The organism is Chryseobacterium angstadtii (assembly GCF_001045465.1).
In the GTDB taxonomy this organism is placed as follows: domain Bacteria; phylum Bacteroidota; class Bacteroidia; order Flavobacteriales; family Weeksellaceae; genus Chryseobacterium; species Chryseobacterium angstadtii.
On record NZ_LFND01000008.1, the window covers coordinates 1 to 57,671 of the forward strand.

The following is a 57,671-nucleotide window of genomic DNA, read 5'->3' on the forward strand; positions in this document are numbered from 1 at the left end:
ATGAAATAAATTCACTTGTAATTATTAAATTTCGTTGCAGTGCCTGCGACTGGACTCGAACCAGCACATCCTTAGGAAACCACCCCCTCAAGATGGCGTGTCTACCAATTTCACCACGCAGGCTATAAAATTACAAAAATCTAGTAATTTTTTTCGCTTGTGACCCGGCTGGGATTCGAACCCAGGACCCATACATTAAAAGTGTATTGCTCTACCAGCTGAGCTACCGAGTCGGTCACTTTTGTCACGATTTACATTTGAATAATGTCCCTCGTTTTCAGTGGTGCAAAGATATGAGTTTTTTCGTTATCTCAAAACTTTTTTGCAAATTTGTTTAAAAAAAATTCATGGTTATTTCACTCATCGGATACATGGGAAGTGGCAAATCTCACATTTCCAAAATTTTAAGCGACAAAATAAATTTTAAGCTAATTGACCTTGATAAAGAGATTTCCAGGCGAAATAAATTAACGATTCCTGAGATTTTCGAAAAAAAGGGAGAAATTCACTTTAGAAAGCTGGAAAGAGAGGCCCTGGAGGAAATTCTGGCATCGGAAGAAAATGTGGTTTTAAGCCTCGGAGGAGGTACCCCGGTTTACTATAATAATATGGAAATTATCAACCACGGTTCAAAAAGTGTTTTTTTGAGAGCTTCTGTAGGGACTTTATTTGAAAGAATTTCAAAACAGAAGGAAAAAAGGCCTATTATAGCGAATATCCCGGATGAAGACCTGCCGGAGTTTATCGCCAAGCATTTATTTGAAAGAAATGCATTTTACAGCAAAGCACAGTTCAGTGTGAATACAGATTCCAGAGATCCGGAAGACATTGTACAGGAAATAATAGAAAAGCTCTATCTCTAGAGCTTTTCGTATTTAATCTTCATTTTCTTCGGTACCTTCTGCTGTTTCGCCAAAGAAATCATCCCAGTCTGTAAAGTCTGAGGCAATATCATTCCCTACATACTCATCCATCTCTCTCCGGTCTTTTTTAGTAGGTCTTCCTTCTCCTTTGTTTCTGTAATAATCCTGCGACATTTTACGCAGTTTTAATAATTCATACTGATCTTTATCGGTCACATCCTGGATATGAAGAGGAACCAACTTAGCTCCCATCCTGCTTTTGGGGATCTGGGTCACCTTTATTTTATAGTCAATTTGATTTTTGCGGATCTTGATAATATCTCCTTCTTTTACCTCCTTAGATGACTTTACGGCAGAGGTTCCTATCGAAACTCTGTTCTTTTTAATTTCCTCTGCTGCAATACTTCTCGTCTTATAAAAACGAATGCTCCATAAAAATTTATCTATTCTCATAATTTTTTATACTTTTGCCGTTATATTATTTGTAAAGTAATTAAAGTTTTTTGAAATGAAAAAAATATTTTTATATATCCTGACAGGATCTTTATGTTTTTCTGCATGTAAGAAAGATGATGAAGTTGAAACATATAAAGAACCGGAAGATATCACCGTTCAGAATAATTATGACGATCAGGCCATTAAAAAGTTTATGTCCGAGAATTATCTGGATGCCCAGGGAAATATAAAAGCCTTCAGTACTACAGATACCAGTGATGATAATGAAAAGAAGCTGATTGATATGCCTTATGAAACACTTCCTTCAGGAACAATATACATCATGAGAGAAGGAGCACAGCCAGCTGTAGATGAAGGTCAAACAATCAAACCGCAGGATATCCTTACCATGATGATCAAAGCTACCGCTTATCTGGCAGCCAATTCTGATGGAAATGTATCTTTCATTTCGTCTCTTAATATCTCCAATACCATCAACGGTAGCGCACTTCCACTGATAGATCCTATGTATTACTATGTTAAAAATAGTGTTCTTACCGCTGCTACAACCGGAGTAGCGCAACAGAGAAGCTATTATGAAATTGAAGGATTTCAGGAGGCCATACAAAAATTCAAAGCTTTCAATAACCTTCCAAGCGGGGCACCTTATAATCTTCAGGGAGTTATCTTAGTACCATCAAGAGCTGTTTTTGCAAGAGATCCTCATTATCCATACAATACGCAGTATTCTTTGAGAAATTACTCTATGGTGTTTAATTTCCAGGTGTACGGAAGAGCTGACAGACCAGCAGGACAATAATTTAAGATTACAATATCGACATAAAAAAACGCCTTCAGACGAAGGCGTTTTTGTTTTTATTTATCTCTTATGTTCTGGCTTTCTGCTTTACATTTCCTAAAATATCCGGGAAATAAAGATCTGCCAGATGATCAAATTCATCACCTCTCATAAACATAGTGGCATCTACTTCTTCATAAGAACTTCTTCCTGCCGCTGCAATCAGTTCATTGCAGGTATGCAGCGTGTTTTTATGGAAATGATACACTCTTTCACTTTTATCGGTAACATCAAGCCCTTTAATCAGCATTTTATCCTGAGTGGCCACTCCCGTAGGACAGTTATTGCTGTTACATCTCAAAGCCTGAATACATCCTAATGAGAACATAAATCCTCTCGCGTTATTACACATATCCGCTCCCATAGCCACAGCTCTGAGAATATCCAAGCTGGTAAGTACTTTCCCGCTGGCAATAACTCTTAATTTGCTTCTTAGGTTATAATTATTCAGGGTTCTGTTAACAAAGATCAGAGCCGGTTCCAAAGGCATCCCTACTCCATCTGAAAATTCCGGTGGCGCCGCTCCTGTTCCTCCTTCTGCGCCGTCTATGGTAATAAAATCCGGATAAATCTTCATAACGTTCATCTGTACGCAGATATCTTCGAATTCTTTGGTATCCCCGATACAAAGCTTAAAACCAACCGGCTTCCCTCCTGAAAGCTCTCTCAGTTGCTGTACAAACCTCAACAAGCCTGAAGCATCAGAGAATGAGGTGTGAGACGGCGGAGAAATAACAGTTATTCCCGGTGTCACGTGACGGATTTTTGCAATCGCCGGTGTATTTTTCACTCCCGGAAGCACCCCTCCATGTCCGGGTTTTGCTCCCTGGGACAATTTGATCTCAATCATCTTCACGTTCGGAAGGGTAGAATATTTTTCGAATAATTCCGGATTAAATTTACCTTGTTCATCTCTACAGCCAAAATATCCGGTTCCTATCTGCCAGCAAAGGTCGCCGCCTTCCATATGATAGGGAGAAATGCCTCCTTCTCCTGTATTGTGGTAGAAATTCCCTTTTTTAGCTCCTCTGTTTAACGAAATCTGTGCCCTGTCACTCAATGCACCAAAGCTCATTGCCGAAATATTGAATAAAGAAGCATGGTAAGGCTGGGTGCACTGCTCTCCTCCTACCCAAACTCTAGGAAGTTCTTCTGAAGGAGATTTGGCATAGATAGAATGCTTAATTCCTTCATATTTTCTGTGATTAACTTCTAACTGCGTTCCAAAAGCAACGGTATCACTTAAATTTTTCGCTCTTCTGTATACTGCAGAACGCTGGTTTCTGGGAAATGGCTTCCCATCTGTCTCTCTTTCGATGAAATACTGCTGCATTTCGGGTGAAATACTTTCGAAAAAGTACCTGAAGTACCCCAAAACCGGGAAGTTCCTCAAAATGGCGTGTTTTGACTGGTAAGCGTTGTAAACTCCCAATGCATAAATAGCGGACAGCAGGATGGGTATCCAGTAATGCGCTCTGATCAGTAATGCGACAATCCATGTAGCAGTTACCAATACAATTCCCCAAGATAAAAACTTATCTCTCATGAATGTAGTATTTAAAGTTAAAATAAATTTAGTAGAAATTTCGCAAAGAGACTATGCTTTTGCTAAAAAACTTTCGAAGGATGATTGCACAGAAACCGTGCCATCTGACAGGATTTTTTCTAAATTTAGAAATTCAATCTGATTAACGAATGCGGGATCAAAATCTTTCTGGACTCTCACATAGTTTTCTGTGAAGCCAAACATTTTGCCGTCTTTATTTTCATGCTCCCAAAGAACAGGAAGCGTTTTTCCAAGTTGAGTCTGATAAAATGCCATCTTTTTCTTTTCAGAAAGGATTCTCAGCATTTTATTACGTTTTTTTCTTTCAGGAATAGGAACTACTCCATCCATGTCTGCAGCTTCCGTATTTTCTCTTTCAGAATAAGTAAATACGTGAAGGTAGGTAATAGGAAGTTCATTCAGGAAATTATAGGTTTCCATGAATTTTTCTTCTGTTTCGCCCGGAAATCCTACAATAACATCTACTCCGATAGCGGCATCCGGCATCACTTCGCGAATCTTATTCACCCTGTTGTTGTACAGTTTGGTAAGATAACGGCGCTTCATTTTCTTCAACAGATCATCGCATCCCGACTGTAGCGGAATGTGAAAATGGGGAACAAAACTTTTGCTTCGGGAAACCAGCTCGATGCTTTCGTCTTTCAGAAGATTGGGTTCAATGGAGGAAATACGGATTCTTTCAATGCCTTCTACCTGATCCAGCTCTGAAATTAAGTCGAGGAAAGTATGCTCATGCTTTTTGTTTCCGAATTCACCTTTACCGTAATCACCGATATTGACTCCTGTAAGAACAATTTCTTTGATGTCTCTTCCGGCAATTTCTTTGGCATTTTTAAGAACATTCTCGATGGTATCTGAACGGGAAATTCCTCTGGCCAGCGGAATGGTACAATATGTACATTTGTAATCACATCCGTCCTGTACTTTCAGAAAAGCTCTTGTTCTGTCACCAATTGAGTAGCTTCCGATAAAGAAATCGGTTTCTTCAATTTCACATGAATGGACAATTCCTTCATTTTCTCTCTTCTCCAGATCGTCCAGGTAGCTTAAAATATTGAATTTTTCTTTGGCTCCCAGGACAAGATCTACCCCGTCTATCTGTGAAATTTCTTCAGGTTTCAGCTGTGCATAACATCCTACAATCACAACCAACCCTTCCGGATTAGCCTTCATAGCACGTTTTACGTGAAGTTTACATTCCCGGTCTGCATTTTCGGTTACCGAACATGTATTGATTACATAAACGTCTGCTTTCTCATCAAAACTTACTTTATCATAACCTGCATCTGTTAATTGACGGGCAATAGTAGATGTTTCCGCAAAATTTAATTTGCAGCCAAGCGTATGAAATGCGGCAGTTCCGTGAAAAGTAGACATTATATACTCCTAAATTTTCTGGGTGCAAAGATAGTAATTTTAATAATAATTCTAAATTGATTCAGTCTATTATTTATATTCATCCCTTACTTCAGGGCTGTTCTGAAAGCATACGGGAGATGAATTAGAATCTGTATTTTCATTAGAAAACTTATGTTTCATTTCATTATTAAATTCCTGAGACTTGTTTCTTTCAATGGAAAGGGTTTTCCAGTTCTCATTCTTTGTCATTTTCGCAATGTAAACAACCTGCCCGATATGATACGGATAATGAGCCAGCTGGCGGCAGACTGCATCCATAACCGAGTGCGCTTCTCCTCTCAGATAAACCGTCTGATTCCAATTTTCGTCATTAATCGTATCCAGGCCTTCGAAAAGGCATTTCCATCCTGATTCCCAACACTCAATAACTTCCTGTCTGGATTTAAATGTATTGATAAACTCATCATCACGGTTACGCCACGGCTTTTCTCCGTCTTCTGTAAGGAAATTAGTCCATCTTGAAAGCATATTTCCTGCAATATGCTTAACTATTACTGCAATGGAATTACTTTCATCATTATACTGCCAGAAGATCTGCTCATCAGAAAGCTGTTCAAATGATTTGTCTCCAAGAGATTTATAGTATTTAAAACGTTTTATAAAAAGATCTTTCATGATTTTAAAATAAAAACCAAGTTAGTTATTTTCCCGTATATAAAGGTAAACGGCAGTATGGGATGTAAAATAAATGATTTTATGAAGGATCTGAATTCGTTAAAAACGGAACATCTTGAAAAATGGTTCACGGATGATAGCACAATCTGGATTCCTCCATCAAAAGAAATTTCCGGCAAGAATAGAATTTTAGCTTTATTCAGAGCCATTTTCAGAAGGTATGAATCCATTGAATGGAAGGTTTTTGAAATTTTCCCATTGGGAGGTCAAAAATATTTTTACCGGACAACATCTTACGGAAATATGATTAATAAAGGAGCTTACGAGAATAATATATGTACAGTAGTTCACTTTTCGGAGGAGGGAAAAATCATTTATCTTTCTGATTATTTTAAAGACACGAAAGCTTTTAATTAGAAAGTTGGCTGTTCAGTAAAATCCAAATAAAAAACCATTCCTTTCGAAATGGTTTTACATAAATAGTTTATTGTTAAAAAAGCTTAGTCTCTGTTTTTGACTACAATCCAGCCTGAATATTTGATAGGAGTATTCAATCTGTCATTTTCATTCCAGCCTACAGTATACCAGTAGTTTCCGGTAGGTACTTTCACTCCGTTCTTGCTGGTTCCCTCCCATTTGTATCCTGTAGATTTATCCACCTGGAAGATCATGTTTCCATACCGGTCGAAAATATTCATCACCAGATTTTTCTTGTTCGCCAATGCGGAATAATCAATCACATCGTTATAGCCGTCTCCGTTTGGTGTGATTACATTCACAAGATTTGGAACTACAATGCTGATATCAATAGGATCACAGTCGTAAGAATCTTTTACAAATATGTTGGCATCGCCTCTTTTCACATTATTGAATATATTGGAATCCTGCCATATGATATTATCCATAGAGTATTTGTAAGGTGGTGTTCCTCCTATTACAGACACAGTAACTGTTGTATTTGAAATATCAATATTGGAAACAACAGGCTGTTCTGAAGGATATACTTTCACGTTTTGTGTAACAGTACAATCTCCCGTTCTAAGCTTCACCCAATAGGTACCTACCCCTACATTATTAATGACTTGGGTAAGAGCTCCTGTACTCCACTCATATCCATTGAATCCCGGTCCGGCATCCAAAGTGGTTCTGTCTTCTACACAGATAATTTTATCTTTAAGAACATCAGAATATACCGGCGGTATAACGACTAATGTAATTTTAGCGATATTAAAGCAGCCCTGTGCATTAGAAACCCTTACATAGGCAACACCGCTGGGAGCAACATGTGTTGCTGGTGTTAAAATTTCATTGGTCAGATTCACTGCATCTGTTACAGAACGGAAATACCTTCTGACAGCTCCGGCCTGTACAGTTACGATAGCTCCCGTAAGATTGAAAGATGCTGTAGCCGGGGCGCTTTCTATAGAACAGGATCTTAATGTAGCATCATTAACTACGACTACAGGATGGAACCTCAACGTAATCTGCGCAATAGCAGTACATCCGAATGTAGAAGTCACTTTAACATGGATCGTTGCTTCCGCGGAAGTAAATGCCATAGGGTTAGTAATTTCATTGATGCCTGCATTGAGATCAGCAAGACTATTGTAATACTTCTTGGTTACAGTAGGATCTGCAATAATATTGGCTGCCGTAAGGTCATATACGGCGGTTCCTGCATTATTGTTGTTACATTGAGTCAGAGTCACATTATTGACAGCAATACCGCGGTCTCTGAACTTAAATGTTCCAATCTGTTTACATTTATTGAGCGGGCTGTTCGGATCACCCGGAGCGGTATAGCTTATGCTGTAAAAATAAGTAGGAGTCGGATTCACCATCATTGGTGCCGTGATAGGATTAGCCCCTGTTAAAGCATCATTCTGCGTTGTATGATAACTTACACTAAAATTAGGATTTCCGTTGATAATTCCGGCGGATAGTGTAGAAAAATCAAACATCACCGGATTGCCGCATATAGTCACTTCTCTTGGATCTGCCGGATTAGCAGCAGGCACTCCCGGCGGATTGAACGGGAATGGCTGTGTAGCAGGATCTGTAAAAGGAGATGCCAATGTAGCCGTTCCTCCCCAGGTTAAAGAAAATGGAGCTACGGTAGGATTCGCATTATCAACCCAGTTATCAAGGTATAAATAATAGGTTTGTCCCGCTATTACATCCAAAAACCGGCAATATGGCGTGAATGACCCTCCGGGAGCATTGGTAATAGTGCTTACCATATTCAATCCTGTTGCTGCTCCTACCAACTGAATGGTTGCCGCGTTACAGCGTATAGGCGCTCCTAAATTTCCACAGGTGGTATTGGGGCCATAGATTGCCCAGTCGTAATCTGCATCCGGATCATTGGGTACCAGATTAAAAGTAAGCGTTCCACTGGTAGCAATGGTTATCTTATACCAGATTGAATTGTGCTCTCCTGTAGCCAGACACCCACCTAATGCTTCATTAACATTTCCGATGCCAACCGGATTATAGGTAATGTTTGAATTTCCGCAAACCGCGAGCGCCGTAGCACAGTCTGCCTGGGCAAATAATACCCGCGAAATTCCGAAAAGAAAAAGAAGTAAAAGTTTTTTCATAGATATATTATTTTTAATGGTTTCGATTTATAAAATCATGTAATATGACTGATTTTCATATACCTACCAAATATACCTATAATTTAATTACAAACAAATATTTTTTAAAAAGTTTGAATTATTTTAATAAAAACTGTTAAAAACTTACGATATACAACAATAAACAGCCACTATTTTATACTTGTAATATTTCCACAAAGGTTTTCAAGATGAAAAATTTTATGAAAAGGGCTCTTTACTTCCTTCAAATGTTCTTTGTCCTGAATAAATGTATATCTGGAGGCTATGGAATTCATATCGGAAACAATTACCAGCCAGCATTCATCCACAGAAGTGTCGTAGTAAGGAAATTTTTCATTCTTCTTATCAATGAGTTCGAGAATTTTCTCGGAGCAGAGTTCATCAAAAAGATTCATACTGTATTCATGGGTAATAAAAACATTTCTGCGGTGAAAGGATTTCCGCATACTTTTGACGCAGCCTATAGGTTTGTTTTTCTTTATACTCCTGTAAATGCTGATGATATTTTCTTCCTGCTCTTCTATATGATCAAACCTTATATTGGGATGGAATTCTAAAAAATAAACACCACGATATTTCGCGGTGTCTTCCTGTTCTAATAGTATTTCGGCCTGACGGAACATCTTATTCAAGGTGCTTTCTACCTTTTTCATTTCCAGATGATTGATCACTTCGGTAAGTTCTATTCCGATCTTTTTGTCGTTGAGTTTTGCAATAAAGTCGGGACTTTCGCAGGTAAGATCTTCAAATTTTACTTCGGGGAAATGATGCATAAAAGAATTAAGCAGCAGAATCTCGGATTTCTTTCTGTATTTTTCACGGTCATGGAGCAGAGATTCGTCTATTTTACGGTGATACTTTTCTATCGGCTTTTTCTTTAAATGCCGGTTCATGTAATATAGGCTCAGATTCTTTATTAAATCTTCATCAGAAAATGTCTTTTTCATAGGTGATTTTTTTATGTGACCAAAGAACACATGCCATATTGGCTTCCACCGTTAGAAGCTTTTGATTTTCAAAAATTTACATAATAAAGGTAAGTAAAAAAACTATTCATAAGATACTTTTAAATTAATTTATCAAATAATTAATGTAAAGTTTATTTTCATAATCAATACCTTTAGCCCTCAAAATACAAAACTGTGATTTATGGATTTTAAAAATTTTAAAATACCTTACGACATCCACCCTCAATATTCTAAAAAAGTGGCCTATTTTTCAATGGAATTTGCCATTGAACAGGTTTTAAAAATCTATTCGGGAGGTTTGGGATTTCTGGCTGGGTCTCATATGAGAAGTGCTTATAATCTGAAACAGGATCTCATCGGGATCGGAATCTTATGGAAATTCGGATATTATGATCAGGCAAGAAATCATGATCAGACGCTCCAACCAGTATGGACAAAAAAAATGTACAGCTTTCTTGAAGATACGGGAATAAAATTTCAGATCGAAATTCACAGTGCTCCGGTATGGGTAAAAGTCTGGTACCTTGATCCTGAGATTTTCAATACCGCTCCAATGTTCTTCCTTTCCACAGATGTTCCGGAAAACGACCACGTTTCCAAAACCATCTGTCATAAACTATATGATGCCAACGAATCTACCAAACTGGCCCAATACATTCTGCTGGGAAAAGGGGGCGCCAAGCTTCTGGATGAAATCAATGCCGAAAGAGAAGTATATCATCTGAATGAAGCTCACGGACTTCCCGCTGCTTTTTATCTGCTGAGAAAATACAACGGCGACCTGAACAAGGTAAAAGAAAAGCTGGTTTTCACCACTCACACACCGGAAGAGGCCGGAAATGAAAAACATAACCTGAAACTGTGCTATGATATGTCTTATTTTTCAGGTTTCAGCATGCAGGATATAAAAAGTATTGAAGGATCCGATGATGACCGTTTCAATCATTCTTTATGTGCTTTAAAAATGGCAAGAATAGCCAATGGGGTTTCTCAGCTGCATGGCGTGGTTTCCAGAGCGATGTGGAGTAAATATCCGGGAATCTGCGAAATAACATCCATTACCAATGCACAGGAGTTCAAATATTGGTCAGACAAGCCTCTTTATAACGCCAAAGATGAAAATGATGCCACTGTTTTCGATTACCGCAAAAAGCATTTAAAGAAAAGATTATTCACCATTGTTGCAGACCAGACAGGAAATCTTTTCAATCCCAATATTTTCACCATAGCATGGGCAAGAAGGTTTGCAGGCTACAAACGTGCAGATCTGCTGCTTCACGATAAAGAAAGATTCTACAGATTATTGAACAACCCGAAATATCCGGTACAGATTATCTGGTCAGGAAAACCCTATCCGATGGATTATTCTGCAATTTCTACTTTCAATACTTTAGTAGAGGAAAGCAAAAATCATAAAAACATGGCCGTTCTTACCGGATATGAACTGTCTTTAAGTAAATCCATGAAACAGGGTTCTGATTTGTGGCTCAATAACCCAAGAGTACCAAGAGAAGCTTCCGGAACTTCAGGAATGACGGCTGCAATGAACGCTTCCGTGAATCTTTCTACCGATGATGGCTGGATCCCTGAATTTGCAAAACCGGGAGAAAACTCATTTGTGGTTCCCAAAGCAGATTATGTAAACATGAGCATCTATGAACAGGATACTTACGACCTCAATGCCCTGTATGAAATTCTTGAAAATGAAATTCTCCCTACCTATTACGATAATCCGGACCGATGGAGAAAAATTCAGTATAACGCGATGGATGATGTCAAAGAACACTTCAACAGCGACAGGATGGCGGATGAATATTACAGGATTCTGTATAATGGGGTAAAGAGCTAAGAAAGCGAATAAGCTGATAAGCCCATTTAGCTGTTTTTCGACTGTAGCTATTTGCCTTCTTTGCTTTTTAGCTTTCCAAAAAAAAATGGCGGGAACCGGAGGTTCCCGCCATTTTTTTTTGGAAATTATTTCTTTTTCGGCACTTTCAAGCCTTCTTCCCTGGCTTCAGAAATCCCTATGGCTATAGCCTGTTTTCTGTCTGTCACTTTTTTGCCGGAAGAAGACTTCAGTTTTCCTTCCTTGAATTCGTGCATGACTTCTCCAATTTTGTCCTGAGCTTTTTCTGAATATTTGGTCTTGCTCATATGATGTGTTTTTAAGATTTTGGCAGGGATACCCCTAATTCATAAACTTCGGCGTGCTTCAAATACTTTGAGCGTTCTCTGGAAGTTACCGATTCAAAATGATCATTTTTGATCACAATGATTGGGTCTTCTATATTTTCGATTTCAAAACTGGCAAAATACCTTTCGTCCGGACTGGTTTTATCTTTGCTGGCTTTTATTTTCTGCAGCTCGTCCGCGTATTTTCTAAAACCGGGATCTGAGGAATGAATAAATTTATATTCCTCACCGGCATTAACGTAATAATGCAGCTTTTTTTCAATCAGACCAGCTTCATCTGTAATCTGCGGATTATCATTTCCGTCTTTAAAACCAACTTCAACCAAAGTTCCTCCTTTTTTGTCTGCACATTCCTGAGCATCTTTAAAGCTTGAAAATCCGGTATAAACAATCTGATCGCTTAAGACATAGCGATTCAGTTTCTGATTGTATGCATTCGTTTCCATAATTATTATTTGATTTGATTATGAAATAATATATTCAATTTTTCTGCCAAATTGTTAATTTCAAAAAAATCACTGATGAATGATTTTTTTTACTAGTTTAGGTCCTTCAACCAAAAAAATATGACAATCATGAAAAATCTTAAAAAGATCTCAAGAGTACAGTTAAGGGAATTACAGGGTGGAGGCCTGCCAGGAATGAAAAGATGTTCAGATCCGGTTACCTGCCAAACCATGATGTGGTATGCTGTTCCACCCATGCAAAACTCATGTAATCCCACGCTTCCGGTTTGCTTAACAGAACTAAACCCTCCTATTGAGTAAGAAAAATTTATAAAAATAATAACAAAAAGCAGGATCTTAGGGTTCTGTTTTCTTTTATATGGTTATCTGACTAAGAATTATTAAATTTGGAATCATTAAAATTAGAAATGAAAAAAATACTCTTAACTCTTACTGTAGCGGTGGCATTCCATAATGCATCTGCTCAGGAAATCACTTTAGATAAAATATATTCCGGGTATTACCGTGGAAAAGGCATCGCAGGTATCGCTTCCATGAAAAATGGTGAGAACTATCTGGTGATTGAACCGACAGGAATTGCCAAGTATTCTTATAAAACTTCACAAAAAGAAGGAAATATTGTAGACGGTAAGTTTGATAGCTATGAATTTTCTGATGATGAATCTAAAATTCTTCTTTTAAAAGAAAGCCAGCCTATTTACAGACATTCTTTTTTGGGCAAGTTTGATGTAAAAGATTTGAAATCAGGAAAGACAATCAGTCTGAATGACGGGAAAACGGTTCAGGAACCACGATTTTCGCCCGATGCCACTAAGGTAGCATTTATAGCGGAAAACAATTTATTTTATCAGGATCTGAGTTCAGGAAAAATTACTCAAATTACCAACGACGGTAAGAAAAATTCAATCATTAACGGATTGGCAGACTGGGTATACGAAGAGGAATTCGGGCATGCAAGACAGTACGAATGGACTAAGAATTCGGATGCAATTGTATTTGTAAAGTCGGATGAAAGCCAGGTTCCGGAGATTTATATTCCGATTTACGGAAAAAAACTTTATCCGGATGAAATGCGTTACAAATATCCTAAAGCGGGAGAAAAAAACTCTGTTGTTTCTGCCCAGCTTTACCGTATTGACAGTGGAAAAACAACTCCTCTGAATTTAAGTTCTTTCAAAAATTACTATATCCCGAACGTTATTCAGACCGCAAAACCTGATGAGATGGTTCTGATCACTTCAGAAAGAATTCAGAATGCCTCTGATATTTTAAAAGTAAATACTAAAACGGGAGCTGTTCAGAAATTGTTTACGGAAACAGACGAGAAATGGATTGATACGGACAGCCCTACTATGGAATTCCTTGAGGATGATTCTTTCCTGTGGTCCTCCGAAAGAGATGGAAACCGTCATTTATATTGGTATGACAAAGACGGAAAACTGAAAAAACAGGTAACAAAAGGAAACTGGGAAGTAACCGATTACTACGGATTCAATCCGAAGTCTAAAGAAATTTATGTTCAAACCACTGAAAAAGGAAGCATCAACAAGGTGGTTTCCAAAGTGAATATTGAAAACGGAAAATCTCAGCTTATTTCTAATGCTGAAGGAAACAATTCTGCTAATTTCAGCAAAAACTACAACTATTTCATTGAAACGTCTTCCACTGCTTCAAAACCTTATGCTTTTGTTTTAAAAGACGGAAATGGCAAAGCTGTAAAGGAGCTTCAAAATAATAATGACCAGCTTCAGAAATTAAAGGCAGATAACTTTGTAGATAAGGAATTCATTACGATTCCAAATGACGCAGGTGATCAGATGAATGCCTGGATTATGAAGCCTAAAAACTTTGATCCGAATAAAAAATATCCTCTGTTTATGTTCCAGTATTCCGGACCGGGATCACAGCAGGTAGCGAATTCGTGGGATGCAGGTAATGCTTTATGGTTCAATCATCTGGTACAGAAAGGATATATTGTTGCCTGTGTAGATGGACGTGGAACAGGCTATAAAGGAACTAAATTCAAGAAAGTAACTTACATGAATTTAGGAAAATACGAAATTGAAGATCAGATCTCGGCTGCGAAATGGCTTGGAAACCAGCCCTATATCGACAAAACAAGAATCGGAATGTTCGGATGGAGCTTTGGTGGCTATATGACCAGTTTAGCAATGACTAAAGGAGCCGATGTTTTCAAGGTAGGAATTGCCGTAGCGCCGGTTACCAACTGGAGATATTATGATTCTGTATATACGGAAAGATTTATGAGGACTCCTCAGGAAAATCCGGACGGATACGATAAAAACTCGCCTACAGAATATGCAAAATTGCTAAAAGGTAAATTATTACTGATCCACGGAACAGCTGATGACAATGTACATTTCCAAAATTCTATGGAATTCTCAGAAGCTTTGATTCAAAACAAAAAACAGTTTGATTTCATGGCTTATCCAGATAAAAACCACGGAATTTATGGCGGACAGACAAGACCACAGCTGTACCAGAAAATGACGGATTTTATTTTGAATAATCTATAATATTCTTATAATATACAATCAAAACCTCTCAATTTGAATTGAGAGGTTTTTTATTCATTTCATTAATCATTTCCACAACATATTATTTATTTTATCAATTAAAATTAAAAACCTATTTTTGGGAAATTTGAAAATTGAATATATGAAGACTAAACATCCTAAAGGCCTGCCCTTCCTCTTTTTCACAGAAATGTGGGAGCGCTTCGGGTACTATCTGATTCTCGGAATCTTTGTACTTTATGTTATTGAGCCTACCGGAATGAAAGGCGGACTTGGACTTCCGGACAAAACTGCTGATGATATTTTCGGAACCTACATTGCTTTGACTTATCTAACGCCTTTTCTTGGAGGATTTTTGGCCGATAGAGTTTTGGGTTACATTAAATCCATCTACTTAGGAGGTATTCTGATGGCCGCCGGATATATCGGAATGGGTGTTTTCAAAGAACTTCCTCTTTTTTACGGTTCATTAGCGTTGATCATTATTGGAAACGGTTTTTTTAAGCCTACCATTTCTACATTATTAGGAAACCTTTATTCCGAGGAGCCTTACAAAGCCAATAAAGACTCCGGATACAATATTTTCTACATGGGAATCAATATCGGAGCTTTTATCTGTAATATTATTGCAGCCTTCATGCGTAATAAATTCGGATGGGGTGAAGCCTTCATTACTGCAGGAGTAGGAATGCTGGTTGGTCTTATCATTTTTACCATAGGAAGAAAACACTATATCCATGCAGCACAGATGAAGCCTGTAGAGGAAGGAGATACCAAACTTTCGGAAATTTTAATTAAGGTTTTCGTTCCTGCCATTGCCGTAGGAGCTATAGGATGGTTTATTCCGGGAAATATCTTCGGAAGCGACAGTACCGATGCGTTTATTTTTGCCTGTGTTCCGGTTATTTATTTCTATGCCTCACTTTATTTCAAGGCCAAACCGGAAGAGAAACCTTCAATTGGAGCCCTGCTTTCCGTATTTCTGATCAGTATGTTCTTCTGGGCCGTTTTTAAACAGAACGGTACCGCACTTACAAGATGGGCCAATTATTATACAGACCGAAGTGTTCCCGCTTCTTTGGAAAAACCTCTTGAAAATATCTACATGGTGGATGGAAAAAGCTACGAAAGCAAAGAAGTTCCCGTATATGACAATCAGTTTCAGTCTAAGAAAGACAAAGATGGAAACACCATTAAAGAAACCGGAAAGGATGTTTATTTCAAAAATATTTCGCCTGAGCAGCGTGAGGCTTTGGAAAAAAATCCTGAAACTAAGGTCTATTTATACAATACAGAATTATTCCAGTCCATCAATCCGTTTTGGGTAATCGCGCTTACCCCTGTCATCGTAGGATTCTGGGCTTTACTGAGAAGAAAAGGAAAAGAACCTTTAACGCCTACAAAAATTGTTCTGGGACTGTTTATTTCCGGATTATCGTGTTTGGTGATGGTTCTTGCCGTAATGGCCGGAGACAACGGAGCTGTAAAAGTATCTCCTCTGTGGCTGGTAGCCAGCTATGGTGTAATTACCATAGGAGAACTTTGCCTTTCACCAATGGGACTTTCCTTCGTATCCAAACTTTCCCCGGCAAGAATTACCGCCTTGATGATGGGAGGATTTTTCTTGGCCAACTCAGTTGGAAACAAGCTTTCCGGAATTCTGGCCAGTACCTGGTACAGCTATGACAATAAGATGAATTATTTCCTTGTTAATTTCGCTTTGTTAATATTTGCGACACTTTTAGGTCTGTCTATGTTAAAAAGATTAAATAAGATTATGAAAGAAAAAGGACACTAATCCCTAATTATTATAAAGAATATTAAGCTGCAGAATCACTCTGCAGCTTTTTTATTTAAATATAAAATTAAAACCTTGTTAAAAACTCAAAAAAAACTATATTTGTCAGTCTTAACAAAAATTAACAATAGAATGGATAATATTGAAGCATTAAGTCCGAAACCGGATGAACTTGTAGAGAATAAGAATTCAAGGCATCCAAAAGGATTGTGGGTTCTTTTCGGAACGGAAATGTGGGAGCGTTTCAACTTTTATGGGATGAGAGCACTTTTAACGCTCTTTATGGTAAATTCCTTATTAATAAAAGAAGCGGATGCGGCAATCATCTACGGTGGATTTTTAGCTTTATGTTATTTAACACCTCTTTTGGGAGGTTTCATTGCAGATAAATATATCGGAAACAGAAATGCCATCTTAATAGGTGGATCTCTAATGGCTATCGGTCAGTTTCTACTATTTATCAGTGCTTCAACTTTCTCTGCCGATCTGGGCAGTTCAAAAATGATCATGTGGCTGGCGTTATTCGTTATCATCTTCGGTAATGGATTCTTCAAGCCGAACATTTCCTCAATGGTAGGAAGCCTTTATCCTAAGCAGGAAAAATCTAAACTTGACTCTGCTTTTACCATTTTCTATATGGGGATCAACATCGGAGCATTCCTCGGACAGTTTATCTGCCCGTACGTAGGAGATGTGAAAGATGCAACAACGGGAGTAAGAGATATCTTCGCATTCAAATGGGGATTCCTTGCCGCTTCTATTGCTATGGTTATTGGAACCGTAACTTTCTTTATCCTTAAAAATAAATACGTAGTAACACCGGAAGGAAGACCTATCGGTGGATTACCAAAACACAATACAAGTGCAGACTTTGAAGAAGGAGAAACCCAAACGGCTAAGTTCTCAGGAATGTCTTTAGGGATCACCGGAGTTATATTTGTGGTTTTATTCTTCGCGTTCCGATACTTATTGGTAGGAGAATTCGGATTTAAAGCTGTAGAAATGGGGCAGTTAATTAAAGGAATTATCTATCCTTTCATTTATGCAGCCGGAATTTCATTGGCCTTCCTTATCATGAGTTCTGCAGAAAACAAAGTTGAAAGACAAAGAATCTGGGTAATTTATATCGTTTCTTTCTTTATTATTTTCTTCTGGGCAGCGTTCGAGCAGGCAGGATCTTCATTAACCTTTATTGCAGATAACCAGACCGACAGAAATATCTTCGGATGGAATATGCCTCCTTCAATGGTTCAGATCTTCAACGGAATTTTCGTTGTTCTTTTAGCCGTTCCATTCAGTTTAACATGGGATAAATTAAGAGCAAACGGAAAAGAGCCGGTATCTCCTTTCAAACAGGCAATGGGATTAGCATTAATCGCTCTTTCTTACTTCATTATCGCACACAACGTAAAAGATCTTGGAAACTCAGGTTTATTAGCTATCAAATGGTTAATGCTTCTTTATTTCATCCAGACTTGTGGTGAACTTTGTTTATCGCCAATCGGTTTATCATTGGTAGGTAAATTGGCTCCAAAGAGATTTGCATCATTATTATACGGAGTATTCTTTATTTCCAATGCAGCTGGTTATGCTTTAGCCGGTTCTTTAGGAGCACTTATTCCTGCTACAGGTGATAAATTTAAAAAAGCTCAGGAAATAGGAGTCAATCTTCAGGATGTTCTGGATAAAAAAGTAACATTGACTGCTGAGCAGGCTGCGGCATTTGAAAAAGCTCAACTTCCTTTGCACAACCCTACATTTGTAGGATTTGAGATCCACAACTTATTCGAATTCTTTATGGTATTCGTAGTACTTTGTGGTATTGCATCTGTTATTTTGGGTCTCATCTCTCCAATCTTAAAGAAAATGATGCACGGTGTAAAATAACCGCATCAATAAAATACAACAAAACCTCTGCTAAGTCAGAGGTTTTTTTTATTTTCGTATGATGGAAATTTCCGAAAATTCTTTGTTTCAGTCCGTAAAGGAAATAATCAGGCAGTCGCGCGAAAAAGTATTTCGGATAGCGAATTCTACACTACTGCTTACCTACTGGCAAATCGGAAAACTGATTGTAGAAGATGAGCAGCAGGGAAAAGAACGCGCTGAATACGGAAAACATACTCTAAAAAAGCTTTCCCAGAAGCTTACGCTGGAATTTGGAAAAGGATTTGATGAGAGCAATTTGAGAAATATGCGGTCTTTTTATCATACTTTTCCAATTTGTGACGCACTGCGTCACGAATTGAGCTGGACCCATTATAGATTGATTATAAGGCTTGATCACATTGATAAAATGAACTATTACATCAATGAAGCCATTCAAAATAACTGGAATTACCGCGATTTGAAAAGACAGATCAATTCCCTTGCCTACGAAAGAGTTCTGGAACATAAAAAATCATCGGCAGAAAATATCCACAGTCTTTTAAAAGATCCTTATATTTTTGAATTTCTAGGTTTAACACCGGATCAGAAGACCTCCGAAAAAGAAATTGAAACTGCTATTATAGACCATATTCAGAAATTTCTTCTCGAATTCGGAAAAGGATTTGCTTTTGTGGCAAGGCAACAACATATTTCTACGGATACTTCTGACTTTTACATCGACCTTGTGTTTTACAATTATATTCTGAAATGCTTTGTTATTATTGATCTTAAAACCGGAGAACTTTCTCATCAGGATATCGGGCAGATTGATATGTATGTAAGAATGTATGATGATCTAAAACGTGGCGAAGGTGATAACCCGACTATTGGCATTCTGCTTTGTTCAGAAAAAGATGAAACCATTGTAAAATACTCTGTCTTAAATGACAAAAACAACCTGTTTGCCAGCAAATACCTCCTTTACCTTCCAAAAGAAGAAGAATTAAAAGAAATTATAGACCAGGACAGAATCCGTTTTGAACTGGATCAAAACAATAATAAACAACCCTAATACAATTATCATATACTATTATGAGCTTAACTTTAGATGAAATACAAAATTTCAAAGGAAAATATCCCAGACAGATCTGGAGCCTGTTTTTCTCTGAAATGTGGGAACGTTTCTGTTTCTACGGAATGCGCGGAATGCTGGTTTTCTTTATGATCTCACAGCTTAACTTCCACGAAAAAGAAGCCAATCTTCAATACGGCGCTACCCAGGCATTCGTATATGCCTTCACCTTTGTAGGCGGACTTTTTGCCGATAAAATCCTCGGATTCAGAAAATCCCTTTTTTGGGGTGGCCTTCTGATGATTGTAGGAAGTTTAATCCTCGCAGCTGATCCGCACCAATTCTTTTTCCTGGGAATTGCATTTACTGTGGTAGGAACAGGTTTCTTCAAACCTAATATTTCATCCATGGTAGGACAGCTTTATAAGCCTAATGATTCAAGAGCAGATGCAGGTTTCTCCTTATTTTATGCGGGAATAAACCTGGGAGCTTTATTAGGAGGTTATTTATGTATTGCTATCGGTAAAGGAGAAATCTTTGGTACTATCATTCCGGAAGCCATGAGATGGAATATTGCTTTCGGGCTGGCTTCGGTAGTTATGGTTATAAGCCTTATTAATTTTATTTTCACCCAAAGAACATTGGGAACAATAGGTCTTCAGCCGGGTCATCCTTTGGCGGAAGTAAAATCTGTCCCTATTTCAAAATGGAAAGAATATGGAGTATATGTCCTGTCGCTTATTTTTGTTCCTATCATTATGACGATGGTCGCTAAAACGGAATACACAGATTATTTTATGTGGACCATCGGGCCATTGACTCTTATCTATCTGTTTTATGAAATGTCAAAAGTAACCGCTTCTGAGCGTAAAAAACTTTGGGCAGCTTTGGTTTTCATCATTTTCTCCATCATATTCTGGGGGATTTATGAGCAAAGTGGAGGTTCTCTAAGTATTTTTGCAGCAAAAAACCTTAATAAAGACCTGCTTGGATTAGACCCGAATGGTGTTAATAACTCCGGAGGTGCTTTCTTCATTATTTTCCTGGCTCCACTGATCGGACTTCTTTGGATTTGGCTGAACAAAAGAAAAATAGAACCCAATACCATCGTTAAATTCGGATTAGGATTTATTTTCCTGGGAATCGGGTATTACGTTTTATTTGCTACGAGACTTTTTGCAGATCTTCAGGGAATCACCTCTCTGAACTTTTTCACATTGGCATTATTAATTATTACGCTTGGGGAGCTGTGTCTGTCACCAATCGGATTATCTATCATGACGAAGCTATCCACTAAAAACCTTCAGGGGATGATGATGGGAATGTGGTTTCTGGCTTCTGCTTACGGGCAGTATGTGGCCGGGATTATAGGTGCGGGGCTTGCCACTGCAAAAAAAGGAGCTACCAACTATGATGTTTTAATCACTTATACTGATGGATATAAACAATTGGGTTTATATGCAGTTATTGCCGGTGTGGTATTAATTTTGATATCTCCGTTCGTGAAAAAATTAATGCAGGACGTAAAATAAAGTAAGCAATATTATGCTTATTTTTACTTAAATATCAAATTATGAAGAAATTTATAAGCATAATACTTCTACTTATAGTAAATTTTAGTTTCGCTCAGGTGAAATGGATGACTATTGAAGAAGCTTTACAAGCCCAAAAAGAAAATCCCAAAAAAATCCTGATCGACTTTTATGCAGACTGGTGCGGACCATGCAAGACCATGGACAAAAAAACATATGGTCACGCCGTGATTGCCCAGTTTTTAAATGAAAATTACTACCCTGTAAAATTTAATGCTGAAGAAAAAAAATCTATTGACGTTTTCGGAAGAACATTTTCCAATGATAATGCAGAACATAAAAAAGGAAAAAGCTCTTTGCATGAATTTACACAATACATGAATGTAGGCGCTGTTCCCAGTACCGTATTTCTGGATGAAAAAGGAGGTCCCATTACCATTCTTCAGGGAGAACTTTCCGCCAAAGAGCTGGAACCTTATCTGGAGTTTATTTCAAAAGATCTCTTCAAAAAAATCCGTTCCAGAGAACAATGGGAAGATTATCAGAAAAAATTCAAATCTAAAATCAAAGATTAAAAGAATACAGCGGCTTTCAAAAATTGGAAGCCGCTTTTTTTGGCTTCAAGTTTCAATATTTTTACGGAAAAATTTTAATTTCACACCTATTTTACCGAAATTAGGCCTCATTTTTAAATGACTTTAGAAACCTCCATAGAGTACGTAAAAGGAATAGGTCCCGAAAGAGCCAAACTCATCAAAAATGTGTTGGGCTTATCTACCGTGGACGATCTTCTGAATTTCTACCCTATCCGCTATCTGGATAAAAGCAAAGTGTTTAAAGTTTCTCAACTCGAGGAGAGCAGCATTGAAATTCAGCTTAAAGGAAGAATTACCCATGTACAGGAGGTTCAGACCGGGAAAACCAAAAGACTTTCAGCAAAATTCAATGATGATACCGGAACAATGGATCTGGTATGGTTTCAGTATTCCAAATGGCTGAAAGAGCAGATTCCCGTCAACCGGGAGGTTTATATTTTCGGGAAGATCAATGTTTTTAACCGGCAGTTTTCCATGCCGCATCCTGAAATAGAAGCGGAGGAGAAAAAAGAGGGTGAAAACCGTTTAAAGCCCATCTACCCCAGTTCGGAAAAGCTGACTAAAAGAGGTTTGAACCAGAGATTTTTCCAGGTAGTTTTAAGGAATATCTGTAAAGAAATCCCGAACCTTATTGAAGAAAATTTCCCTGATTATCTGATAAAAGCATTTAAGTTTTTATCAAGACAGCACACTTTTTTAAACATCCATTTCCCAAAAGATATGGAGCATTTTGAAAAGGCTGATAACAGGCTGAAGTTTGAAGAATCCTTCTTTTTTCAACTGGGTTATGCCCTGAAAAAACTTCATCACAAAACCCATTCTCCGGGAAACCCTTTCCCGATTGTGGGTGATCATTTTAATAATTTTTACAATCATCATATTCCTTTTGATCTTACCAATGCACAGAAACGGGTTTTAAAAGAAATCCGTATTGATATGAAAAGGCCGATTCAGATGAACAGGCTTCTCCAGGGTGATGTAGGATCCGGAAAAACCATGGTGGCTTTACTGACGATGCTGATTGCTATGGATAATGGCTTTCAGAGCTGTATGATGGCGCCTACTGAAATTCTGGCGCAGCAGCATTATAACGGAATCAAAGATCTTTTAGCCGGAACAGACGTCAATGTGCGTCTTCTGACAGGTTCCTCCAAAACTTCGGAGAGAAAAATCATTCATGAAGAACTGGAAAACGGAACTCTTTCTATTTTGGTGGGAACGCATGCCGTATTGGAAGATAAAGTAAAATTTAAGAATCTGGGTTTAGCTATTATTGATGAGCAGCATCGTTTTGGTGTGGCACAGAGGGCTAAATTATGGGCGAAAAATAAAATTCCGCCACATATTCTGGTGATGACTGCAACGCCTATTCCCAGAACCCTAGCAATGAGCTTTTATTCTGATCTGGATGTGTCCGTCATTGATGAAATGCCTGTGGGAAGAAAACCAATTATCACAGCTCACAGACGTGAAAAAAACAGAGATTATGTGTATAATTTCTGCAGAGATGAGATCAAGAAAGGAAGACAGGTTTATTTCGTGTATCCATTAATCGAAGAATCTGAAACATTGGATTATAAAAATCTGATGGAAGGTCTGGACCATGTAATGACTGCATTCTCTGATTACAATACGACCATGCTTCACGGGAAAATGAAACCGGCCGAAAAAGATGCTGCTATGAATTATTTCGCATCAGGAAAGGCAGAAATCATGGTAGCTACAACTGTAATAGAAGTAGGTGTTAATGTACCCAATGCTTCTGTAATGGTGATTGAAAGTTCGGAAAGATTCGGGCTTTCACAGCTTCATCAGCTGCGGGGCCGCGTAGGAAGAGGAGCCGAACAGAGCTACTGTATCCTGATGACTTCCGATAAATTATCAAAGGAAAGCAGAACCCGCATCAAAACGATGACGGAAACCAATGACGGGTTTAAAATTTCTGAGGTGGATATGCAGCTCAGAGGTCCGGGAGATATTTTGGGAACGCAGCAGAGCGGTGTAGTAGATTTTAAAAGACTGGATCTTGTGAATGATTCTGCCATCATCAAAACCACAAAAAATACGGTGGATAAAATTCTGGAAGCAGATCCTCATCTGGCCAACCCGGACAATCTCATCATTAAAAACTACTATCTGAGGTACTACAAAGGGAAAAATAAATGGAGTAAAATTTCATAAAAAAACCGCGAAAAAATTACTTTTCCGCGGCCCCCTTATAAAACTGTTATTTAGAAGAAATTACTTTTGGTCTGTTTAAAAAAAATTTATTTTAATAGCAAGAACTAATATCTTGTGATTGGGTGTGAAAATATTTATATAGTATTTGACTTTCAGTCTTAACTATTAAAATAAATTATAAAAAAACAAAATGAATTATTTTTCCAACTTGCTTATTATAAAAACTAACTGTTCGAGTTGAAGGAAGTGGGAATGAAACGAATAAATACCCTTCAACTTTTTTAAGTTTTCATGATTGTACCGTTTTGTTTAAAGATCTTCTATGCTTTATAGTTGGAAATAAACATAATCCATTTTGTTAAAACTAACATTGTGATTTATATTTTGGATTTCTAATGAAATAATCTATTCTCTACCATCCATTGCTTTTTTATATAGCTAATTTGTGTTGCAATGTTTACGTTTACAAAATTGATGATATTGTGCGAATCCCGCCTTATATTATTTCAATTATTAGTTATACAATTTTCACCTTTATGTGAATAGTATGCTTTAAATACAAAATCCTCTCTATGGAATACAAATCCAAAAAGCCTTTATTCATCATACTTTCATGACGAAATTATCTTTATTAAGCCCGGAAGTATGATACTGCCAGTTGATTGTTATAATTTCAGTAAGCGCCTTTTTCAGGCCTTCATAGGTTTCCGGTTTCTTCATAAAAACATGAGCCCCGTTTACAAATATTTCCTCTATTTCGTTTTCCGAAATCTGGTCTGCATAAATCGCAATGACTATATTACTGAATCTGGGTTCTTTTTTAATTTCTTCAAGACATTCCATTCCGTTTTTCCCGGGAATATCGTACCTGATAAAAATAATCTCCGGTATAATGGCTCCGCAGCTGTACAGATATTTAATAAGATCTTCACCGTTTGAAAAACACTGGGACTTCACTCCCATTTTTAAACCTTTGAAAATATTTTTAAAGAATATGATATTACCCTCGTCATTATCTGCTGCTATTACATTTAGATATTCTTTATTCATAGGTTGTTTTGGAGTTTACAGCCATGCTTTGCGTCTTTCGCCTCTTGGTAATGATTTTCTGGAACTGGGAAGGCGTAATCCCGGTTGTATTTTTGAACTGGGTACTGAGATGCGCCACACTGGAGTAATTCAGTTTATGAGCAATTTCCGTAAGGCTCTGCTTATTATTTAAGATAAGCTCCTTCGCATACTCAATTTTCTGAAGAATAATAAAGTTTTCTATTGAAGTATAAGCAACCTCTGAAAAAAGATTGGAAAGATATCCGTAGCTGTGATTCAGTTTTTCAGCGATATAAATAGATGCTTTTACAGGGACTGCATCTTCAGAAAAAACAAGTTCTACAATGGTATCCTTGATTTTCTGTACCAAAGCCGTTTTCTGGCTTTCAATAATCTCTATGCCGTAATCTTTAAGGTTTTTCTTAAAAAGATTATGCTGCTCCTGGGTAATGGGTTCGTAAAACTCCACTTCACCGAAGTTCAGCAGGCGGTATTTCAGCCCGTGCTCTTTTAGCTTTTCGTCCAACACTTTCTTGCAGAGAGCATTGAAGTCAAATTTCACATACATTTTCATCCTGATATAGTGTCTTGAATTTTAAAGTAAATATATATAATTTATTTCATTTAAAAGTGAAATAGAAATGAATATTTTTAACATAATATCTAAAAACAAAAAACTCCTGCATATTGAATACAGGAATTTAAACACTAAGGATGAAAAAAATATACTGATAAAAAGCTACTGTAGCTCAAAACCAAGCATATGAATGTATTATTGAAAGTGATTTGGTTCTGATACAAAGATGATCCAAAAAGAAACATCACATGTTATAGAATTAAAATTAAATGTTACAGAATTTTAAGTCATCTATTTGTGAATTAAGAATTCCATAAGATAATCATCCATCACAAAACCGTTCCCAATATCAAATACTCCATCCCCATAAACACTGTATCCCTGGGATTCGTAGAAATTTTTGGCGGCATTAAATTTATTCACATTTAAGATAATTCTGCTGTCTCCATTCTCAGAAACCTGGTGATTCAGAAACTGCAAGGCTTCCTTTCCAAATCCTTTTCCTTTGCTTTCCGGAACCAGATAAATGCGGTGCAGCTTCGTTGTTCCTTCTTCATAATGATGCTGGTATCCTATAAAACCTTCATAAGAACCGCTATTTTCGTCCTGAATCATGTAATAATGGTAATCCGGATGTTCCAAATGGCTCCCGATTTCAGCTTCGGAATACATTTCTTCCAGCATATATTCCATCTGATCTGTTGAAAGAATCTCTGCATAAGCATTTTCCCAGGATCTTCTTGCCAGGTCCTGGATAAGGGGAATGTCTTTTTTCTCTGCTTGTATTAGTTTCATAATTTTTTGTATTAAAAAAGTGAAAAGCCGGAACTTTTCACCTTATTATTTTATTTCAATGGTCAATTTTGCTTCGCAAGTGAATGGCCAATGTTTTCCATACTTTGAAAAATTCACTATTCACTATTCACTATTCACTATTCACTATTGACATTTCTTAGATTTTCGCCATCTCAGCTTTGATCTTCGCATACAGCCCTTCAGAAGCCTGAACAAGAGGAAGTCTGAGATAGTTCTTAATGATTCCTTTTTCTGTCAGAATCACTTTAATTCCGCAAGGGTTTCCTTCTGCGAAAATAAGTCTTGTGATCTCTACCAGCTTATTGTGAATCGCGTAAGCTTCATTCACTTTTCCTTCAAAAGCGAGCTGAACCATTGTAGAAAACTCTTTTGGATATCCCTGTCCGATTACGGAGATCACCCCGTCTCCACCGGCAAGCGTTACAGGAAGTGTGTACTCATCATCTCCTGAAACCAATGAAAATCCTTCCGGCTTCTTTCTTAAAATATCAAAATACTGAAGAATGTTTGGTGCCGCTTCTTTAATCATAAACAGATTAGGAAACTCATTCGCCAAACGGATCGTTGTATCAGCTTCAACATTCTGTCCCGTTCTTGACGGAACATTGTAAATGATAATATTCTTACCTGTGGAAGCCAATGCTTTATAATGCTGATAAAGCCCTTCCTGATTCGGTTTGTTGTAGTATGGAGATACGGAAAGTACGGCTTCAAATTCAGAAAGATCCGCATCTTCTATCTGTTTCTTTACGTCAAGAGTATTATTTCCGCCAATTCCTAAAACCAAAGGAAGACGTTTATTATTAACCTTAATGATATGCTCAATCACCTGTTTCTTCTCCTCTTCAGAAAGCGTTGCAGCTTCTGCTGTAGTTCCCAAAACAACTAAATAATTGGTTCCGTTTTCGATATTATAGTCAACCAGTTTGGTTAAACTTTCGAAATCTACGGATAAATCTTCATTAAAGGGCGTCACCAAAGCAACACCTACTCCTTTTAAAATGCTCATCTGTTAGAATTATTTTTGTCAAATTTAATAATTTACGATAAGAATTTGTATAAATAATAATGTTTTATTCTACATATAATTATATTTGCATATATTAAAAGATAGTATGCCATCGCTATGAACTAAGTTATTATAAAAGTACATAAGGACTTGCGATTGTATATGGCCTAAAAAATAATTTACAGCATATGAAAAATAAATTCTTGTTACTAGGAATTGCTCTGGCTTCCCTTACTGCCTGCAAGACAGCTTCCACGCTGCAGCTGGCGGATGTAAAGCCACAGAAAAATATTTCTATTAATAATGAGCTGAAGAATGATGAGGAGTTTGTAAAAGTGATAGAACCCTACAAGCAAAAACTGGACAAGGAAATGAATCAGAAAATTTCCCACACCAGCTTAGACCTTACCAAACAGGGAGACAACAGCAATCTGGGTAATCTTTTAGCCGACTATACCTTTGAAGGAGCTGATGCATGGACAAAAAAGAACCTGCAGAAAAATGTAGATGGCGCCCTTATCAATATCGGAGGAATCCGTACAACCATTGGAAAAGGAGATATCTTTCTGAAAAACATTTTTGAGGTAATGCCTTTCGAAAATGAACTGATTATTGTAAAAATGAAAGGATCAGACCTTCAGGGACTTTTTGAATATTATGCAAAAACTCAGGTGAACAATCCTGTTTCTCATTTATATATTGAAACCAACAACGGACAGCTTAGCCAATATAAAGTGAATGGGCAATCTGTAGATCCTTCCAAAGATTACTACATTGCCACTTCCGATTATCTGGCACTCGGCGGAGATAATATGAAATTCTTTTCCAAAGGAGAAGCTATTTCTACCGGAATCAGACTGAGAGATCTTTTCATTGAATATTTCAAGAAAAATCCTGAAGTAGTTCCAAACACAGATGTACGTTTAAATTTTATCGGTAAGAAATAATGGATAGAAAAAGTTTTTTAAAAGTAATAGGTAGCGGATCTTTAGCAGCAGCTTTAGCTCCCAATATGATGATGGCGGAAGAATTGAAACTCAATCCATTTACGTCTGCCAATAAACTGACCATACTTCATACCAACGACCAGCACAGCCGGATAGAACCTTTTGATTCAAGCTATACAAGAAACCCCAATCAGGGAGGTTTTGCGAGAAGAGCAAGTCTTATACAGCAGATCAGAAGCCAGGAAAATAATATTCTTCTGCTGGATTCCGGTGATATTTTTCAGGGAACTCCCTATTTTAATTTCTTCGGTGGTGAACTGGAATTTAAACTGATGTCTATGATGAAATATGATGCCTCCACCATGGGAAATCATGATTTCGACAACAGTCTGGACGGATTTTTAAAGGTGCTTCCCAACGCGAAGTTTCCATTCATCTGCTCCAACTATGATTTTAAAAACACGATTCTGGACGGAAAAACTTCACCTTATAAAATTTTTAATAAGAATGGAATAAAGGTAGGAATCTTCGGAGTGGGTATCCAGCTGGACGGCCTTGTGGGCAAAAAGCAGTATGGCGAAACCGTGTATTCAGATCCTGTAGAAGTAGCACAGCATTATTCCAACTTCCTGAAAAACGAACAAAAATGTGATCTTGTGATCTGCCTTTCACATATCGGCTACGATTACAGAGACGAACCCAATAAAATCAGTGATAAAATCCTTGCCGCAAAAACGGAAAACATAGACCTTATCCTGGGTGGGCATACCCATACTTTTTTACCGGAACCGCAGACATTCACCAACAGACAGGGTAAAAATGTTCTGGTCAATCAGGTAGGATGGGCAGGTCTTCTTCTCGGCAGAATAGATTTTTATTTTGACGCTAATAAAAACGTAAAGCATATTTCCTGGAACAACCAGGCCATAGACAGCAGCATAACCGTATAATATGAAAAAACTCTCTTTAATCTCTCTTGGTATTTTAACCTCCCTGCAGTTCTTTAATGCGCAGGTCATTTCATCAAAAAAATGGACGGATCTTTTTTCCTACAACAATGTCTTGGCCATGAAAGAAGACAATGGGAAGATAATTGCCGCGACGGAAAACGGGATATTTTATTATACCATCTCAACAGGAGAGGTTACCAAGCTGTCAAAAGCCAGCGGACTGCATGATGTAGGGATAACTGCATTCGATTACAATTCGCAGACTAAGGTAGGCGTGATAGGCTATGCAAACGGATCCCTGGATATTATTACCCCTCAGGAAATTAAGTATGTAGTGGATATTCCTATTGCTGCAGGTTACAGCGGAAGCAAAAGCATTAATCATGTTTCCATTACGGGAGATCAGGCTGTGATTTCTGTAGGCTACGGGATTTCTATCTTTAATCTTAAAAAACTGGAATTCGGAGATTCTTCATTCTTTATGACCGGCGGCGGTGTATACGAAGCCAGTAATGAAGCTACCATCTTTGGAAATAAGGTATATTCTGCAACCAACAGCGGCCTGAAAAGCCATGAAATGAATATCACGCTTCCGGTATTCACAACCTGGACCACAGAAGTTCCGGGAACATTTAAACAAATTGATTCGGAGTCTTCACTCCTTATTTTCTCTTCAGCAACATCCGCATTTATCTATAACAACGGAGCTCCCACTCCGCTTCCGGCAGCTTTTACAAATATCAAGGACATTGTTATAAGCTCAAATAATATTGTTGTAACAGATGGCAGAATATATACTTTCGGATTGAACGGAGTATCTCTCAACGCTGTAAGTTTAGGAGAAGACTGTAATACGGCCATTACAACCACCACCGGAAAAATATACGGAGGAACCATCCTATCCGGAATAAAAGACGAGGGCAATAATACGTATAAACCATCAGGTCCTTATTCAAACTCATCATACAAAGTCAATCTGTATGATAACAATCAGATGCTGGTTTCATCCGGATCAAGGATAAACAGATACAATCAGGGCGCATCCAATCCAAAAAAACCTGGATTCTATTATTTTAACGGATCAGAATGGATTTACCCATCCTATTTCATTGGTAATACAGGTGCTGTTAATGTACTGGATGCTGTAATAAACCCTACGGACAACAGTGAGGTTTTCTTCACCAACTATACAAATAATACTGATCGGGGAGTTTTCAGAATGAAATATAATCCTACCAGTAAAGATTTTGATTTCATGAAATACTACCCGGGAGATTTCCGACCTTCAGGATTTGCAACAGACAATCAGAACAACCTCTTTGTATCGATAGGATTTAATGCGGGAAGCCCTGCCGTATGGATATATGACAAAGCTGCGGACAATTTCCTTTTGAAAAAAATCGGATTGTCGAGTGATGGTGCGCAGAAGCCTGTTGTTTATGAAAATATGTTGTGGATGCCTCTTCCAAGAACCAACAACTTCCTTGTATACGATTATAAAAATGCTGCCAATCTTTCTGATGATACAGAATATATATTAAAAGATACCAACGGATTTGCAGGAAACTCGAAAGGAACTTTATCTGTTGCCTTCGATAAATCCGGAGACGCCTGGATAGGTACAGACAGCGGATTGAGAATATTAGCCAATGCCGCAGCTGAAATAAAGAATCCGGATCCTAAAGTGGAACCTATCATCATTGAGCAAAGCGGACTTGGTGAAGAACTTTTCAGAGATTCCCAGATTCTTCAGGTGGAAGTAGATGCCGGAAATTACAAATGGATCTCTGTAGATGGCGGCGGTGTCTATTATCTTTCTGCAGACGGGCAGCAGACGATTAAGCATTTCACCAAAGAAAATTCTCCTCTGCCTACCAATTCCGTTACCGATATCAAGGTAGACCGAAAGACTGGAAAGGTATATTTTGTAACATTTAACGGTATTGTAGCTTATCAGGGAGATGTGGCAGATGTAACGGCTAATTTCGGAAATGTAGTGGTTTATCCTAATCCTGTAGTGTATTCTAACTTCAAAGGAAAAGTAACCATCAAAGGACTTGCAGAAAAAACCAATATCAGAATTGCAGATGCAGCAGGAAATGTTATTCATTCTGCAGTCGCAAGAGGAGGCTATTACGAATGGGATCTTACCAACCAGAAAGGCACCAGAGTAGCTTCAGGTATTTATTTTGTATTGATGACCAATGAAGACGGATCTGATAAAGCTACTGCAAAAATAGCTGTGGTGAATTAATGAACTTACAAAACGGATTTCTATTATCCTATATAAAATATGGCGAAAATGATGCAGTTCTGCATTGTTTTACAGAAGAAGACGGCTTTCAGACCTATTTTGTAAAAGGAATTTATTCCAAAAGAAATAAAAAGAAGGCCCTGCTTCAGCCATTGAGCATGCTCAGTTTTACCATTAATCCGGCACGAGGCAACGGTATCCCTTCTGTTTCAGGGTTTGAACTGGTAAAAGGCCATGACTTATACATGGACATTAAAGCCAATACGGTGATATTTTTCATTTCAGATTTCCTGAATCAGATTTTGAGACATGAAAACAAAAATCCAGGTCTCTTTTTCAGTATTGATGAATTTGTCAATGAACTGGCTTGTAAAAATTACCAGTGTCATCTGTTGTTCCTTATTACCTTATTAAAAATTCAGGGAGTTGCTCCTCTGATCAATGACGGCATTTATCTGGATCCTGAAACCGGGACATTCTCCGATAGAGCTTCCCACCAGTTGTTCGGTGAGGAAATATCATCCATCTGGAAAACAGCACTCTTCGCAGAAAATCTCTATACCACAAAGGTTCCCAACTCTTTAAGAAAGGATTTTCTGGATAGTCTTCTTGTATACTATCATTATCACATTACGGATTTTAAAATTCCGGCATCACTGGAAGTCATCCAGCAGATTTTTGAATAAAATAGATGAAAAACTTTGGCTAAAGCCTTTGTAATGTGTATATCCTGTAAGCGGGCTGAAGCCCGCCCCTATTGAATATACAGAAAGTTACCCTGAAACGTCTATCAGCTATAAGCCTTCTCAGCCTCCTTCGCCTCTTTGCCTTCTCAGCTTCCTTCGCCCTTTTTACCTTCTCAACATTTTTTAGAAAACCTCGGTTGCAGGATTTTTGCAATAAGGCCCGTCCATCCTGTCTGATGGGATGCTCCTACACCTCTTCCGCTGTCGCCATGAAAATATTCGTAAAATAGAATATAGTCTTTAAAATCAGGATCGGTCTGGAATCTTTCGTACTGCCCGTTCACCGGACGTTTTCCGTTTTCATCTTTTAAAAATATTTTAGAAAGTCTTTTACTCAGCGAATCTGCTATCTCATCCAGATTTGAGTAATTTCCGCTTCCGGTAGGATATTCCACCATAAAATCCGGGCTGTAATAGAAAAAGAATCTCTGGAGACTTTCGATAATCAGGAAATTAATAGGAAACCAGATCGGTCCGCGCCAGTTGCTGTTTCCTCCGAAAAGGCCGCTGTCACTTTCAGCAGGCGTATATTTCACACAATAATCTGTTCCGTTTAAATTTAAGGTATACGGGGTCTGCTCATACTCTTTGGATAAAGCCCGGACTCCATAATCGCTTAAAAACTCTGCCGGATTAAGCATTCTTTTCAGTAGTCTCTTTAAACGGTGCCCGCGGAGCAGTGAAAGAAGGTGCTTGGAATCCTGCCCTTTCTCTTCCCATCTTGACACCAGCGAGGCCAGCTCCGGTTTGTTTTCAAGAACCCATTTCATTCTTTTTTTGAAATTGGGAAGTTTTTCAATCATTTCATCATCTATTACCTCAACGGCAAACATCGGAATAAGCCCTACAACAGTTCTCATTTTCAAATACATATGAGTCCCATCACTGGAAGCAATGGCATCATAGAAAAATTCATCTTCCTGATCCCAGAGACTGAACTCTTCATCCCCCATATTATCCAGGGAATTGGCAATGGAAAGGAAATGTTCGAAAAACTTCATCGCCATTTCTTCATATACATTGTTGTACAAAGCCAGTTCTAGTGCTATTCTCATCATATTCAGGGCAAACATCGCCATCCAGCTTGTTCCGTCCGACTGTTCCAGCTGCTCACCATTCGGAAGCGTGGTATTGCGGTCGAAAACACCAATATTATCAAGGCCTAAAAAGCCGCCTTCAAAAATATTATTGCCGTTGCTGTCTTTTTTATTCACCCACCATGTAAAATTCATGAGCAGCTTTTGGAAAGAACTTTCCAGAAATTCCAGATCCGGTTTTCCTTTGATGTATTCATCTATTTTAAAGACTCTGAAAACGGCCCACGCATGAACCGGAGGATTCACATCACTTAAATCCCATTCATAAGCGGGAAGCTGCCCATTGGGATGCATATACCATTCGAACAGGAAAAGTTTGAGCTGATGTTTTGCAAAATCCGGGTCTATCAACGAAAAACTGATGGTATGAAAAGCAAGATCCCATGTGGCATACCATGGATATTCCCACTTATCGGGCATGGAAATAATATGTTCATTATTGAGGTGCTTCCACTCGAAATTCCGGATCTTTTCACGGGACTTAGGAGGTGGTATTTCTGCAGGATCTCCTTTCAGCCACTTTTCCACGTTATAATGATAAAACATTTTGTTCCATAACATTCCGGCAAAAGCCTGTCTTTGAACCAGTTTTTCATCTTCCGATGGTATGTCTTCCTGAATTTTTGCATAAAACTCATCTGCTTCTTTTTTCCTCAGATCGAAAATTTCGTCAAACGCATCAAAAGGTTTCTCCGGTTCTTTATCTGTTATTCTGAATTCAAAAATTTTGGATTCTCCGCCTTTCAAAGTTTCATCAATAAAAAAAGAAGCTTTCGTTCCCGTCCCTTTTGGATTGACAGCCTGCGAATTTCCATTGATGACAAAATCATTGATTCCGTCTTTGCTGTACTTTGATTCATTCGCAGACTGATAAAGTCTTTCATTATTGGTTTCATTGTTACAGAACAGCGTTTTTAAAGACTGCTTTGCATACACATTTTTAATATCCAGATCCTGATGATGAACCGCAATTCGATCCGCCTCTTCACTTTCCAGTTGGGGTTTTTCATCATCATATCCCCATTTCCAGGTGTTCCTGAACCATAAGGAAGGCAGTATAATAATTGGTGCTTCTTTTTCAGATTTATTGATGATGGTAAGTTTAACCAAAATATCCTGCTCACTTTCTTTAGCATACTCTATGAAAATATCAAAATATTCATTCTGATCAAAAATTCCTGTATCTATAAGCTCATATTCAGGTTCTTCTTTGCTTCTTTCTGCATTGGTTTTTAAAAGATCTTCATAGGGAAAGGCATTTTGAGGATACTTATACAGCATCTTCATATAGGAATGCGTAGGGGTAGAATCCAAATAATAAAAGTATTCCTTAACATCTTCGCCGTGGTTTCCCTGCCCGTTGGTAAGCCCGAAAAAACGTTCTTTTACCATTTTATCTTTTTTGTTCCAGAATCCTATGGAAAAAACCAGTTTCTGGAGATCATCGCAGATTCCGCAAATTCCTTCTTCACCCCAGCGGTAGGTTTTGGCTTCCGCAGTATCATGGTTGGTATAATTCCATGCGTCTCCGTTTGCGCTGTAATCTTCGCGCACAAGCCCCCATTCGCGGTTACTGACGTAGGGTCCCCATTTTTTCCATGAAATTTCTGAAAGTCTTTCTTTTTCGGTCATATGCTTTTTGATGTATAGTGTAAAAATGTATTAATGTACGATGTATTAATGATGAATGTAGGTTTCAGATAGGTGATGCATTTCTGGTGGCTTCGAGAGCCTCAGCCACCAGAAATGGGTCGTTTATTCAATATTCCCAATGTTCAGGCCCTCCTCCTGATCTAAAACTCACCAACCTTACGACACTCCAACTCGCAACTCGCATCCCGTACCTCGAAATTCGTATCCCGAACCCCGAACACACGCTCTACCCTCCCGTAGAAAAGCTTTCAAAAGTGGTCATTCCGCCATCTACGAAGATGCTGGTTCCCGTGATGTAATCTGCCAGGTCGCTTGCCAGAAAAGCAGCCAGATTTCCAATATCCTGCGGCTGTCCGATTCTGTTGTACGGAATTAAATTAAGTAGTGAATTCAATGCTTCCGGAGTACTCCATGCATCTTTATTGATAGGGGTTTGAATGGCGCCGGGACAGATGGAATTGATCCGGATCTTATCTGCTCCATATTCCTGTGCGAGAGTCTGCATCAGCATTCTTATTGCTCCTTTACTGGATGCATAATTCGCATGACCGGCCCAGGGAATAATCTCGTGAACGGAACTGATATGAATGATTTTTCCGCAGGCAATGGAGCGGGACGGATCTATGCCTCTACGAAGAAATTCTTTGATGGCTTCGCGTGCACAGAGAAACTGCCCCGTAAGATTCACTCCGATGACGGCATTCCATTGGTCTATCGTCATTTCAGTAAATTGAGCGTCTTTCTGAATTCCTGCATTATTCACCAGAATATCTACAGTTCCGAATTCTGCAACACTATCCTGAAACATTTTAATCACCTGATCTTCTTTGGAAACATCGCATTGGTAAGTGATTCCTTTTCCGCCAGCGTCTGTAATTTCTTTTAAAACAGCCTGTGCTTCATCGGTAGACCTTTCTGAGGAATGATTGACGATAACCGTTGCCCCTGCAGAAGCCAGAGATTTTGCAATGCCAGAACCTATTCCACTGGATGCTCCTGTAACAACAGCGACCTGATTACGAAGTGATATTTCCATATTTTTTGATTTGATATTACTCAAAGTTATGGAAAGAATTCAGCAGGACAGGATTTTTAAATTTAAAATTTTCTTAAATTTTCTTAGACATCAGATACTGCGGACCGCTTCTCCCGATTCTGGTTTTACCATCGTAGAGATAACCTGTTTTAAGATAAATATGATAAGCTGGAACATTTCTCTGATTAACGGCAAGAACAATTTCATCACAGTCTGTGAAATTTTGTCTCACAAATTCATCAACAATCTGCATGGCAGCTTTTCCTATCCCTTTGCCCTGAAAATCCGGGTTGATGGACAGAGACCTCAGCAAAACCGAGCTTTCATTATCCGTAAGATCCAGTTTATCATTCCCAAAATCCAGTACGAAAAAACCTGCGGGTTCTTGATTTTCAAAAACAGTGACCGGAAATTCCTTCAGATCGCTTCTGTCCTTAATTCTCTGCAAAGCCTTTTCTACCGTTGAAGTATACTGGAGCTGGTCTTCATCCAAAGCATAATTAAGCTTAATGAAATCTTCCTGTTTAAAAAGTTCTAAGTAAATCATATGTTTAATGATGATAGATATCCTGATACATTACGCCTGCGCGAATCTCTACCGGAAGCTTATTTTCTTCGGGAACAACAGGACAGTTGTAATCGTAGGCATTATAGGCGCAGTACGGCTGATAAGACTGGTTGAAATCCAGAACCATGGTATTTCCTTTCGGGATTTTCAGATCCATATATTTTCCGCCGCCGTAGGTTTCTTTCTCGTTGGTTGCATCGCGGAAAGGAAGAAACAGGTAGTCTTTATACTTTTCCAGTTTTATCAGATCAAGACTTTGATATAAAGTGAGGGTATAAGGCTTTCCATCAAGTTCAAAAGTGACTTTTCCATATTCCTGATAAGGTTTTGTTTTACCGGAAGAAGTGGGAAGTTCAAAAGGCTGAGCATTTTTTGTCCTGGTGAATTTCGCAGTGACTCTGTATTTTAAATCAACCGGAAAAAACGGATGTTCTTTGAAATTGGTAAAATTATCTCCCCGTAAAGGTGTTTCCTTAGGATTAAGATATTCTGCATTAAGGTCTTTCTGAAATTTTTTGATTTCAATAAGTTCTTTTGAAGCTTTTTTCTGAGAAAAAATGAAGAGCGGGAACAGCAGAAGTATGATTAAATATTTTTTCATGAATACTTTTAATTATAGGTAAAACTATGAATTTTTCAGGGGATGAAAAGTTAAAATTGTAATAAAAAAGCACAATCTGTTTTAAATAAACTACATTCTATTTTCTTTAGCATATTTTTTGACCCGAAAAGTCTATATGGACAGAAAGAAATTCATTAAAACAGGCATTCTTGCCGTATCAGGCTTTTATTTTCTCAATTCCAATCTGTTTCAGGCCATGCAGCCTCAAACCGGCAGGAAAGACATTACGACGAGAGAAACTCCGATCATCATTATCGGAAGCGGCTACGGAGGTGCTGTTTCTGCCCTGCGTCTGTGTGAGGTCGGAAAAAAAGTAGTGATGCTTGAAATGGGTCTCAACTGGGAGAAATCGGGAATTCCTTTTTCCAGTATGCTGAAACCCGGGAAAAGTTCGGCATGGCTCAAAAAGAAAACGATTGCCCCGTTTATGAATATTTTTTCTTTAACTCCTTTTACCGGAGCATTGGACAGGATGAATTTCGAGCATATCAATATCTGGGTAGGCAGAGGCGTGGGTGGAGGTTCCCTGGTGAACGGCGGAATGGCGGTTACCCCAAAACAGAGCTATTTTAAAGAGGTTTTTCCTGATCTGGATGCTGAAAAATTTTACACGACTTATTTTCCCTTAGTTCATCAGGAACTGAAAGTGAATGTCATCGGTGAACAGTTTCTAAAAGAATGTCCTTATTATCAGTTTACAAGAGTTGGTGAAGAGGAAGCCCATAAAGCAGGTTTTAAAACAATAAGGGTTCCGAATGTCTACGATTTTCAGTACATGGAAAAGGAATACAGAAATGAAGTTCCCCGCTCTGCTCTTAATATGGAAGTGATCTACGGAAACAATCACGGCAAGAACAGTCTGGATAAAACCTATCTCAAAAAAGCTTTGGAAACAGGGAATCTTGAAATTCTGGACCTTCACCGTGTTGAAGACATTCAGCTGAATCATGATAAAACCTATACTTTAAATGTCCGGGAAACGGATACTTCAGGAGCTGTAATTTCGGATAAGGTATTTCAATGTAAAAAACTGATCCTTGCCGCAGGAACTATGGGAACTCTGAAGCTGCTCCTGCATTCCAATGCTGTTAATCAATTTCCGGTTCATGAACAGATCGGGAAAAACTGGGGCAATAACGGAAATTTTATGACAGGAAGAAACTGGGTAAAACCTCTTTCCGGCGGAACCGGATCCAAACAGTCCACTATTCCTGTTGGCGGTATAGATAACTGGGATGATGCAGAACATCCTTTTTTCACGGAAATCGCTCCTCTTCCGATGGGAATGGATGTGGCAACAGCGCTCTATCTGCTGATCAACAGAGTAGACAAAAAAGGTGAAGTTTCGTATCATGTCGGGACTCAAGATCTCCACCTGGACTGGACTCCCGAAAACACAGTCAAAATGAAGCAAAACGCCGATTATTTCGTCAAAAAAATGAATAAGGCAAATGGTGGAACGAGGAGCCATTTCTTATTCCATAACGGCTTTGGGGCCGATGTGTGTTATCATCCACTGGGAGGCTGTGTATTGGGAAAAGCAACCAACGAATTCGGGAAATTAAGAGATCATGAAAATCTGTATGTTTTAGACGGTTCTCTGATTCCGGGAACAATTGGCGTTAATCCTTTTATGACCATTACCGCCATTGCGGAATACTGTATTGAAAACTTAATCAGACAGAATGAGTTTGCCTAAGCCTGAGGCATCGATTTCACCTCATCTAAGTAGATCCTTATATCATCTTCCAGTTTTTGGGGATATTCGAAGCTGAGTTTTCCGGCCAAAGCTGTCCCAAGCTCATGCACAAGATCCGCAAACGCAAACAGAGCACGCCAGTTATCTTCTATCTCGCTTCCTGGGAAGGTAGCTTCTACTTTTACCCAGAGTTCTGCGGGCAGATATTTTTTGAAAAGCCGTCCGTGTTTATTGGTGGTTATATTTTTCCAGCCATGAAGACCGGCAATATACCATTCGATGAGAGGAACCAGATAATCTGTCCTGATTACATTTTCGGACATGAATTTAGCATAAAACAAATCGCCGCGTTTAAGGCATTTTGCCACGTAAGTAGTATCCCACCAGAAATCATTCATCAATTGCCTGAACTTCTGCTCCGTCGGCTGATGAATCATGATGGACTGATAGGTTGGCGGTTTTAAATCTTTAGTCAGATTATCTTTATCAACCAGAACTTTATATCCAACATCCCAGTCTTCAGGAAGGGTTTCCTCCTGAATTTCTTTGATAAATGCTGATTTATGATAGAGTTTAAAATCAACCTTTACATGATCGGTATACAGTACCATTTTCATGGCGTTTACTCCTTCAAAACAGGTATCATCTTCCTCTACCATAGAAATCACCTCACCAAAAAGGTAGATCCATTCTTTACCGGTCTCATACTTTTCTTTATTTTCAAATACCAGCTCTACATCAAGGTCGCTGAAATCATCTACCGGCGCATAAGGATTAACGAGTGAACTGGTTAACAGCACGGCACGAACATCGGGATTATTTTCTGCCCAATTGATGATCTGTTCCAGTTTTTCCCTGCGCGCTTTCATGACTAATATGATTCTGAGATTTTTACGCGATAAACATCCAGAGAATTTCTTTTGATGGACTCTACAAAGAAACCGCCTTCTTCAGGAATGACTTCTTTCAAATCAAAACTTTTACAATCTCTCGGCAGACCGGAAAAGACTAAAGTGAACCAGAAATCCTGCATAAACGGAACAGCTGTCCAATTGGGATAAATTGTAATATTCTCTGCATGAATCAGCTTACTTTTGTGTTCAGACTGATTATCCAGCAGATATGTAGAATTCCAGATCCTGATCAGATTTCCCAAAAATGGTGATGCAGGAAAACAACAGTGTACAATAACCTGTTTTTCCTCTTCTATTTTGGTCTGAAGAGATTCCAGAAGCTCTTTGGCGATAATGGGTTTTACGAGTATTTCTTCTACCTCCATGAATGATGAGTAATGGGTGATGAATGATGAGTAATGGTGGGTGTGGGTAGTGAACAGTGAATTGTCAATGGTGAATTTTTAATTTTGGCTCTGATAATTCATTTTTTCACTTGCGAAGCAAAATTGACAATTCACCATTGACTTATTAATTTTGAGTCAAAAATCTCAAAAGTCTGATATCTAAGATCTGAAGTCTAAACTCCCTATTCACTTGCGAAGCAAAATTCACAACTCACCATTCACTCTTTTAATATTCCAATTCCAGTTTTTCCTTAGTATAATTTCTAAGCTTTTCTGTAAGTTCCGGATTATGGGTCAATTTTTGTCCGTAAGAAGGAACCATTTCCAGCAACTTCTCTCTCCACTCGCCCTGCAGTTTTTCTGGAAAACACTTTTCGAGAACGTTCAGCATGGCATACACCGCTGTGGAAGCACCGGGAGAAGCTCCCAGCAATGATGCGATGGTGCCGCTTTTGTTGACAACCACTTCGGTTCCGAATTCCAGCTTACCCCCATCTTTTTCGTCTTTTTTAATGATCTGTACTCTTTGTCCGGCTACTTTCAGTTCCCAATCTTCCTCATTGGCATCTTTGATAAATTCTCTGAGGTGCTGCATTCTTTGGGATTTCGTCATCGCCACCTGCTGAATTAAATATTTGGTAAGAGGAAGATTATGCCACCAGGCTCCGAATAGTGATTTTAAATTTTTTGTATTGACACTTTCAGGCAGATCAAGATAGCTTCCTTCTTTCAGGAATTTTGTGGAAAACCCTGCAAAAGGGCCGAAAAGAAGAGCTTTCTTCCCATCAATGATTCTAAGATCCAGATGCGGAACAGACATGGGCGGTGCATCTACCGTAGCCTGAGTATATACTTTCGCATGGTGCTTCTCTACCAGCTCCTGATTATGACTTACCAGCCACTGCCCTGAAACAGGGAAACCTCCATAGCCCTCGCTTTCTTTAATATCTGAACTGTCTAAAAGCGGAAGCGCATAACCTCCGGCACCGATAAACACGAAATCTGCAACAACTTCCTGTTTGTGATTGTGGATCCTGTCTTTTATTTTCATCTCCCATTTTCCATCTTCTCTTGGGTCTATATCTTTTACCTCGTGGTATAAAAACACTTCTACATTGGAATCTTCAAGTAAATGTCTTCCCATCTTCCGGGTCAGGGTCCCGAAGTTCACGTCTGTCCCCATATCCATTTTGGTAGCGGCCATTACTTCGGACGGGTTCCTTTTGCTCATCACCAAAGGAATCCATTCTTTAAGTTTCTCGTGGTCGGTAGAATATTCCATCCCGGAGAATAAAACGGATGCTGACATTTTCTGGTGACGTTTTCTAAGATATTCCGCTTCTTTATCTCCGAATACCAGACTCATATGCGGGCATGAATTGATAAAGTCTTTAGGATCTTTTACGTATCCTTTTGTAATGAGATAGGCCCAAAACTGTTTTGAGATTTCAAATTGTTCTGCAATGGTTTCCGCTTTGCTGATATCTACGGTTCCGTCCGGATTCTCATGGGTATAATTAAGTTCACAAAAGGCAGAATGTCCTGTTCCGGCATTGTTCCAAGCTGCGGTACTTTCCTTTGCAAACCTGCCAAGCCTTTCAAATATGGCGATTTCCAGATTGGGATCAAATTCGTGCAGCAGTGTTGCTAAAGTGGCGCTCATGATTCCGCCGCCTATCAGTACAACGTCATATTTTGGTTTCGGTGTTCTGCTTGTAAGCGATTGTGACATAATTCAAAATTTTACTTCAAATTTCGGTAAAAAGTTTTATAAATAAGGATGCGTTTAGTGATTTTAACATGATAATTTTTAGGGTGAAAAGAATGCGCAATACGCCTGAGGTTTAATCATTCTCATTATTTTTTCTTTCTTTTTGACTCCATTTTAAAATCTAACATGAAATGAAAAAAATTTACCCATAAAGGATAATTAACGAAACTTATTTTTAATCATCAATTGATACAAAAAATAAAGCTAAAGCAAAATATACTCTATTTTATATCTTTCAATCCGATATAATCCAGTATTTCTTTGATTTATTTAATAATACATATTAATATTTAATAATTCCAATTATAGTGATTTAATTTTTAGGAAATTATAAGTTCAGATAAGTATGTTATATAAAATCCCTCTACAACAATTATTTAGTGCATAGTATTTTTTCAACAAGCAGTGAGAAAGTACAAATAATTAATATAAAATTCATATTAAATTAAAAAACCAAGCAATATTTAACATAATTAATGATAGAAAAATAAATAAACACATTATTTTTTTCTGTAATTTAGTGTGAAATTAATGTTTTCCCCAATTGCATTTAATTTAAATTATTCCGTTAAAACATATTACAGATGAAAATTATCAACTTTATTGGTGTATTTTTCGCGACAACGGCCATAGCCCAAAGCGGAAATGTAGGGATTAATACGTCCACACCTGATCCCAGCGCAATTTTGCATATTGAAAATTTCACAGGAACACCGGCTGTTGCTACAGCTACAGTATCAGGAGGTGCTGTCACGGGTGTTACCTTAACAAACGGAGGAAGTGGCTATACTTCCCCTCCCACCGTTAACTTCTACGCAGGAGGCTCTATTGTGAACGGAGGAACAAAAGCCAGAGCCACCGCAACAGTTTCAGGAGGCGTCGTCACCGGAATTACAATTAATAACGGAGGAACCGGCTATACCAGCGCTCCCACTGTTACTGTATCCGGAGGAAACAAAGGTCTTCTTTTTCCGAATCTCAATATCGCTAACCTGAGCAGTACTACTTCACCCGTAGCCTCCCCTGCCAATGGGCTTATAGGCTATAATGGAGGAAGCAATACCAATAATAAAACCCTGCATTTTTTCAATGGAACCACCAGCCAGTGGCAAAGTACCATAGATGCTGAAGACACTCCAAAAGTAGCCTATCTGGATTTTACGGGCAGCCTATCTCTGCTGGATAACGTTTCTGCGGGTGGCAGTTCTTTGTTAATTGTAAACCCTCCTGCTATTTCCGGGGTTTCAAACATCAATGGTTTTAAAATAATGCTGAATACATTATCAGGTGGCTATTCTTTGATTCTTCCTCAGGGAAATTATCTGGTAGAAGTGAACCTCAACCTGAATTCACCACCGGAGAGTCCTGCCGGACAGGGAGGTACAGCACCACTTACGGGCAGTAGTTATTATTTGATGGGGTATTTTATAGATTTTTATAATGATGGCTATAACAATTCTACCAATACTTTTACGCCTGTGATTAATTCCAGGAAGGAAGTTCCAATTGTTTCCATGCTCAATACCAATCACCTTGCTACCTGGTCATATTACTACAGTGTACCTGCCAATGCCGATGCCAGCATCATCGGAGGCCTGAGAATGATGCTGGGAAGAATGCAGAACAGCACATTCTACGATCTGGTGAATGTAATGCCGACAGGGTCTTATATTAAAATTTCTAAGCTTTAAAAAACACACTTTATGAAAAGAAGTTTCATCCTGCTATTCTTATCAATAGCTCACATTATATATGCACAAGTTGCTATAGGCAAAACTACAGTCAATAGTTCCGCAGTTTTAGAAGTCTCCGAGTCTAACAACAAAGGGGTTTTGCTACCAAGAGTGGATATTGTAGATGTACTGAGCAGTACAAGCCCCATCAACAATCCTACAGACGGACTTTTAGTATACAACAAGGGAAACTCCATCAGCCCGGGTCTCTATTTATGGAAGAACGACCGCTGGAATCAGATTTCAGACACGTACAACCTGGTAAGCTATATGATCCTGCAGAGAAATCTGGATTATACGATTTTGGGAGGTTTTGCCAACGGAACTTTTAAAAACTTCAATGATGCTGCATTTACCGTTATTTCCAACGACATCGGAGCTTCTTACAATACTGTTTCAGGGGTTATTACCCTTCCCGGAAATAGTGGTTATCTGGTGAATGTATGCCTTAATATCAGAACTGCACTTGAAAGTACAACATTGGGAATCGGCGGTACACCTGTGCATCTGCATCAGTATCTGATAAAACTCATAGATCCGGTAAGCGGAACACAGTATGGAAAAACGATCAGCTTAAATGCACAGTCGATAGCGAGTAACAAAACCCATACGCTTAATCTGAGCTTTTCTTTTGTAACGACTTCCACTACCCCTATTACCCTTCTGCCCTCTATTGCTCATGATGCGGGAGGAACCTACCAGTCAGGATCAGGTGGTACCGCTCCGAATAATGGAGAAATCATCATTACGAATGCAAAGGTTGATATTCAACGATCTGCACTTAACCAATAACACGAAAAAAATGAAAAAATTTATTTATATATTCTGTATGGCTGCTTTTTTATTAAGCATGTCTGTAAAATCACAAGTTGGTATCAATACTAACACACCTAATGCAAGCAGTGTTCTGCAAATTAATGCTTCGGATAAAGGGGTTCTTTTCCCACAGTATGACCTTACCGTATTGAACAGTACTTCTACTCCTATCGCTAATCCGGCAGACGGATTGATGATCTTTAATAAAGGAGGAGTCTCTATTTATCCGAGAGGGTATTATGTATGGATCAGAAATCAGTGGCAGAGGGTAATTCTTGCAGGTTCTGAACCTCAGACCATGTCCCTGCTTATCAGTCCTTCGGCATTAATTCCGGCTAACAGTACCAATAATACGCTTACAGGATTCGCGGTAGCCGCCAATAAAATTACAGGCGCCTCGCTGGGCTCTGATACTTCTACTATCACGCTGCCTGCCGGAACCTATATCGTGCGGTATTCTGTAGATACGAGTAATGCGGGAAATAATTCAGGTCCTGCCAATACACAGTACTTATCCCAGAACTTCACCTGTACGCGTTCTTATCTGATCAATTCCATAACCAGTACAACCATCACGGAAGTCAACAGAATGTGCCAGCTGTCCAGTTCTTTTACTTTTTTCCAGGGAACTTATTTTTTAGTACTGGCTGTTCCCACAACGATAAGACAGAAGTTTGAATTTGATACGGGCAACGGATTTACGGCCAGTAATCTGAATGTAAGGTCTTCCTTTACCCTTGTGATTACGAAAATGAGTCAATAAAAAAACTTAAACCTTTTCAGATCTAAGTTTTTATTATTTTTTATACAACAAGGTTTTAACATGTAAAGCCTTGTTTTTTTTAATTCAGCTTTGCCGTTAATTTTTTAAACTGTTTCTCTGCATTTTTTCCTTCATAAAGAATAGCGTAGACCGTATCGATGATGGGAAGTTTAAGTTGCTTTTGCTTAGCCGTTTTGTAGATAGAATCTGCGGCATAATATCCTTCCGCCACCATGTTCATAGACTGGATCGCAGATTTTACGGTATAGCCTTTCCCGATAAGGTTTCCTAAGCTCCGGTTTCTTGAGAAAAGAGAGTAAGCCGTCACCAGAAGGTCACCCAGATAAGCACTTTCATTTACATCTCTCGGTGCTTCATATACGGCTTCAAGGAAGGTCTCCATTTCGCGGATCGCATTGGAAACAAAAACGGCCGTGAAGTTGTCACCATATCCAAGCCCGCTGGCAATCCCTGCACCAATCGCGAAAATGTTTTTAAGAATGGCACTGTACTCATTTCCTAAAATATCTTTGCTGGAATGTACTTTGATAAAATCTGAACTGAAAATTTCTTCCAGTTTTTCAGAGGTTTCGTCTTCCACTGTGGCAATTGTAAGATAGGAAAGTCTTTCCATCGCTACTTCTTCGGCATGACAAGGCCCTGCAATAACTGCCTGATTTCTGAAGCCAATTTTAAATTCGTCTCTAAGATAATGAGCTACCACATCATTCACTTTAGGAATAATTCCCTTAATTGCAGAAACAAATATTTTATCTCCGTATTCGCAGGTCATTTTATCCATGGTATCGGACAGATAAATGGAAGGTGTAGCCAGAACAATGACATCGCAGGCGGAAACCAGTTCATTAATATCGGTTGTCAGTTTCAGACTTTTAAGATTAAAGGTCGCTGCTGTAAGGTAAGATGGATTGTGCCCGCGAAGCTCTATCGCTCCTTTTACAAATTCACTTCTTACACACCAGTGCACTACTTTACAGTTTTCAACCAGCATTTTTACGATAGCAGTCGCAAAACTTCCGCTCCCTACTACCCCTACAGAAATATCCTTTTTATTCTTTTTTGGATTCGAAGATTCTGAAATTATTTTCTTTTTAGCCATAATTGGAATGTGAACTGCAAATATATTAAAACAAAGACGGAACAGAGACTCCGGGGCTATGATTAAACCCACTTTCTGAAAAAATTAACACATGAACACAATTAAATATCTAATTAGACGTTAAATACAGAAATAAGTAAGTTTTATTTAAAAATATTCGTCAAAGCTTATTTTTAATTAAATTTGCAGGCTTGAAACCGTTTTGTAATATACTAAGAAAAGAAATATGAAGAAATTTCTAAACAGCAAGAAGAACGTAAATATTCTCCTGGGAGGACTTTTGCTAGTAGTTTTTGCCCAAGCTGTCTTAATCGCCAGATTATTTTCTGAAAAGGACGACAAGTTGTACGAAGTAAACCTTGTGAAAATAAACACCGAAAAAGACAGTGTAGATTATTTAAAAATGAAAACAGATCTTACTTTGGTGGATCAGAGTGTAGCTCAGCTTAATTCATTCCTGAGATCCAAAGACATCACCAACGAAAAGCTGATGATCCTCAGCAAAGACAGTATCTCCAATTCTATTTATCTCGCCAAACAAGCCAACCGCTACAGCCAGTACCTGATGAATCTTCAGAAAAAACTGATGGAAGTTCCTCTGGGAATGCCTACCGACGGCTATATCTCCTCTAATTTTGGCATCAGAAAAAATCCAATTCCTTTTAAAACCGTATTTGCTTCTGTAAAACCAAGTGCCGCCGCAGAATCTAAACCAGTCGCTGCCGCCGCCCCAAAACCCGAAGTAAAGGCTGAGCCTGTTGAAAAGATCATTGAATTGACAGACAGCTACGGAAATAAAAGAGAGGTTAAAGTAATGGTAACTCCTAAAGCTGCTCCGGCCGCTCCGGCACCCTCTCCTGCTGCCACTTCAACGAAGTCTGTTGCTGGCAATACAGCTACTAAAGTACCTATGGAAAAGAACAATCCGCCTGCTGAAGCTGACCAGATGCAGTTTCATAAAGGGCTGGACATTGCTGTAGCCTATGGTTCCGATGTGAGAGCTGCTGCTGCAGGAACTGTAATATTCTCCGGCCAGAAAGGAGGTTATGGAAACTGTGTCATCGTTTCTCACGGAAACGGACTTGCTACACTTTACGGACATTTATCTCAATTGGTTTCTAAAGTGAATGATAAGGTAAAAGTAGGGCAGGTTATTGCCAAGTCCGGAAATTCCGGGCGTTCTACAGGGCCGCATCTGCATTACGAAGTACACAAAAACAATACTCCGGTGAACCCGAAACTGTTTATGAATTTATAATACAAAATGGCTGTCTATCTGAGACGGCCATTTTTTATGTAAGAATATCTATGTATTCTTAGAAAACTGCGGGAAACGAAAAACATCAACCACAAAAGTCACAAAAGTTTTTAACACACATGTTATTTTTTAAGTTAAATATATTAAACCTATAAAGTGCACTAAAGTTTTATGAAAATCTTTGATTTTCTGCTTATGTGATCTTATTATTTTTCAGGATGATAAAACTTTTGAAACTAAAGTTATCTAAAGTATTTAAAACAATAAGCTTGTGTAACTTTTGTGGTTGAAATAATTTAAGAGCGGGGGCTTCGAGAACCTCAGCCCCCAGAAATTTTTGTCATCAATGATCTTGTTATCGGAAAATCCCCTGTATTATTAATAAAAAAACTGCTATCTAATAACAGCAGTTTTTTATTTATTTCAGAATCTTTAGAGTTCCTTTCAGGTGAGTGAACGATCCGTTAGGTTCTGCAATATTGGTATAAATGATATTTTTGTTATAATCCTGAACATGGGTAACATTGGAACCCAGCTTAGGTTCATGCCAGTACACCATAAAAATATTCTTTGCGATTTCCACCGCTGTATACTGCACTGTGTCTGTATTTCCTTTTACATTTCCGGAAATTCCGGTGAAAGACATCTCTTTATTGTCTTTGAAATTCAGAAGGAATTTAAATGTTCCGAAATCAACTTCCACTTTATTTCCGATAGCCAGATAAGATGATTTCAGATCCCAGTTCATTTCTCCAAAGAAAACTTTAGCTCCCATTTCCAGTTCATTTTTTCCGGGAAGATCAGGATATTTTTTCACCATAAAATCTACTACAGCGGAAGATGTTTTATTGTCGGTAACCGCTTTTTTATAGTTTTCCAGATAGTTTTTAACGAAATCAAGAGACTGAGGCGATAACGTCTGCCTTGCAAAATGCGAAGGAACTACCTGCTCCGGATGTAAAGCTTTCATTGCATCAATCTGCCCGATCCATTGATCAATTGCTTTTACATTCTGTGTATCTGCCATCCAGATATGAGAATCCACGGAAACGGAAATACCGCCTGCCACAGTTTTCAGAGAAGGGATCCATACAAAACTGTGAGCAGGATCTTCAGCATTCTGCTTAATTTCAATTTTGTTACCTTCAAGATCAGGAATTACGGATACCGCTTCCGGAATAATAATCTCTGAAGGCGCATCTTCTTTCAGCTGAGGCTTCCATACCGCCATTTTATCGTCTTTGGAGGCCGAAATAAGATAAGCTGTCTGCGCCGTTGAAATAATTTTTGCCTGAGGAAATGCTTTTCTGATCACATCCAGCCCGAAATAAAAATCAGGATCGCTGTGGGAAATAAAAACGGTTTTCAGATTTTTTCCTGTTGCTTTGATCTCTTTTACCAGCTGTTCTGCATATTGTTTCTGGAACTACGCATCAATAAGAATCGCGTCTTTATCTCCATAAATAATGGTAGAAGTAATGGGAAAAATAGCTTTTGGACCCGGGTTGTAGACTTTAATTTTTAAGTTTCCTGCGAACAGGATACTCACCAACCCAAGCAACATCATCAGGGATAATAATTTCTTTTTTAACATTTTTTCTTTTTTAGTGAATTAGTAAGCGGCTGTAAAGCGTTCGCGGATATGGTTATTCTGTTCCAGTTCGTCTACCAGTACAGCGGCTACATCTTCTACAGAAAGGCGGCTTCTTCCGTTTTCGTCAAAAACAGGAGTTTCCAGGGAAGTTCTGTATTTCCCGGTTCTTTCTCCTACATTGGCCTGATTCATTTCGATGGCAGGGCTGAAGAAAGTCCAGTCAAGGGTTTTGTTTTCTTTAATTTTGTTTAAATAATCTCTTGCTGCCGTTGCTCCCGGCTTATACGCTTCAGGGAAATCCGGAGTATCCACAATCTGTACGTTGTCCGGAGTATAAAGACTTCCAGCCCCTCCTACTACGATCAGTCTTTTCACCCCTGACTGTTCTACTGCTTTTTCAATATTAATGGAACCGTTCAGGAAATCATTATAAAGATTAGGATTCGTCCATCCCGCATTGAAGGCACTGATTACGGCATCACTTCCTTTCAGAGCCGCTGCCAGCTCGTCTGTATTGTTTACATCAACGCTTTTTGCCGTGATATTTTCTTTTGATTCCACTTTAGAAGCATCTCTTACCAAAGCTTCTACCGCATAACCTCTTTGTGCCAATTCGTTTACTACCTGTGTTCCTACAAAACCGGTTGCACCGATTACTGATACTTTTTTCATAATATTTTATTTTAAAATTAAATTGTAATAAATTTTGTTACACTTATAGATAAAAAAATTTTATCCAAACTGATCGCTGAATTCCTGTAATGATTTAACACCTAAAAACTGAATTACCAGCTGATCTGTTTCTTCAAATAATGTATTTAAATGAACATTCACCTCTTTTCCAACGCTACATGCCGGATTGGGATTCAAATTTTTCTTCCCTAAAACATCGGTATTCTTAACGGATCTGTAAATTTCCGAAATACTGATCTGATCTGCATTTTTTGAAAGCTGTGTTCCACCCTCTTTTCCCTGTCTGCTTACAATAAGACCAGCTTCTCTCAATACGCTTAATTCTTTCCGGACAATTACAGGATTTACATTGATGCTACCCGCAATCCATTCAGAAGTGAGCCACTCCTGAGGACTTTTCGCCAATAAGGTCATAATATGTATTGCCGTAGCAAATCTTGTATTGTTCATTATAATTACACTGCAAAGATAAATTAATTTTTTAATGTAACAATTTTTATTACAGTTAAATTTTCTTAAAGGATCAATTTATCTAAATCCAACAGCAGATAATTGATATTCTGATTGATAGTTCGAGTCGCGGATTGCATCTGGTTGAGCATTGCGGCACGGTTATGCAGATCATCAGCTCTGTAGAAACCTCCGTCACTGAAAATCACAGACTGGTCCGCATCTGCTTTTATATCATCAAACTGGTAATGAAGCCATCGTTCCCTCATGCTACTGATGATGGAATGCTGCTCTTTATTGGAAAACTTTTTCTCGGTGTACATATACCAGATAAACGGCGGAAAATTCGGGGATTCCAGTTTTTCTCTCCAAATGTCTCTCAAAAGATTTCGCTGATGAATAAATTCTACCTTCTTCCCTTTCGGATTGAGTGTGGCAAGTCCGAAACCTGCTCCCAAAACCCCTCCGCTGATATCAACGGCATTGCTCCAGCCTCCATCTTTTATAATCCCGCCTGCAATGGATGCCGCAGCCCCGGTTACAATAGAAAGCAGAATCAGTTTATTATTTTTGGAGTCATTGAGATTATCTACATAATTCCCGATCTGTGCTACTCTTTCGCCTTCACAGTCAAATTCTGCAGCTACGGCATCCAGCTCGGTAAGTGCAATCGTGATTTTACTGTTGATTTTACCTTTAAGCTGTAATACTTTCACCTGTGATGCAATAGAAGAGTCTTTTTTAAGATCTACAATTTTGTGGACTTCATCAAGATTATCAAGGGCATTGAGAATCAAAATACTCTGATCCGAAAACATGCCCCTCAGCTCCTGATTCGCTGCCAAAATAGAATCTGAGTTGTAAGACGGAATTCTGTTGCTGTAATTATATTTAAACGGAGCTTTACAGTAGCTGTCTTTAAGGGTAAGAATATTCTGCTTGATAGCCTGGTTCTTTTTGGAAACACACGAGGCCAGCAGGATGGATACTGCAAAAAAGTAAAAGAGTTTTTTCATTCAGTTTATATTTTTGCTTTGGGTAATATTTTTGGTCATCGTAAAGGCTACAGCTTTGCAGAAAACCTTAGATTATTCGATTAAAAAAGATTCAAATCATTTTTACCCTTTGTAATTAATCCACACGAATATAGTACAAATAAAAAAAATTACCCGGATTCGGGTAATTTTTTAAGCTATTTTTAATCAGGATTATTTTATACCTAACAATTCAACCTCAAAAACGAGTGTAGAGTTAGGTCCTATTTCCTTACTGATCTGCTGATCTCCATAGGCCAAATGTGGTGGAAGAATCAATCTCCACTTGCTTCCTACAGGCATTAGCTGAAGCGCTTCAGTCCATCCTTTAATTACTTTGTTCAAAGGAAAAGATGCCGGAGTTCCTCTTTTTACTGAACTGTCGAACACTTTACCGGAAATCGTAGTTCCGTGGTAATGGCATTTCACAGTGGATTTCGGTCCCGGCTTTTCTCCGTCTCCTTCGGTAATGATTTCGTACTGCAGTCCGCTTGGCAACTGTACCACACTTTCTCTCTTACCGTATTCTTCCATATATTCCTTACCATCGTTAAGGTTCTTTTCAGCCAGTTCTTTTTTCTTTTTAAATAACATATCTGCTACTCCCATGTTGATATTTTTTACAAAGATAGGTGTTTTTGAGAAGATGGAAGTGGGAAGCCAGAAGATGGGAGGTATGGAGTATGAGATACGAGATACGGGATGCGAGGTATAATGCTTAATTAAAAAATAAGAAATCAATTTATAAACCTTTCAATTAAGGGGTAAATCAGGAATTCTTCCTTCTTCAGACTCTCCTCTTCCATTCTTTACGGTAAAACACAGACTAACAGCGACTTTAGGTTTCAAATATCCCTCTACCCCCTTCTATCACTCAAAATTCAAATAACATTAATACTGCGTTAACGTGGATTCAGAAACTTGGCGTTATAATTGAATTTAAAAACTAAATGCCACAACCACTAAAATATAATAAGAAATTTGATGAGCTTCATGAAGAGGAAAAAAAACTTCTTGAAATCAACAAAAAATCAATTGCGGATTTCGTTGAACAATCATCTTCCATAAGCGATGTCAATTATGCTACGAGAAATGCTCATGCAAAAACATATGCTGTAACGGAGGGGACATTTTTTACCGATAAAAATATTCCTGAAGAGCTTCTGCCTTTTTTTGACCGCGAAAAGTTTGATCTTACCATAAGGCTTTCCAATGCTCAGCTGAAAATTAAGAATAGTCAAAGGGATATTCCCGCCTATGGATTTGCCGTGAAAATAAAGGATGAAAAAGGCGGATTGATTGCTAATTTCCCTCTCGTGAATTTCCCTTTATTTCCTACGAATTCAGTCTCTCATTTCCTGAAACTGTTTACTGCTTTAAACTTGTTTTATATGAATAAATGGAGCAGTTTCTTTTCACTGGCCATCCAGGCGATGAAAGTGATTCCTAATATCTGTACCCTTTCTTTTATCCGGAATATTGTCAGACTTATAAAAAAAAGAAATGATTTTATACTGTCTTTTGATTATCATTCCGTAGGTGCGTACCGTCTCGGAGATTATATGATGAAAATAAAACTGGTTCCTCATTCTGTAGATAAAAAACCGGGCAGAAAATTAAAGATGAAAGCAGCTTTGAAAAGTTATTTCCAGAATCACGATTATACTGCCGATGTCTTCATACAGCTTTGTTATGATCTGAAAAATCAGCCCATCAATAAATTGAATGTAGAATGGAAAGATTCACCATTTATCCGGATCGGGGAAGTGAAAATTAATAAGGGAGCGTTGCCTGATGCCAATACCTGTCACAATGAATTATTATCATTCAATCCGTTTGAAAGTAAGATTTTTTTCCAGCCTGTGGGGAAGATCCAGAAGCTTCGTGATGAGGCTTACAAGGTTTCTGTACAGACGAGGAGAAAGATTAATAAGCTGCTGCACGGGAAGAGTATTGAGTTGTAAGTTACTGTTTAGAATAATGATTATCCATTCGCTTCTAACTGTATTGATTTGATCTTTAAATTTCTTTTATTTATCGCAAAGAGAGACAAAGATTTTTTATTTTTAGGGATGCTTTTAAAGATAAACAAAGCCACTTCGTTTATTAAAGTAATACAAAGTGTATTTGAGATAAACCAAGAAAATCATTTAAATAAAATACAAAAAAGCTCCTGAAAGTTATATTTCAGGAGCTTATATTTCAATAGATGATTTTTGATTATTCTTCTAATTTCTCTTTTTCCTCTTCTTCTTTTTCAGGGAAAATAATGGAAATAAGAACAGAAAGTACCAATACCCCTCCTACAATTCCTAATGAAACCGGGGACGGAATATGAATCCATGGTGCAATAAGCATTTTAACCCCAATAAAGGAAAGGATAATCGCCAATCCGTACGGAAGTTTGCTGAACATATGGATAAAATTCGCCAACAGGAAATATAAAGATCTTAATCCTAAGATCGCAAAAATGTTTGATGTATAAAGGATAAATGGATCATTAGAGATCGCAAAAATTGCAGGAATAGAGTCTACCGCGAAAAGTACGTCGGTAAATTCAATTACTCCAACTACAACCAAAAGCGGTGTAGCCATTTTGATTCCGTTCTGTACCGTGAAGAATTTATCCCCGTCATAATTATCGGAAACTTTCCAGAAGCTTTTAATCAATCTGGCTCCGGCGGTGTTGCTGTAGTCTTCATCGTCATCATCTCCTCCGTCACCCCAGGATTTAATTCCGGCATAGACAAGGAACAGACCGAATAGGGTCATTACCACGTTGATTTTTACAGCTTCTCCGAAGATATTCATTTCAGGAAGATAGGTCAGGTTGATCAACCCTACCCCCGCAAAGATAAATATCGCTCTGAAGATCAGTGCTCCGATAATTCCCCAGAAGAGAACTTTGTGATGAAGATATTTCGGAACTTTAAAGAACCCGAAAACAAGGATGAATACGAATAAGTTATCCACAGAGAGGGCCTTTTCGATCCAGTAGGCTGCTTGATATTGTGTAAATTTCTCTACCGCTACAGCATGGCTTTCCGGACTTCCGTCTGTATTGAAAACCCAATACACGACTCCTGAAAATACCATGGATAATGAAATCCATACGATAGACCAGATGGTAGCCTCTTTGGAAGATACTTCATGGCTTTTTTTGTTGAATACTCCCAAATCCAGGAGCAGCATGATAACTACCGTTACCGCAAATCCCCAGACCAGGCCCGGGTGTAATTCTAAAATACTTTGATGTTCCACTTCAGTTTATGTTATTATATGATAAAAGCAATAGATGTACGGCGTGTACAAATATTGCTAATTTTTAATGTTTTTATTTGATATCAATTTTTTATAAATAAGTTTTGGCTAAAGCCTGTAAAATTATTCATTTTTTTTGAATGAACCTAAGCCATTCTCATTGAATATCTATTGATTACAAATAATTGGCCTGAACAGTCTGTACCGTCTGCTCCAATTTTCTGTCTGAAGTAGGATCTCCGATGGCGTTGAACTTCCATTCACCGTTTCTCTTGTAGAAAACTCCCATTACCATAGCCACGTGACCTTTGAAAGAAGCGTCATTCGCGATATCATATTTAGCGAAAACCTCTCTTACATTGGTAGGGGTTCCTTCATAAATACGGATAGAAGCAAAAGGAATGGTTCCGAAATCCTGGCCCTGGTAGCTGTTCAGTACCAATGCAACGTGTTCTACATTGGGTTCCAGCTGGCTGAAATCTACTGTGATCACTTCATTGTCCAATCCGTCATCTCCATTAACGTCTCCTGTAAGATCGTCTCCGCTATGTTTTACAGAACCGTTTCTTGATTTCAGGTTTCCGAAATAGATTACTTCCGTAACGTTTTTGTTTGAGTCATATAAAATACAGCTTCCATCTAAGTCCACTGCTTCTTTCTTAGTTCCGAAAAGTCCTTTTTTCTCGATTGCTCCCCAGTTGATTCCTACACAGGCTTGTGTAAGTTCCGTACCGTTTTCCTTTTTCAGGTTAATTCTTTGACCTTTTTGTAAGTTAATAGCCATCTTTTTATGTTTAGTATTGTTGGTTGTTATTTTTTTAAAGGCGAAGAAGGCAAAGGAAGCAGGTAAGTTTATAAAAATCTTAGTCTTCTTTTGCTTTACAAGCTTTCAGCCTTTAATTATTGTTCAAATTCAAATTAAGCATTGCACGCAGAATATTTGTTTCTTCATCGAAATCGAATATTTTGCTCATAATATCTATATTTTCGAGATTTTTGAGATAATCCTTCAGTACGTTTTCCACTTCGGCAGGAATACTTCGTTTCCTTTCATTCATGGAATTTTCCAGCAGCTCATTTTTAATTTTCAGCTGATTGATAATGGAAGTCTGATTGGACTGGTTCTCTGAAATATCCAGTTTTTCAAGATCACCGTCAAACAGATAGAGTTTTTTGTCATCGATGCCAAAAATAAAATAGTCATCAGACTGAAATATCTTGAAAAGCTCATATTCATAGGTCCCTATGAGATAACCGCAGACAAACCGTACTTTAAAACTCTGAATATTCAGCCGCCCCAGAAGTTTCCTTTCTATAGTATAATCTCTATACTGATAGGCTGGAAAAGGTTTGGGTTTAAGCTGTTCTTCATCTGCATTGGTCCTGTAGAATTCCTGTCCGTATTTTTTGTGGAAATACAGAACATTATTCCAGTCTGCCGTAAAAATATCTTCCGTAAGATCTTTGTAGAGCTTTTTCAGATGTTGGGAAAATATACCGCTGTACATCTTCCGGTCGGTCTCAAAACTGTCTACCCGTCTTTCCTCAAAACCTTCAATATATTTAGTATTGACGTCAATTTCATTAATCACAGCCAGCATATCGTTTTCCTTCTGCCGTTTTATTTTGGTAAGAAGTTCTACGAGGCTGTCGGTATACTGCAGGTGGAAAAGTTCCAGCTTATTGTAGTCCAGCGCCTTATTTTCCTGAAATAAATTATGGATAATATCTGTTTTGATGTAAATAGATATGATATCAATATGTTCAAAAAAATTAGCAAGAAGTTTAAGCTTGGTTAATCTTCTTTTGCTCTGAGATAATATGGTTGCTGCGTCATCCCCCACCTTGGTATTCTGTTAATTAACCTCTGACGTTTGCTTTTAATTCGTGCTCCAATGTCTGAAGATCCTGATCCAGTTTTCTTCTGTTTTCTGCTCCCTGTTTCTGGATCTGTTTCACTTCATTCAATGTGTTGATCAGCATTGAAGTTGTTTCTCTCAAGGTTTCTACAGATACGATAGTCTGCTCGTTCGCTCTCGCTACATTTACGGAATTCTGACCCAGACGTTCTGCATTTTTCTTCAGAATAGCTTCCGTAGTGGAAGATACTTTCTGCTGAATTTCAATATTCTGCTGCTGTCTGTACATCGCTACGGCCAGTGAAAGCTGATTTTTCCAAACCGGAAGTGTTGTGGTAAGGATGGTCTGTGCTTTTTCAGCGATAGAAACGTTGTTATTCTGTACCAGTCTGATCTGCGGAAGTGACTGCATCATGATGATACGCACCACTTTAAGATCAGCCATTCTTCTGTCTAATCTGGCGATAAAATCTCTCTTATCTGCGATCTGATAATCCTGATAAGTCTGCGGATCAGCTTCCATTTGGGCTAATTCTCCGGCAGCTCTTTCCATTCTTACATTTCCTGCGATGACCAATTCTTCAATAGCTTTGATGGAATTCACATTGCTTTCGAAAATAGTCTGAAGAACCGCATTATCTTTCGTAGAAGTAATGATTCCCGCGTTTACTTTATAAGCAATCTGCTCGATATTGTTGATGATCTTGTCGTATTTAGCAAACAGATTTTCCACCTGCGTCATGATCTTTTTCATGAACGGAAGCTTGCTGAAGAAACTTTTTACTTTATTGCTGTTCAGTTCTTCAACGTCTACGTAATTAAGCTCTACCAAAAGATCATTGATAAGTACTCCAACTTCTCCGGAGTTCGACCTTCTTACGTTTCCTAAAAAGCTGTCACTCTGATTGGATAAAGTTTTCTGAAGTTCTGCTCCATAATTTACGATAGAACCCGGATTGGTCTCATCTATGGAATTGGCAAGAAGCTCATATTTCTTACGCTCCTCAGTCTGTAACTGAGTAAGATTTACATTTCCTTCTCTGTCTACAAGAACCGCCGGTGCTGTATTTTGTACAGGCTGGCCCGGTGGCGGAGCCATAGGAGTAGGTTCGAATGTTTTCAGAGGTTCAATGGACCCCATTGGATCTATTGGTTGATTTTCCTGATTATCCATAATTATTTTTGATAAATTGATACGAATTTGTCAAGGCCGTCTCTCTGTCCTGCCCCAACAGCTTCAAATTTCCATTCTCCGTTTCTGTTGTAGATTCTTCCGAATTCTACAGCCGTTTCAATAGAGAAATCTTCGTCTAATTCATATTTCAGAATTTCTTCGTTGGTATCTGAATTAAAAATTCTGATGAAAGAATTTCTTACCTGTCCGAAGTTCTGTTTTCTTGCGT

Annotated in this window: 53 protein-coding genes and 2 tRNA genes (1 of these 55 running past the window's edge); 22 read left to right on the plus strand and 33 right to left on the minus strand. The window is 38.3% G+C overall.

Annotated elements, in window-relative coordinates:
* Window positions 1-40: 40 nt before the first annotated feature.
* A tRNA-Leu gene (locus tag ACM46_RS21045) sits at window positions 41-123 on the minus strand.
* A 37-nt stretch (window positions 124-160) separates the two neighbouring features.
* Window positions 161-233 (minus strand) — tRNA-Lys (locus tag ACM46_RS21050).
* 114 nt (window positions 234-347) lie between these two features.
* Here ACM46_RS21050 and ACM46_RS21055 point away from each other — a divergent pair.
* A complete protein-coding gene (locus ACM46_RS21055; protein WP_048508661.1) occupies window positions 348-863 on the plus strand; it encodes a shikimate kinase in 516 nt (171 codons plus the stop codon).
* Between the two features lie 12 nt (window positions 864-875).
* On the opposite strand, the gene ACM46_RS21060 is transcribed toward ACM46_RS21055, so the two are convergent.
* Complete coding sequence (locus ACM46_RS21060) at window positions 876-1,316, minus strand: RNA-binding S4 domain-containing protein (protein ID WP_048508662.1); 441 nt, start codon at window positions 1,314-1,316, stop codon at window positions 876-878.
* Window positions 1,317-1,371: 55 nt separating this feature from the next.
* On the opposite strand from ACM46_RS21060, the gene ACM46_RS21065 reads away from it, so the two are divergent.
* Window positions 1,372-2,118 carry a hypothetical protein gene (locus ACM46_RS21065; RefSeq protein ID WP_048508663.1) on the plus strand — a complete coding sequence of 249 codons (747 nt, stop codon included), beginning with the start codon at window positions 1,372-1,374 and terminating at the stop codon, window positions 2,116-2,118.
* Window positions 2,119-2,185: 67 nt separating this feature from the next.
* Here ACM46_RS21065 and ACM46_RS21070 read toward each other — a convergent pair whose 3' ends face one another.
* From ACM46_RS21070 to ACM46_RS21080, 3 genes are all read right to left on the minus strand, one after another.
* Window positions 2,186-3,703, minus strand: coding sequence for an FMN-binding glutamate synthase family protein (locus ACM46_RS21070; RefSeq protein WP_048508664.1), 1,518 nt, complete (start codon window positions 3,701-3,703; stop codon window positions 2,186-2,188).
* Window positions 3,704-3,754: 51 nt separating this feature from the next.
* Entirely contained in the window at window positions 3,755-5,101 is a 1,347-nt protein-coding gene (mtaB, locus tag ACM46_RS21075) for a tRNA (N(6)-L-threonylcarbamoyladenosine(37)-C(2))-methylthiotransferase MtaB (RefSeq protein WP_048508665.1), read from the minus strand.
* 69 nt (window positions 5,102-5,170) lie between these two features.
* A complete protein-coding gene (locus tag ACM46_RS21080; protein ID WP_048508666.1) occupies window positions 5,171-5,758 on the minus strand; it encodes a DUF1572 domain-containing protein in 588 nt (195 codons plus the stop codon).
* Between the two features lie 81 nt (window positions 5,759-5,839).
* On the opposite strand from ACM46_RS21080, the gene ACM46_RS21085 reads away from it, so the two are divergent.
* Window positions 5,840-6,175, plus strand: a complete 336-nt coding sequence (locus ACM46_RS21085; RefSeq protein WP_157859472.1) for a nuclear transport factor 2 family protein — start codon at window positions 5,840-5,842, stop codon at window positions 6,173-6,175.
* An 83-nt stretch (window positions 6,176-6,258) separates the two neighbouring features.
* On the opposite strand, the gene ACM46_RS21090 is transcribed toward ACM46_RS21085, so the two are convergent.
* On the minus strand, window positions 6,259-8,358 hold the full coding sequence (locus tag ACM46_RS21090) for a T9SS type B sorting domain-containing protein (RefSeq protein ID WP_048508668.1): 2,100 nt from the start codon (window positions 8,356-8,358) through the stop codon (window positions 6,259-6,261).
* 170 nt (window positions 8,359-8,528) lie between these two features.
* The gene (locus ACM46_RS21095) at window positions 8,529-9,326 is read right to left on the minus strand and encodes a hypothetical protein (protein WP_048508669.1); all 798 of its coding nucleotides are present in this window, start codon (window positions 9,324-9,326) and stop codon (window positions 8,529-8,531) included.
* Between the two features lie 202 nt (window positions 9,327-9,528).
* Between ACM46_RS21095 and glgP the strand changes: the two genes are divergently transcribed.
* On the plus strand, window positions 9,529-11,196 hold the full coding sequence (glgP, locus tag ACM46_RS21100; protein WP_048508670.1) for an alpha-glucan family phosphorylase: 1,668 nt from the start codon (window positions 9,529-9,531) through the stop codon (window positions 11,194-11,196).
* 125 nt (window positions 11,197-11,321) lie between these two features.
* Here the strand turns inward: glgP and ACM46_RS21105 are convergent, their stop codons facing one another.
* Both ACM46_RS21105 and ACM46_RS21110 read right to left on the minus strand, forming a co-directional pair.
* On the minus strand, window positions 11,322-11,501 hold the full coding sequence (locus ACM46_RS21105; protein WP_048508671.1) for a DUF6496 domain-containing protein: 180 nt from the start codon (window positions 11,499-11,501) through the stop codon (window positions 11,322-11,324).
* 11 nt (window positions 11,502-11,512) lie between these two features.
* Entirely contained in the window at window positions 11,513-11,986 is a 474-nt protein-coding gene (locus ACM46_RS21110; protein ID WP_048508672.1) for a hypothetical protein, read from the minus strand.
* Between the two features lie 129 nt (window positions 11,987-12,115).
* Here ACM46_RS21110 and ACM46_RS21115 point away from each other — a divergent pair, with 129 nt between their 5' ends.
* From ACM46_RS21115 to recG, 8 genes are all read left to right on the plus strand, one after another.
* Window positions 12,116-12,307 carry a bacteriocin-like protein gene (locus tag ACM46_RS21115; protein WP_131707644.1) on the plus strand — a complete coding sequence of 64 codons (192 nt, stop codon included), beginning with the start codon at window positions 12,116-12,118 and terminating at the stop codon, window positions 12,305-12,307.
* Between the two features lie 107 nt (window positions 12,308-12,414).
* A complete protein-coding gene (locus ACM46_RS21120; RefSeq protein ID WP_048508674.1) occupies window positions 12,415-14,544 on the plus strand; it encodes a S9 family peptidase in 2,130 nt (709 codons plus the stop codon).
* 142 nt (window positions 14,545-14,686) lie between these two features.
* Window positions 14,687-16,342, plus strand: coding sequence for a peptide MFS transporter (locus ACM46_RS21125; protein ID WP_048508829.1), 1,656 nt, complete (start codon window positions 14,687-14,689; stop codon window positions 16,340-16,342).
* A gap of 132 nt (window positions 16,343-16,474) precedes the next feature.
* Window positions 16,475-18,229 (plus strand): peptide MFS transporter, encoded by a 1,755-nt coding sequence (locus tag ACM46_RS21130; RefSeq protein ID WP_048508675.1) that lies wholly within the window; start codon window positions 16,475-16,477, stop codon window positions 18,227-18,229.
* Between the two features lie 58 nt (window positions 18,230-18,287).
* Window positions 18,288-19,283 carry a PDDEXK nuclease domain-containing protein gene (locus tag ACM46_RS21135; protein ID WP_048508676.1) on the plus strand — a complete coding sequence of 332 codons (996 nt, stop codon included), beginning with the start codon at window positions 18,288-18,290 and terminating at the stop codon, window positions 19,281-19,283.
* A gap of 20 nt (window positions 19,284-19,303) precedes the next feature.
* Complete coding sequence (locus ACM46_RS21140; RefSeq protein WP_048508677.1) at window positions 19,304-20,815, plus strand: peptide MFS transporter; 1,512 nt, start codon at window positions 19,304-19,306, stop codon at window positions 20,813-20,815.
* A gap of 41 nt (window positions 20,816-20,856) precedes the next feature.
* A complete protein-coding gene (locus ACM46_RS21145) occupies window positions 20,857-21,390 on the plus strand; it encodes a thioredoxin family protein (protein WP_048508678.1) in 534 nt (177 codons plus the stop codon).
* 117 nt (window positions 21,391-21,507) lie between these two features.
* Window positions 21,508-23,592 carry an ATP-dependent DNA helicase RecG gene (gene recG / locus ACM46_RS21150; RefSeq protein ID WP_048508679.1) on the plus strand — a complete coding sequence of 695 codons (2,085 nt, stop codon included), beginning with the start codon at window positions 21,508-21,510 and terminating at the stop codon, window positions 23,590-23,592.
* 603 nt (window positions 23,593-24,195) lie between these two features.
* Here recG and ACM46_RS21155 read toward each other — a convergent pair.
* From ACM46_RS21155 to dapA, 4 genes are all read right to left on the minus strand, one after another.
* Window positions 24,196-24,642: a response regulator gene (locus tag ACM46_RS21155; protein ID WP_048508680.1), complete on the minus strand. Its 447-nt coding sequence runs from the start codon at window positions 24,640-24,642 to the stop codon at window positions 24,196-24,198.
* Window positions 24,635-25,216 carry a helix-turn-helix domain-containing protein gene (locus tag ACM46_RS21160; RefSeq protein WP_048508681.1) on the minus strand — a complete coding sequence of 194 codons (582 nt, stop codon included), beginning with the start codon at window positions 25,214-25,216 and terminating at the stop codon, window positions 24,635-24,637. Before ACM46_RS21160 ends, ACM46_RS21155 begins: the two co-directional genes overlap by 8 nt.
* 294 nt (window positions 25,217-25,510) lie before the next feature.
* Window positions 25,511-26,014: a GNAT family N-acetyltransferase gene (locus ACM46_RS21165; protein ID WP_048508682.1), complete on the minus strand. Its 504-nt coding sequence runs from the start codon at window positions 26,012-26,014 to the stop codon at window positions 25,511-25,513.
* A gap of 157 nt (window positions 26,015-26,171) precedes the next feature.
* Window positions 26,172-27,044: a 4-hydroxy-tetrahydrodipicolinate synthase gene (dapA, locus tag ACM46_RS21170; protein ID WP_048508683.1), complete on the minus strand. Its 873-nt coding sequence runs from the start codon at window positions 27,042-27,044 to the stop codon at window positions 26,172-26,174.
* Between the two features lie 188 nt (window positions 27,045-27,232).
* Between dapA and ACM46_RS21175 the strand changes: the two genes are divergently transcribed.
* The 4 genes from ACM46_RS21175 to recO are packed head-to-tail and all read left to right on the plus strand — an operon-like array spanning window position 27,233 to window position 31,881.
* Window positions 27,233-27,991 carry a 5'-nucleotidase C-terminal domain-containing protein gene (locus ACM46_RS21175; protein ID WP_048508684.1) on the plus strand — a complete coding sequence of 253 codons (759 nt, stop codon included), beginning with the start codon at window positions 27,233-27,235 and terminating at the stop codon, window positions 27,989-27,991.
* Window positions 27,991-28,941, plus strand: a complete 951-nt coding sequence (locus ACM46_RS21180) for a bifunctional metallophosphatase/5'-nucleotidase (protein WP_048508685.1) — start codon at window positions 27,991-27,993, stop codon at window positions 28,939-28,941. Before ACM46_RS21175 ends, ACM46_RS21180 begins: the two co-directional genes overlap by 1 nt.
* A gap of 1 nt (window position 28,942) precedes the next feature.
* Window positions 28,943-31,195 (plus strand): type IX secretion system anionic LPS delivery protein PorZ, encoded by a 2,253-nt coding sequence (porZ, locus tag ACM46_RS21185; RefSeq protein WP_173426508.1) that lies wholly within the window; start codon window positions 28,943-28,945, stop codon window positions 31,193-31,195.
* Window positions 31,195-31,881, plus strand: coding sequence for a DNA repair protein RecO (recO, locus tag ACM46_RS21190; RefSeq protein WP_048508686.1), 687 nt, complete (start codon window positions 31,195-31,197; stop codon window positions 31,879-31,881). The genes porZ and recO overlap by 1 nt, the downstream gene beginning before the upstream one ends.
* 173 nt (window positions 31,882-32,054) lie before the next feature.
* On the opposite strand, the gene ACM46_RS21195 is transcribed toward recO, so the two are convergent.
* The 4 genes from ACM46_RS21195 to ACM46_RS21210 all read right to left on the minus strand — a co-directional run bounded on the left by ACM46_RS21195 (window position 32,055) and on the right by ACM46_RS21210 (window position 36,896).
* Entirely contained in the window at window positions 32,055-34,670 is a 2,616-nt protein-coding gene (locus ACM46_RS21195; RefSeq protein ID WP_048508687.1) for an MGH1-like glycoside hydrolase domain-containing protein, read from the minus strand.
* A 247-nt stretch (window positions 34,671-34,917) separates the two neighbouring features.
* A complete protein-coding gene (locus ACM46_RS21200) occupies window positions 34,918-35,727 on the minus strand; it encodes a glucose 1-dehydrogenase (protein ID WP_048508688.1) in 810 nt (269 codons plus the stop codon).
* A 73-nt stretch (window positions 35,728-35,800) separates the two neighbouring features.
* Window positions 35,801-36,274 (minus strand): GNAT family N-acetyltransferase, encoded by a 474-nt coding sequence (locus tag ACM46_RS21205; RefSeq protein WP_048508689.1) that lies wholly within the window; start codon window positions 36,272-36,274, stop codon window positions 35,801-35,803.
* Between the two features lie 4 nt (window positions 36,275-36,278).
* Window positions 36,279-36,896: a DUF1684 domain-containing protein gene (locus ACM46_RS21210; protein ID WP_048508690.1), complete on the minus strand. Its 618-nt coding sequence runs from the start codon at window positions 36,894-36,896 to the stop codon at window positions 36,279-36,281.
* 136 nt (window positions 36,897-37,032) lie between these two features.
* On the opposite strand from ACM46_RS21210, the gene ACM46_RS21215 reads away from it, so the two are divergent.
* Complete coding sequence (locus ACM46_RS21215; RefSeq protein ID WP_048508691.1) at window positions 37,033-38,616, plus strand: GMC family oxidoreductase N-terminal domain-containing protein; 1,584 nt, start codon at window positions 37,033-37,035, stop codon at window positions 38,614-38,616.
* Here ACM46_RS21215 and ACM46_RS21220 read toward each other — a convergent pair.
* From ACM46_RS21220 to mqo, 3 genes are all read right to left on the minus strand, one after another.
* Window positions 38,613-39,485, minus strand: a complete 873-nt coding sequence (locus tag ACM46_RS21220; protein ID WP_048508692.1) for an AadS family aminoglycoside 6-adenylyltransferase — start codon at window positions 39,483-39,485, stop codon at window positions 38,613-38,615. The genes ACM46_RS21215 and ACM46_RS21220 overlap by 4 nt on opposite strands.
* A 2-nt stretch (window positions 39,486-39,487) precedes the next feature.
* Window positions 39,488-39,895: a hypothetical protein gene (locus ACM46_RS21225; protein WP_048508693.1), complete on the minus strand. Its 408-nt coding sequence runs from the start codon at window positions 39,893-39,895 to the stop codon at window positions 39,488-39,490.
* A gap of 247 nt (window positions 39,896-40,142) precedes the next feature.
* On the minus strand, window positions 40,143-41,648 hold the full coding sequence (gene mqo / locus ACM46_RS21230; RefSeq protein WP_048508694.1) for a malate dehydrogenase (quinone): 1,506 nt from the start codon (window positions 41,646-41,648) through the stop codon (window positions 40,143-40,145).
* 623 nt (window positions 41,649-42,271) lie between these two features.
* Here mqo and ACM46_RS21235 point away from each other — a divergent pair.
* From ACM46_RS21235 to ACM46_RS21245, 3 genes are read left to right on the plus strand one after another with little or no spacing between them, the layout of a single operon-like run.
* Window positions 42,272-43,378, plus strand: a complete 1,107-nt coding sequence (locus ACM46_RS21235) for a hypothetical protein (RefSeq protein WP_048508695.1) — start codon at window positions 42,272-42,274, stop codon at window positions 43,376-43,378.
* Window positions 43,379-43,390: 12 nt separating this feature from the next.
* Window positions 43,391-44,212 (plus strand): hypothetical protein, encoded by an 822-nt coding sequence (locus ACM46_RS21240; protein WP_131707645.1) that lies wholly within the window; start codon window positions 43,391-43,393, stop codon window positions 44,210-44,212.
* Between the two features lie 10 nt (window positions 44,213-44,222).
* Entirely contained in the window at window positions 44,223-44,999 is a 777-nt protein-coding gene (locus tag ACM46_RS21245; protein WP_048508697.1) for a hypothetical protein, read from the plus strand.
* A gap of 79 nt (window positions 45,000-45,078) precedes the next feature.
* Here the strand turns inward: ACM46_RS21245 and ACM46_RS21250 are convergent, their stop codons facing one another.
* Window positions 45,079-46,119, minus strand: a complete 1,041-nt coding sequence (locus tag ACM46_RS21250; protein ID WP_048508698.1) for an NAD(P)H-dependent glycerol-3-phosphate dehydrogenase — start codon at window positions 46,117-46,119, stop codon at window positions 45,079-45,081.
* A gap of 226 nt (window positions 46,120-46,345) precedes the next feature.
* On the opposite strand from ACM46_RS21250, the gene ACM46_RS21255 reads away from it, so the two are divergent.
* Window positions 46,346-47,377, plus strand: a complete 1,032-nt coding sequence (locus ACM46_RS21255; RefSeq protein ID WP_083997496.1) for a M23 family metallopeptidase — start codon at window positions 46,346-46,348, stop codon at window positions 47,375-47,377.
* 418 nt (window positions 47,378-47,795) lie between these two features.
* Here the strand turns inward: ACM46_RS21255 and ACM46_RS21260 are convergent, their stop codons facing one another.
* From ACM46_RS21260 to ACM46_RS21280, 6 genes are all read right to left on the minus strand, one after another.
* Window positions 47,796-48,692 carry a MoaF-related domain-containing protein gene (locus ACM46_RS21260; protein WP_241486068.1) on the minus strand — a complete coding sequence of 299 codons (897 nt, stop codon included), beginning with the start codon at window positions 48,690-48,692 and terminating at the stop codon, window positions 47,796-47,798.
* A gap of 111 nt (window positions 48,693-48,803) precedes the next feature.
* Window positions 48,804-48,971, minus strand: a complete 168-nt coding sequence (locus tag ACM46_RS23735; RefSeq protein WP_241486069.1) for a hypothetical protein — start codon at window positions 48,969-48,971, stop codon at window positions 48,804-48,806.
* 18 nt (window positions 48,972-48,989) lie between these two features.
* Window positions 48,990-49,643: an NAD(P)-dependent oxidoreductase gene (locus tag ACM46_RS21265; RefSeq protein ID WP_048508699.1), complete on the minus strand. Its 654-nt coding sequence runs from the start codon at window positions 49,641-49,643 to the stop codon at window positions 48,990-48,992.
* A gap of 60 nt (window positions 49,644-49,703) precedes the next feature.
* The gene (locus tag ACM46_RS21270) at window positions 49,704-50,114 is read right to left on the minus strand and encodes an Rrf2 family transcriptional regulator (protein ID WP_048508700.1); all 411 of its coding nucleotides are present in this window, start codon (window positions 50,112-50,114) and stop codon (window positions 49,704-49,706) included.
* Between the two features lie 65 nt (window positions 50,115-50,179).
* The gene (locus ACM46_RS21275) at window positions 50,180-51,130 is read right to left on the minus strand and encodes a hypothetical protein (protein WP_048508701.1); all 951 of its coding nucleotides are present in this window, start codon (window positions 51,128-51,130) and stop codon (window positions 50,180-50,182) included.
* Window positions 51,131-51,322: 192 nt separating this feature from the next.
* Window positions 51,323-51,757 carry a BamJ family beta-barrel-assembly machinery protein gene (locus ACM46_RS21280; protein ID WP_083997497.1) on the minus strand — a complete coding sequence of 145 codons (435 nt, stop codon included), beginning with the start codon at window positions 51,755-51,757 and terminating at the stop codon, window positions 51,323-51,325.
* Between the two features lie 341 nt (window positions 51,758-52,098).
* On the opposite strand from ACM46_RS21280, the gene ACM46_RS21285 reads away from it, so the two are divergent.
* Window positions 52,099-53,112: a catalase family protein gene (locus ACM46_RS21285; protein WP_048508702.1), complete on the plus strand. Its 1,014-nt coding sequence runs from the start codon at window positions 52,099-52,101 to the stop codon at window positions 53,110-53,112.
* A gap of 256 nt (window positions 53,113-53,368) precedes the next feature.
* Here ACM46_RS21285 and ACM46_RS21290 read toward each other — a convergent pair whose 3' ends face one another.
* The 5 genes from ACM46_RS21290 to ACM46_RS21310 form a co-directional block, all read right to left on the minus strand.
* Window positions 53,369-54,409, minus strand: coding sequence for a TerC/Alx family metal homeostasis membrane protein (locus tag ACM46_RS21290; RefSeq protein ID WP_048508703.1), 1,041 nt, complete (start codon window positions 54,407-54,409; stop codon window positions 53,369-53,371).
* A gap of 175 nt (window positions 54,410-54,584) precedes the next feature.
* A complete protein-coding gene (locus ACM46_RS21295) occupies window positions 54,585-55,193 on the minus strand; it encodes a TerD family protein (protein ID WP_048508704.1) in 609 nt (202 codons plus the stop codon).
* 112 nt (window positions 55,194-55,305) lie between these two features.
* The gene (locus tag ACM46_RS21300; RefSeq protein ID WP_048508705.1) at window positions 55,306-56,253 is read right to left on the minus strand and encodes a hypothetical protein; all 948 of its coding nucleotides are present in this window, start codon (window positions 56,251-56,253) and stop codon (window positions 55,306-55,308) included.
* A gap of 16 nt (window positions 56,254-56,269) precedes the next feature.
* Window positions 56,270-57,442 (minus strand): toxic anion resistance protein, encoded by a 1,173-nt coding sequence (locus tag ACM46_RS21305; protein WP_173426509.1) that lies wholly within the window; start codon window positions 57,440-57,442, stop codon window positions 56,270-56,272.
* 2 nt (window positions 57,443-57,444) lie between these two features.
* On the minus strand, window positions 57,445-57,671 hold the 3' portion of the coding sequence (locus ACM46_RS21310; RefSeq protein WP_048508706.1) for a TerD family protein. Its footprint extends 331 nt past the window's final position; only the last 227 of its 558 coding nucleotides appear in the window; its start codon lies off the right edge, out of view; it ends in the stop codon at window positions 57,445-57,447.

Bases quoted from the DNA above. Each gene is read 5' to 3' on its own strand.
- ACM46_RS21240 (WP_131707645.1), top strand. From the start codon at position 43,391: ATGAAAAGAAGTTTCATCCTGCTATTCTTATCAATAGCTCACATTATA.
- ACM46_RS21295 (WP_048508704.1), bottom strand. From the start codon at position 55,193: ATGGCTATTAACTTACAAAAAGGTCAAAGAATTAACCTGAAAAAGGAA.
- ACM46_RS21130 (WP_048508675.1), top strand. From the start codon at position 16,475: ATGGATAATATTGAAGCATTAAGTCCGAAACCGGATGAACTTGTAGAG.
- porZ (WP_173426508.1), top strand. From the start codon at position 28,943: ATGAAAAAACTCTCTTTAATCTCTCTTGGTATTTTAACCTCCCTGCAG.
- ACM46_RS21220 (WP_048508692.1), bottom strand. From the start codon at position 39,485: ATGAAAGCGCGCAGGGAAAAACTGGAACAGATCATCAATTGGGCAGAA.
- ACM46_RS21210 (WP_048508690.1), bottom strand. From the start codon at position 36,896: ATGAAAAAATATTTAATCATACTTCTGCTGTTCCCGCTCTTCATTTTT.
- ACM46_RS21245 (WP_048508697.1), top strand. From the start codon at position 44,223: ATGAAAAAATTTATTTATATATTCTGTATGGCTGCTTTTTTATTAAGC.
- ACM46_RS21235 (WP_048508695.1), top strand. From the start codon at position 42,272: ATGAAAATTATCAACTTTATTGGTGTATTTTTCGCGACAACGGCCATA.
- ACM46_RS21180 (WP_048508685.1), top strand. From the start codon at position 27,991: ATGGATAGAAAAAGTTTTTTAAAAGTAATAGGTAGCGGATCTTTAGCA.
- ACM46_RS21060 (WP_048508662.1), bottom strand. From the start codon at position 1,316: ATGAGAATAGATAAATTTTTATGGAGCATTCGTTTTTATAAGACGAGA.
- ACM46_RS21155 (WP_048508680.1), bottom strand. From the start codon at position 24,642: ATGAATAAAGAATATCTAAATGTAATAGCAGCAGATAATGACGAGGGT.
- glgP (WP_048508670.1), top strand. From the start codon at position 9,529: ATGGATTTTAAAAATTTTAAAATACCTTACGACATCCACCCTCAATAT.
- ACM46_RS21120 (WP_048508674.1), top strand. From the start codon at position 12,415: ATGAAAAAAATACTCTTAACTCTTACTGTAGCGGTGGCATTCCATAAT.
- ACM46_RS21165 (WP_048508682.1), bottom strand. From the start codon at position 26,014: ATGAAACTAATACAAGCAGAGAAAAAAGACATTCCCCTTATCCAGGAC.
- dapA (WP_048508683.1), bottom strand. From the start codon at position 27,044: ATGAGCATTTTAAAAGGAGTAGGTGTTGCTTTGGTGACGCCCTTTAAT.
- ACM46_RS21250 (WP_048508698.1), bottom strand. From the start codon at position 46,119: ATGGCTAAAAAGAAAATAATTTCAGAATCTTCGAATCCAAAAAAGAAT.
- ACM46_RS21055 (WP_048508661.1), top strand. From the start codon at position 348: ATGGTTATTTCACTCATCGGATACATGGGAAGTGGCAAATCTCACATT.
- mqo (WP_048508694.1), bottom strand. From the start codon at position 41,648: ATGTCACAATCGCTTACAAGCAGAACACCGAAACCAAAATATGACGTT.
- ACM46_RS21305 (WP_173426509.1), bottom strand. From the start codon at position 57,442: ATGGATAATCAGGAAAATCAACCAATAGATCCAATGGGGTCCATTGAA.
- ACM46_RS21090 (WP_048508668.1), bottom strand. From the start codon at position 8,358: ATGAAAAAACTTTTACTTCTTTTTCTTTTCGGAATTTCGCGGGTATTA.
- mtaB (WP_048508665.1), bottom strand. From the start codon at position 5,101: ATGTCTACTTTTCACGGAACTGCCGCATTTCATACGCTTGGCTGCAAA.
- ACM46_RS21275 (WP_048508701.1), bottom strand. From the start codon at position 51,130: ATGAAAAAACTCTTTTACTTTTTTGCAGTATCCATCCTGCTGGCCTCG.
- ACM46_RS21205 (WP_048508689.1), bottom strand. From the start codon at position 36,274: ATGATTTACTTAGAACTTTTTAAACAGGAAGATTTCATTAAGCTTAAT.
- ACM46_RS21125 (WP_048508829.1), top strand. From the start codon at position 14,687: ATGAAGACTAAACATCCTAAAGGCCTGCCCTTCCTCTTTTTCACAGAA.
- ACM46_RS21215 (WP_048508691.1), top strand. From the start codon at position 37,033: ATGGACAGAAAGAAATTCATTAAAACAGGCATTCTTGCCGTATCAGGC.
- ACM46_RS21160 (WP_048508681.1), bottom strand. From the start codon at position 25,216: ATGAAAATGTATGTGAAATTTGACTTCAATGCTCTCTGCAAGAAAGTG.
- ACM46_RS21280 (WP_083997497.1), bottom strand. From the start codon at position 51,757: ATGGGAGTAGCAGATATGTTATTTAAAAAGAAAAAAGAACTGGCTGAA.
- ACM46_RS21110 (WP_048508672.1), bottom strand. From the start codon at position 11,986: ATGGAAACGAATGCATACAATCAGAAACTGAATCGCTATGTCTTAAGC.
- ACM46_RS21065 (WP_048508663.1), top strand. From the start codon at position 1,372: ATGAAAAAAATATTTTTATATATCCTGACAGGATCTTTATGTTTTTCT.
- recO (WP_048508686.1), top strand. From the start codon at position 31,195: ATGAACTTACAAAACGGATTTCTATTATCCTATATAAAATATGGCGAA.
- ACM46_RS21070 (WP_048508664.1), bottom strand. From the start codon at position 3,703: ATGAGAGATAAGTTTTTATCTTGGGGAATTGTATTGGTAACTGCTACA.
- ACM46_RS21115 (WP_131707644.1), top strand. From the start codon at position 12,116: ATGAAAAATCTTAAAAAGATCTCAAGAGTACAGTTAAGGGAATTACAG.
- ACM46_RS21285 (WP_048508702.1), top strand. From the start codon at position 52,099: ATGCCACAACCACTAAAATATAATAAGAAATTTGATGAGCTTCATGAA.
- ACM46_RS21200 (WP_048508688.1), bottom strand. From the start codon at position 35,727: ATGGAAATATCACTTCGTAATCAGGTCGCTGTTGTTACAGGAGCATCC.
- ACM46_RS21095 (WP_048508669.1), bottom strand. From the start codon at position 9,326: ATGAAAAAGACATTTTCTGATGAAGATTTAATAAAGAATCTGAGCCTA.
- ACM46_RS21135 (WP_048508676.1), top strand. From the start codon at position 18,288: ATGATGGAAATTTCCGAAAATTCTTTGTTTCAGTCCGTAAAGGAAATA.
- ACM46_RS21225 (WP_048508693.1), bottom strand. From the start codon at position 39,895: ATGGAGGTAGAAGAAATACTCGTAAAACCCATTATCGCCAAAGAGCTT.
- ACM46_RS21140 (WP_048508677.1), top strand. From the start codon at position 19,304: ATGAGCTTAACTTTAGATGAAATACAAAATTTCAAAGGAAAATATCCC.
- ACM46_RS21175 (WP_048508684.1), top strand. From the start codon at position 27,233: ATGAAAAATAAATTCTTGTTACTAGGAATTGCTCTGGCTTCCCTTACT.
- ACM46_RS21085 (WP_157859472.1), top strand. From the start codon at position 5,840: ATGAAGGATCTGAATTCGTTAAAAACGGAACATCTTGAAAAATGGTTC.
- ACM46_RS21145 (WP_048508678.1), top strand. From the start codon at position 20,857: ATGAAGAAATTTATAAGCATAATACTTCTACTTATAGTAAATTTTAGT.
- ACM46_RS21270 (WP_048508700.1), bottom strand. From the start codon at position 50,114: ATGAACAATACAAGATTTGCTACGGCAATACATATTATGACCTTATTG.
- ACM46_RS21265 (WP_048508699.1), bottom strand. From the start codon at position 49,643: ATGAAAAAAGTATCAGTAATCGGTGCAACCGGTTTTGTAGGAACACAG.
- ACM46_RS23735 (WP_241486069.1), bottom strand. From the start codon at position 48,971: ATGTTAAAAAAGAAATTATTATCCCTGATGATGTTGCTTGGGTTGGTG.
- ACM46_RS21105 (WP_048508671.1), bottom strand. From the start codon at position 11,501: ATGAGCAAGACCAAATATTCAGAAAAAGCTCAGGACAAAATTGGAGAA.
- recG (WP_048508679.1), top strand. From the start codon at position 21,508: ATGACTTTAGAAACCTCCATAGAGTACGTAAAAGGAATAGGTCCCGAA.
- ACM46_RS21195 (WP_048508687.1), bottom strand. From the start codon at position 34,670: ATGACCGAAAAAGAAAGACTTTCAGAAATTTCATGGAAAAAATGGGGA.
- ACM46_RS21255 (WP_083997496.1), top strand. From the start codon at position 46,346: ATGAAGAAATTTCTAAACAGCAAGAAGAACGTAAATATTCTCCTGGGA.
- ACM46_RS21080 (WP_048508666.1), bottom strand. From the start codon at position 5,758: ATGAAAGATCTTTTTATAAAACGTTTTAAATACTATAAATCTCTTGGA.